Consider the following 57,671-nt stretch of genomic DNA (forward strand, 5'->3'; position numbering starts at 1 on the left):
GCTTGACGACGTGGCCCTTGCCCAGGCCGCCCTCGTGGCCGCAATCCGGGCCCTGCCGGTCGACGTGCCGCCCGAGGCCGTCGCCCCCGATCCCGCCGCGGTCGAGCAGGCCGTGGTGCGGATCGACGCGCTCCTGGCCGACGGCAACGTGGCCGTACAGCGCATGGTGCGCGATTCCGCCGCGCTGCTGGCGGCCCGCCTGGGGGCCGACATGGGCCGCTTCGAGCAGGCGGTTGAAGGTTATGACTTCGCCGCAGCCCAGGCGATCCTGGATGCTCACAAGCCCTGATTGACCGGGCCGGGCTTTCGGTGGATGCTGGCCGGCTGTTTTTCGTCAGCCCCCGCGTTTTCCGATGACTCCGTCCCAAGCCAATCCGCCGACGCCAGCGTCGTACTGGCCCCTCATCCTGGCCGCCTCTGCGGTGCTGATGGTGACCGTGGGCGTGCGCCTGTCCCTCGGGCTCTACGTGTCGCCGATCAACACCGCCACCGGCATCGGCATCACCGGCATCAGTTTTGCGATGGCGGTGTCGCAGTTCGTGTGGGGGGCGTCCCAACCGGTGTTCGGCGCCATCGCCGACCGCTACGGCCCGGCCGGATCGCTGTTTGGTGGTGCGGCGCTGATGGCCCTGGGGCTCGCGCTCACGCCCTTCGTCGAGAGCGAGTTCGCGCTCACCGTCACCGTCGGCCTGCTGGTGGCCGCCGGCGCCGGGGCGGGCAGCTTCTCGATCCTGCTGGGGGCGGTGTCCCAGCGCCTGCCTGCTGACAAACGTGCCTTCGCGTCGGGCTTCATCAACGCCGGCGGATCGTTCGGGCAGTTCGTCTTCGCGCCCCTGTCGCAGTTTCTGATCGGCGCCTACGGCTGGGTGACGGCCCTGTTCAGCCTCGCCGCGGTCACCCTGCTGACGATCCTGCTGTCGTGGCCGCTGCGCCACAAGGCCGAGCACCCGGCGGGCGGCGCGGCGGTGAGCATGAGCCTCACCGAACAGCTGCGCGTGGCCTTCCGCGACCGCAGCTACTGGTGCCTGCACGCCGGCTTCTTCACCTGTGGCTTCCACATCGCCTTCCTGGTCACCCACCTGCCCGGCGCGGTGGACCTGTGCGGCCTGCCGGCCAACGTGTCGGCGCTGTCGCTGGCGCTGATCGGGCTGGCCAACATCGTCGGCAGCCTGTCGGCCGGCGCGCTGGGGCAGCGCTACCGGATGAAGTGGCTGCTGGTGTGGATGTACGCCTCACGGGCGGTGATGGTGGGTATCTATCTCGTTTCGCCCAAGACGGATCTGACCTTCTACGTCTTCGCCATTGGCCTGGGCCTCACCTGGCTTGCCACCGTGCCGCCCACCGCCGGGCTGGTGGGCAAGCTGTTCGGCCTGCGCTACCTGGGCACGCTGTTCGGACTCACGCTGCTGTCCCACCAGATCGGCGCCTTCTTCGGCGCCTGGCTGGGCGGTATCGCGCTGGTGGAATCCGGCAACTACGACTGGATGTGGTACGCCGACATGGTGCTGGCGGGGCTCGCCGCGCTGGTCAATCTGCCGATCCGCGAGGAGAAGCTCCAGCCCGCCGCCTGCGGCGCCCGCTGATCACCCGTCCTGCCGCTTGAACGGCAGGTGCTCGGTGAGCTCGTCCAGATAGCCATCCACCCCGTCGCGCTCCTGGGCCAGGAAGCGCCGCACCGCGTCCCGGAAGCGCGGGTCGGCGATCCAGTGGGCCGAGGTGGTGCGCACCGGCTCCAGCCCGCGGGAGAGCTTGTGCTCACCCTGGGCGCCGCCCTCGAAGCGGGCGAGGCGGTGCTGGATCGCGTAGTCGATGGCCTGGTAATAGCAGGCCTCGAAGTGCAGGCAGGGGATGAACTCCGTCGCGCCCCAATAGCGGCCGTAGAGCGCCTCGGCGTCCTGCAGGAAGAGGCTGGCCGCCACCGGCGTGCCGTCGCGCTCGGCGATCATCAGCACGCAGGCGTCGGGCCGGGCGCGGTGGAAATCCTCGAAGAAGCGCAGCGTGAGATAGGGCGACGAGCGATGCTCGGCGTAGGTGCGGCAGTAGCAGGCGTGGAAGAACGCCCAGTCGTCCGCGCCGATGGCCGCGCCGCGCAGCACCCGGAAAGTCACCCCCGCCTCCGCCACCTTGCGCCGCTCCTGGCGGATCTTCTTGCGCTTGGGCTGGGCGAGGCGGGCGAGGAAGTCGTCGAAATCCCGGTAGCCGGCGTTCTGCCAGTGAAACTGCACCCCGTGACGGATCTCCAGCCCGGCCTCGGCGAGCCAGCCGGCTTCCTCGGCAGTGAGAAACAGCACGTGCAGCGACGACGCGCCGGAATCGCGTACGTGGTCGATCACCCCCGCGATCAGCGCCCGCCGGCTCGCCTCATCCACCCCCAGCACCCGCAGGCCCGGCACCGGCGTGAAGGGCAGGGCCGACAGCCACTTGGGGTAGTAATCCAGCCCGTGGCGCCGGTAGGCGTCGGCCCAGGCCCAGTCGAACACGTATTCGCCGTAGGAATGGTGCTTGAGGTAGAGCGGCATCGCCGCCAGGAGCCGGTCGCCGTCCCACAGCGCCGCGTGCTGGGGCATCCAGCCGGTGCCCGGCGCCACGCAGCCGGACGACTCCAGCGCCGCCAGAAAGGCATGGGACAGGCAGGGCTGATCGCCAGCGAGGGCGTCCCACTGGTCGGCCGGGATCTCGGCGATGGCGGGGTGGAAATGTTGGGGCATCAAAATAATCGCCGGGTTGATCTCGTTGATATTCTTGCTGAGGTGCCTTTAAGAACAAAACTCGGGTTCATAACTATTTGCGGGGGTGACTTGAACGTTTATATCGTAGAGGGCATGGGAGGGTACTTCTTCTTGGGTTATCCAGATGATCCTACCTTCCATGAACGGACGCGATTGGAGATCAATCGCCGCCAATTCGCTGATTCATGGTGCTCTGTCTCCTTTGGTTGGGATCGGGACGTGAAGCCAAAGCCAGAAAAAGGGCGACCCGATGTTTGCCTAGGGTGTGGGGGCGTGCTGATAAGTGCCGCTGCGGTGCCCGTTTTGCTGCCTGACCCTTCGGCCGACTGGGAATTGCTCCCAATCCTGATCGAAGATGAACCTTGGTACGTCGTCAATGTTCTGCGCACCACGCATGCGTATGACCCCGAGCGGAGCGACTTCCGACGGTTCTCCTCGGAGAGCGCCTTGATATTCAGTTGCCGGAAAATTGTTCTGACCGACCCAGCTTTACTCGACGTGGAGGTCTTTACACTTGAGGACTCGACGCGAGGGGAGGTGTTTGTCACCGAAACTTTCAAGCGGCGTATCGAAAGTGCGGGCATTGGTTACGCGGTGCGTTTTCGGGAGGTCGGCTGTATTGATGAGTCGGGAGAGTCTGTCACCGAGGGCCCACGGCCACAGCCAGCTCCGTCGGCGACCGACCCGATCCATGCCTGCCACGCGGGCTTGCCGGCGCCCACGTCTCTTGCGCCAAACCATAAAGTCGAACCGATCATGTCCACCGACGAAGCCCTCGACCTTCTGCTGGCGCAGCAACGGCCGGCGTTGCAACTGGTGCCTGCGGCTTCTGCAGGCTGGTCGCAAGTGGGCGGACAGCCCAATCTGCCGGACGACATGGCGTGGCCAATGGGCTGCGAGGGGCCAATGGCGTTTCTGGCCCAGCTCGATCTCGCCGAGATTCCGGGCGCGCCCGTCGTGTTGCCAGGCCTGCCGACAAAGGGCTGCCTGTATTTCTTCTACGACCCCGACCTGCCGCCCGATGCGCTCGACCGGGGTGAGGGCCCCGGCTGGCAGGTGATCCACCTGGCGCAGCGGCCCACTGCTCCTCCACGTGATATGCCCGATGCGCTGCCGGATGATTTTCGGTTTGCTGCGGCTGCGGTGGGTTTTCGGGCGATTCGCACCGTTCCGAGCTTTGAGCGGATCGGCGTGGATTGGAGCAGGCTGGCGGATGACAATTTCGATCGCTTCGACGAGCTCAGGGACGGCGCCTATGGCGAGCACGCTTTCCACCAGATGGGTGGCTACCCGGCCAACATCCAGGACGACACGATGGAGGAGGAGTGTCAGCGGGTGGCCGAGTCGCTGCGCCAGCGGTCGGGCCTCGACCCCGCCGGCTGGCGTCTACTGCTACAGGTGGGGTCGGATGAGGCACTCGGGATGATGTGGGGCGACGGCGGAAACATCTATTTCTGGATTCACGAGGACGATCTGGCGCAGGGCGATTTCTCGCGGGTGTGGGCGGTCCTCCAGTGCTTTTGAGCGGTTATTTGTGGGCCTGCGCTGCGGTATAGTGTCGCCCCATGAAAACCCCACTTTGCGTCGCGATTGCCCAGATCAATACGGTCGTGGGCGACATCTCCGGCAATGCGCGCCGGATCCTGGAAGCGGTGACCCGGGCCAAGGCCGCAGGCGCCGATGTGGTCCTCACCCCTGAACTCGCCCTGTGCGGCTACCCGGCCGAGGATCTGCTCCTGCGGCCGGCGTTCATCGACACCTGCGCCGACGAGCTGGCGGCCCTGGCCACCCAGGTGCAGGGCATCACCGTGCTGGTCGGCTATCCGGCCCTGTATGGCGGCGAGCGCTACAACGCCGCCGCGGTGATCCGCGACGGGCGCATCACCCACACCTATTTCAAGCACCGCCTGCCCAACTACGAGGTGTTCGACGAAGAGCGCTACTTCGAGCCCGGCACTGAAGCCTGCGTGTTCGAGCTGAAGGGCGTGAAGATCGGCGTGAACATCTGCGCCGACGTGTGGGAAGCCGGCGCCGCCGACGGTGCCCGCGAAGCCGGCGCCGAGTTGCTGCTGGTGCTCAACGCCTCGCCCTTCCACATGAACAAGCAGCAGCTGCGCTACGACGTGCTGCGCGAGCGCATCGCCGACACCGGCCTGCCGGTGGCCTACTGCAACCTGGTGGGCGGCCAGGACGAACTGGTGTTTGACGGCGGCTCCTTCGCCCTCGACGAGGACGGCACGCTGGCCTGGCAGGGCGCGATGTTTGCCGAAGAGCTCTCTCTGCTGCACTTCGCCGACGGCCGCTGGCAGGAGCGCAGCGTGCCCGCCGAGCGCCCCGTCGAGGCCGACGTGTATCAGGCGCTGGTGCTGGGCGTGCGCGATTACCTGGGCAAGAACGGCTTCCCCGGCGCGCTGATCGGCCTCTCCGGCGGCGTGGATTCGGCGCTCACCCTGGCCATCGCCGTCGACGCCCTGGGCGCCGACAAGGTGCGCGCGGTGATGATGCCCTCGCCCTACACCGCCCAGATGAGCCTGGATGATTCCCGCGAGATGGTCCGCCGCATCGGCGTGCGCTACGACGAGATCGCCATCGAGCCGGCCATGAAGACCTTCGCCGCGATGCTGGCGCCCCAGTTTGCCGGCCTGCCCGAAGACACGACCGAGGAGAACCTCCAGTCGCGCATCCGCGGCATGATCCTGATGGCGCTCTCCAACAAGACCGGCGCCATCGTGCTCACCACCGGCAACAAGAGCGAGATGGCCACCGGCTACGCCACGCTGTACGGCGACATGGCCGGCGGTTTCGCGGTCATCAAGGACATCTACAAGACCTTCGTCTATCGCCTGTGCGCCTGGCGCAACGCTCAGCCCGGCGGCCCGGTGATCCCCGACAACATCCTCACCCGTCCGCCTTCGGCCGAGCTCAAGCCCGACCAGTGCGACCAGGATTCCCTGCCGCCCTACGAGGTGCTCGACGCCATCATCGCCGCCTACATGGAAGACGACCTGTCGCCCCGCGAGATCGTCGCCCAGGGCTACCCGGAGGTGGACGTGTACCGCGCCGTGGCGATGCTCCGTCGCAACGAGTACAAGCGCCGCCAGTCGCCGCCGGGGGTGCGCGTCACCCAGCGCGGCTTCGGCAAGGACTGGCGCTACCCGATCACGTCGCGTTACCGCGACGCCTGAACCTTCCTTTCAGCATCCCGTTGGCGAGGCCCGGAACGCCCCGGGCCAGCCTTTCGGGCTAGAATGCAGAATCGTTTCCTGGAGACCGCCAATGAAAAAAATCGAAGCCGTGATCAAGCCCTTCAAGCTGGATGAAGTCCGCGAGGCCCTGTCCGAAGTCGGCATCACCGGCCTGACCGTCACCGAAGTGAAGGGTTTTGGCCGGCAGAAGGGTCACACCGAACTCTACCGCGGCGCCGAATACGTCGTGGATTTCCTGCCCAAGATCAAGATCGAGGTGGTGGTTGCCGGCGATGTGGTCGAGCAGGCCGTGGACGCGATTATCAAGGCCGCCCGCACCGGCAAGATCGGCGACGGCAAGATCTTCGTGATGCCGGTCGAGCAGGTCGTCCGCATCCGCACCGGTGAGACCAACGAATCGGCGATCTGATCTGCACACAGATCAGCCCAAGGCAGAAGGCCCGGTCATGCACCGGGCCTTCTGCTTTCCGGCGGGCCGGTGGCGATGGGGCTTTTGATAGAATCGCGGCTTTCGTCTTCACCCGGATCTCCGCCATGGCTTCTACCGTCCGCACCCGCTTCGCCCCCAGCCCCACCGGCTACCTGCACATCGGGGGGGCGCGCACGGCGCTGTTCTCGTGGGCCTACGCCCGTCGCCACGGCGGCACCTTCATCCTGCGCATCGAGGACACCGACGTGGCCCGCTCCACGCCCGAAGCCGTCCAGGCCATCCTCGACGGCATGAGCTGGCTCGACCTCAACTGGGACGAAGGCCCGTTCTACCAGATGCAGCGGATGGACCGTTACAAGGAAGTCATCCAGCAGATGCTGGCCGCCGGCACCGCCTACCCCTGCTACATGCCGCCCGAAGAGCTCGACGCCCTGCGCGAAGCCCAGCGCGCCCGCGGCGAAAAGCCCCGCTACGACGGCCGCTGGCGTCCCGAGGCCGGCAAGGTGCTGCCGGAGCCGCCCGCCGGCGTGTCGCCCGTGATCCGCTTCAAGAACCCGACGGATGGCGTCGTGGCCTGGGACGATCTGGTGAAAGGCCGCATCGAGATCGGCAACGCCGAGATGGACGACCTCATCATCGCCCGCGCCGACGGCACGCCCACCTACAACTTCTGCGTGGTGGTGGACGACTGGGACATGGGCATCACCCAGGTCATCCGCGGCGACGATCACGTGAATAACACCCCGCGCCAGATCAACATCCTCAAGGCCTTGGGCGCCACGGTGCCCCAGTACGCCCACCTGTCGATGATTCTCGGCGACGACGGCCAGAAGCTCTCCAAGCGCCACGGCGCGGTGAGCGTCACCCAGTACGACGACGACGGCTACCTGCCCGAGGCCGTCATCAACTACCTCGCCCGCCTGGGCTGGAGCCACGGCGACGACGAGATCTTCTCCCGCGCGCAGCTGGTGGAATGGTTCGATCTGGATCACATCACCCCGTCCGCCGCCCAGTTCAACACCGAAAAGCTCAAGTGGCTCAACGCCCACTACATCAAGCAGACCGACAACGCCCGGCTGGCCGCGGATGTGTCGCGCCGGCTCGCCCAGCGCGGTGTCGATCCCGAGAGCGGCCCGGCCCTGGAGGCGCTGATCGCCCTGTACAAGGATCGCGTGTCCACCCTGGTGGAGCTTGCCGATGCCGTCGAGCCCTTCTACATCGACCTGCACCCGGTGCCCGAGCTCATCGCCCAGCACCTCACCGACGCCGCCCGCACCGCGCTCGCCACCCTGCGCGGCAAGCTGGCCGATGTGGTCTGGGAGAAGGCGCTGCTGAGCGCTGCGATCAAGGAAACCTGCACCGCCCACGGCATGAAGATGCCTCAGGTGGCGATCCCCTTGCGTGTGGCGCTGCTGGGCCAGCCCCAGACGCCGTCCATCGATGCGGTGCTCGAAACCATGGGCCGCGAGCGGGTGCTGGCGCGGCTGGATCGGGTGCTGTAAGCCCGGCGTCGGCAGGCGTTCGACAAGTAAAAAGCGCGGCCCTCGGGTCGCGCTTTTTGCTTGGGGCGGCCGCTTTGCGAGCCGGCCGGAGAAGGATCAGAAATCCGCGCTGCGGCGGGGTTGTTCGGCGCCGGCGACGATCTGACCGTTGCGCACCCGCACCGGATCGCCCACGCGCCATGCCGGTGCGCTCTGCTGCTCGATCACCCGGCGGGTGCCGTCTTCGAGCTTCACGGTGATCTGGTAGTGGCTGATGGTGCGGTAGCGGCGCTCGGCCTCGTTGCCGGCCAGGCCGCCCAGCACCGCGCCGCCGATGCGGGCGATCTGCTTGCCGGAGCCTTCGCCCACCTGATGGCCCAGCACGCCGCCGAGGATGGCCCCGCCGATGGCGCCGATGCCGCTGCCTTCACCCTTCTGCTGGATCGCCTCGATGTGCTCGATCACGCCGCAGTCGCGGCAGACGGGCGGAGGAGCAGGGGGCGCATCGGCGACCCGACGGCCGGCGTGTTCGCCCGGGGGCGGTGCGTCGCGAGGTGCAGGCACTGCGTCGGCCGGCGGCGGATCGCCGATGACCGCAGCCTGGGCTGGTTTGGGATGGGGCTTGGGTTTCGGGGGCGCCGTCTTGGCCGGGGCGGGTGCGACGTGCTCTGCCTTGGCCGCGGGCGGCTCGGGTTTGGTCTCGACCACGGGCGCCGGAGCGGGCTCGGCGGCCGCGATGGGCGGGGGCGCCTCGATCGGCTTGATGGGCGTTGCGGGGGCGGTCGCCACGCTTTCGGGCTCGGCGGGCTTGCTGAAATCAGGCAGGACGCCCGCCAGCTTGGCGACGCCGGCCAAGCTGACGGCGGTGACGGATGCGGCAGCCACCCACAGCATCGGGTGCAGGCCGGGTTTGTTCGGGGTCGTGCTCATGGTGGGTTCTCCGTTCGAGTTCACAGCTTAACGCTGCCGCCCGGGTATGGCGCACCGCGGCAATGGCCGCTTACAAAATCATCCGGAATGACGTGGGGGCCTATTCCTCGCTGCCGGCGCCAGGGCGCGGCGGCTTGAGCAGGTATCGGGCCGGGTCGAGTGCATCCACGAGATCCCGCTCCAGGGGCAGTGGATCGCCATTGATCTGGCTGGCCAGCAGCTCGCCCACCAGGCTCGCCCACACCAGCCCGCGGGCGCCAAAGCCGGTGGCGGCAAACAGCCCGGGCTGGCGGGGGATGTCGGCGAGCGGCGTATTGCGGTCGACGCTGGCCACCGCCGGCATCGCGCCGACCATCGGCAGGCGGTCCGGCGAGGCGGGGCGGAAGCCCACCCGGCCGTCGAGGCTGGTCGGATCGAAGGGGGCGGAGAAGCCGGGCAGGATGCCGTCGAGCTTGTCGAGGTTCTCCCGGTGCTCGGCTTCGCGCAGCTCGGTGCTGTCGTCGTCGGCGATGAAAGTGGCGCCGGCGCAGCGGATGCCGTCTACCTCCGGGCTCACGTAGCCGCCGCGGCACACCACGACCTCCGGCGCGCCGCCGGGCGTGGCGGGCAGATGCGACACCTGACCGCGGGCGGGCCGCACCGGCAGGCTGGCCGCTTCGGGGATGGCGCGGATGCCGACGCCGTTGGCGAGCACCATCACCGGCGCCCGGGCGATCTCGGCGCCGGATTCGTCCAGGGCGAGCCACGTGTCGTCGCGCCGTTCGAGCTTCGTCAGCCGGCGGCCGAACCGCGTGGTGATGCGCTCGCCGCCCGCCGCCAGATTGGCCGCGCACAGGGTCGGCGGCTGGATCCAGCCGCCCTGCGGGAACCACCAGCCGCCTTGCTCCACCGGCCAGCCGGCCAGTTTGGCGGCTTCGTCCCGATCGGCGAAGCGCAGGTAATCCGTCGGATAGCCGTGGGCCTCGACGACGGCCTGCATCTTGCCGGCCTGCTTGTCGTCGCGGGCCAGATGGAGCACGCCGGTGGGCGCCCAGCGCACCGGGTGGCCGGCCTCTGCGAGGCGGGCGAGGTGATGCCGGCCGTAGAGGAATCCGGCCCGGGTGATGCGGGCGAGGCGGTTGTCGTCGAGGCTGGGCAGGGGGCGGAACACGCCCGCCCGGTTGCCCGAGGCGCCCTGTCCGGGGCCGTCGGCTTCGTCGATCACGGTGACCTGCCAGCCGCGGGCGGCTAGGCGTTCGGCCACCGACGTACCGGCGACGCCGGCACCGATCACCAGCGCCCGGCGGGGCTGAACCAAGTCGGCGGCGGGTGCATCCGCGCGGTGGCCAGTGAGCATCTCGCGCTTGCCGCCAAAGCCCGGGCGACACTCCAGCGCGAAGCCGGCCGTCTCAAGACCACGGCGGACATTGCCGCTAACCGACCAGGTTGCCAGCGTGGCTCCCGATGCGGCCAGTCGGGCGAGCTGGGCAAGCACGGCCGGCGACCACAGGTCTGGATTGCGCGCGGGTGAGAAGCCGTCGAGAAAGAAGGCGTCGGCTGCCGCGTGCAACTGGGGCAGCGCGTCGACGGCATCGCCAAAAATGAGCGTCAGCACGACCCGTCCGCGGTCCAGATGAAGCCGGTGCGTCCCCGGCGTGAGCGCCGGCCAGTGGCGGTGCAGTTCGCCTGCCAGCGGGGCGAGTTCGGGCCACGCTGCCTGCAGGCGCGCCAGGTCCTCGGCGCAGAAGGGGTGCTTCTCCACCGCAACGAAATGGAGCTGCGCGCAACGCGCCGGATCGCTGCGCCAGGCGTCCCAGGTGGCGAGGAAGTTCAGGCCGAGGCCAAAGCCCGTCTCAATGATGGTGAAGCGCTCGCGCCCGATCCAGCGCGAAGGAAGCCTGTTGCCATCCAGGAAGACCTGTCGCGCCTGTCCGAGTCCGCCCGCGGTGGTGTGATAGACGTCGTCATAGGTGGGCGAGTAAGGTGTGTTGTCGTCGGTCAGGACGATCCGGGCGGGGACGATGGGGTGAAACATGAGCAGTCTTGGGGGAGGAGGGTCGGTCTGCGACCACGCTTTTGGTGCGCCGCAGCAGGCTGGTTCGTGATAAATTTGACAGGTTTTTGCAAGGCTGCATGCGGCCGGCCAGCGGTGCCGGAGGAATCTGGAACTCGGGGGCTCTGGCGTTGGTTGTTTGTGCTTGCTTCGGTGGGTTGAGCGTTCGGACGTTGCGCGAAAGGATGCCGGCATGACCCGGCCCGACGTGGCCATCCTGATGGGCACCTACGAGGGGCCGGAATTCTTCGGGCGCCAACTCGAATCCATTATTGCCCAGACCGTCACCGGCTGGAAACTCTGGATTTCCGACGACTCTTCCTCGACTGTCATGCGCGATGCGCTCCGCGATTACGCGGGGGCGCTTTCCGGGCGCGTGCAGTGTGATGCGGGGCCGAAGGGTGGGTTCGTGGCGAACTTCCTGCACCTGGCGTGCCGTGCCGATATCGACGCGCGTTACTTCGCCTTTGCCGATCAGGACGATATCTGGGATGCAGACAAGCTCGAGCGGGCGCTGGCCTGGCTTGAAACCGTGCCGGAGTCGGTGCCCGCGCTGTACTGCGGGCGGGTCCGGCTGGTGGATCGGGATGGCCGCGAGCTGGGTCTGTCGCCGCTGTTTGCAAGGCCGCCGGCCTTCCGCAATGCCCTCGTGCAGAGCATTGCCGGGGGCAACACGATGGTCTTCAATGCGGCGGCGCGGCGCCTTCTGATGAAGGCCGGCGCTGACGTCGATGTGGCAGTGCACGATTGGTGGATCTACCTCGTCGTCTCGGGGTGTGGCGGTGTGGTCAGGTATGATGCCTGCCCATCACTGTCTTACCGTCAGCATGAAGGCAATGTCATCGGTGGCAATTTCACCTGGGGTGCCATGGCGAGCCGGGTGCTCCGGGCACTGGGCGGTGGGCAGCAGAAATGGCACGACGGCAACCTGCGGGCGCTGGCGCGGCTGTCCGATAGCCTCACGCCCGACAGTCGGGCTTGCCTGTCAGCATTCGAGGAGGGTCGCGGGCGCTGGCTGGTGCCGCGAGTGATGGGCTTCCTGCGCGCGGGCGTGTATCGCCAGACGTGGCGCGGAAGCCTCAGCCTGTTTGCGCTGGCACTGCTGGGGCGGCTCTGAGCGCCGTACGAATTGAAGAGACGCGCGGCCTGATGCGGGCTGCTGCGATACAAGAAAGAAAACGGATTCTTGCTGTGGGTTTGATTTTGGTAAATAGCGCGTTGTCGGGAAGCGCTGCGGAGGCGTGCTGCTGATGCGGGCTTTCTCGATCAGTCCGGGCGAGTTGATCGCCTCCGTGGTCCGTAACCGGGCCCTCATTGCCGCGCTGGTGAAGCGGGAAGTCATCGGCCGCTATCGGGGCTCGATGCTCGGCATCCTGTGGTCCTTCTTCAATCCGGTGTTCATGCTGGCGGTGTACACCTTCGTCTTCAGCGTGGTGTTCAAGGCGCGCTGGGGGGCGGGCAGCGACTCGAAGACCGAGTTCGCGCTGGTGCTGTTCACCGGGATGCTGGTGTTCGGCCTGTTCTCCGAGTGCGTGACGCGCGCGCCGGGTCTGATCCTCGCCAATGCCAATTACGTCAAGAAGGTGATCTTTCCGCTGGAGATCCTGCCCTGGGTGGCGCTGGGTTCGTCGATCTTCCACATGCTCATCAGTCTCGGCGTGTGGCTGCTGTTCTACGTGCCGCTGTTCGGGGTGCCCGGCATCACGGCTCTGCTTTTCCCGGTGGTGATGCTGCCGTTGGTGCTGCTCACGCTGGGCCTGTCGTGGTTCCTCGCCTCGCTGGGGGTTTACCTGCGTGACGTGTCGCAGCTGATCGGCATCCTCACCACCGCGCTGATGTTCCTGTCGCCGATCTTCTTTCCGGTCACCGCCCTGCCCGAGGAGTTTCGTCCGCTGCTCAACCTCAATCCGCTCACGCCGGCCATCGAGAGTGCCCGGGATGTGCTGATCTGGGGGCGCGAGCCCGATTGGGCGCTGCTCGGCGCGAGCCTGGCGGCGAGCACGCTGGTGGCGTGGCTGGGCTTTGCGTGGTTCCAGAAGACGCGGAAGGGGTTTGCCGATGTCATCTAGATCCGTCGTCCTGACCCTCGACGACGTGGGCAAGTGCTACCAGACCTACGCCAACCCGCGGGATCGCCTCAAGCAGTTCATCCTGCCCCAGGCCCATCGCCTGCTGGGCCTGCACCCGAAGCACTACGCCCACGACTTCTGGGCCCTGCGTCACATCTCGCTGGAGCTCGAGAAGGGCGAGTCGGTGGGCATCGTCGGCAAGAACGGAAGCGGCAAGAGCACCTTGCTCCAGATCGTCACCGGCGTGCTGTCGCCCACGGAAGGGCGGGTCGAGACTCGCGGGCGGATCGCCGCGCTGCTGGAGCTTGGCTCCGGTTTCAACCACGAATTCACCGGCCGCGAGAACGTCTTCCTCAACGGCGCCCTGCTGGGCTTCAGCCAGGCCGAGATCGAGGCCCGCTTCGATGACATCGCCGGCTTTGCCGACATCGGCGAGTTCATCGACCAGCCGGTCAAGACCTACTCCAGCGGGATGTTCGTGCGTCTCGCCTTTGCGGTGCAGGTGCAGCTCGAGCCGGACATCCTGATCGTCGATGAAGCCCTGGCGGTGGGCGACGCGCTGTTCCAGAAGCGTTGCTACCAGCGGCTCGAGCGCTTCCTGTCGAGTGGTGGCACGCTGCTGTTCGTCTCCCACGACCAGGAAGTGGTGCGCACCCTCACGTCCCGTTCGGTGCTGCTCGATGGCGGCCACTGCCGGGCCATCGGGCCGTCGTCCGAGATCGTCCTCGAATACCGCCGGCGCCTCCACGAAGAGGAAGTCCGCTACGCCAGCACCCACAAGCCGCCGCCCGAAGCGCCGGCCGAATCCGCCGATGCCGCGGCGCCGGTGCCCGAGTTGGTGGAGGACAAATCGTCCTTTGGCGATTTCGACGCCTACATCAAGCGTGTCGATGTCTTCGTGAACGGCAGCCCGTCGCTGGGCACGGTGCACCCCGACGACGAGATCCGGGTCAGCGTCACCTATCACTTCGTGAAGCCCCAGACACGCCTGTCCTTCGGCATCCGCCTGCGCAACCGCGAGGGCGTCAAGGTTTACTCCGGCGGTACCTTTGCGGCCGATCTGAATGCCGCCCAGGGCAATCCGGGCTACGAGGGTGTGTGGCACAAGCAGTTCGAGGCGGGCGAGGAGTTCGTCGTGGACATGAGCTTCCGCTGTCTGCTGGGCGAAGGCTTTTATGAGGTGCAGGCCTACGTCTGCGAGGAAGAGATGTTCATGCCCGGCTACCAGCGCATGCTGCACTGGAAGGACGAAGCGGCCTTCTTCAACGTGGCGATGGACCGACTGAAGCGCTGGTATGGCGGTGTCTGCGACATCCAGCTCAACTACGCGTTTTCCAAGTAGATGATGACTGCCGATTACCTCGAATCGCTGGGCGAAGCGGTCTTCAACGCGCTGGGTGTGTGCCGCGTCGGGCTGGCGGGCGATGCTGCCGCGCTTGCCGGACGCCTCGCCGCCCGCGGCATGGCCTGCCCGGCTGCGGGCCCGCGGGATGCGTGGGTGATCGTCACCACGCTCGATGAGCTGGTCCGTGGCGAAGTGATTCCCGTCGATGCCGGCGCCCATCCGGCCTTCGTGGTGTGCCGCGATGCGGCCGAGGCAACCGCGCCGCTGCGGGCGCGGGTCGAGGCGGCGATGATCGGCCACGGCTACATCAAGCACCCGGCCACCACCGAACTCTTCGGCTATGCCCGGCTCGACGCCAGCAACACCGAATGCTGGGCGCTGTTCGACTACCGTCCGCCGGTGTTTGCCGACGGCGACACGCCCGACCGGCTCAAGCGCGAGCGTGACCTGCACAGCGACATGCTCCGCGAAGCCGGCGTGCGCTCCGACGCCCACGTGGTGCGCTACCAGTTGGCGGCCACACTGGTCCGTCCGGGCGACACCGTGCTCGACGCCGCCTGCGGCCTGGGCTACGGCAGCCACGTGCTGGCCAGTCTGTCGCCGGCGGCGCGGATCACCGGCATCGATCTCTCCGACTGGGCGGTGGATTTCGCCCGGCGCAACTACGCCAGCGATCGCGTCGACTTCCGTTGCGGATCGCTGCCCGAAGCGCTGGACGAGGTGGCGGATGCCTCCGTCGATTTCGTGGTGTCCCTCGAAACGCTGGAGCACGTCACCGACCCGCAAGCCCTGCTGGCGGCCTTTGAGCGCGTGCTCAAGCCCGGCGGGCGGATCTTCGTGAGCGTGCCCAACGACTGGGCCGACGAGACCGGCGAAGACCCGAACCCCCACCACCTGCACGTCTACGACTGGGCCCGCGTGCGTGACGAGCTTGCCGCGCACTTCGTGGTGGAATCCGCCTGGAGCCTCACCGCCAGCGGCTGCAAGACCGGCGCCGACCGCGTCTGGCGCCCGCAGCCGCGCAAGCTTGACGCCGTCGGGCTCGATGCCGCCGCTGCCACCGAAGGCGAATGGTGGCTGGTGTGCGCCAGCAAGTCGCCCCTGGTCGACGCGCCGCGGCCCTACGACGAAACCATCCACACCGGTTTCGAGGGCGCCACCCATCTGGTCGATTTTGCCGAGCACTACGACCGCTCGTGGCTGGTCCACGCGATGGTCGAGCTGCCCTGGCGTATCCGCGACAAATCCGCGCTGCTGGCGCTCGCGCAGGCCGTGGTGGCCGGCGCCCGCGCTGGCTCCGCCGATCTGGGCGCCGGGCTCACCGTCACCGGCTGGCGGATGCTCGAAGATGCCGGCCCGGCCGGCGCGGCCGCCGACGACTGGCTCGCCCGGGTTGGTGCCTATCTCGACGCCGGCCACGCCGACGCCAACCCCCATGTACGCCGCTGGTGCGTGTCGCTGGACTACCTGCGCGCGCGCTTCCTCGAAGCCCGAGGCGATGCGGCCGGCGCCGATGCTGCCTATCAGGCGGTGGTGGACGCCGACGTGCTGCACATCACGCCCACTCTTGGCACCAAGCAGGCCGATGCTGCACTGCGCGCCGGCGTGCTGGCCTTCCGTGAAGGGCGCGCCGACCACGCCGTGGTCCGCTGGCAGGCCGGGCTCGATGCCGCCTTCCGCTGCCTGCGGGCCGATGCGCTGGAGTTTGTCGGCAATCGCAGCAAGCCCTTCATCTTCGCGATGAACGATCTGGTGGAGATCGCCGACGGCGCCACTCGCCTGGGCAACGCCATCCGCGCGGTGACCAGCCACAGGCCGGACGAGCGGATGACCGTCGCCCGTCTGCTTGGCGGTGTCACCCAGCGCTCCCTGCGCAGCGCCCTGGGCGAATTGCAGGCCCGCGTCGGCCAGCTCTCGGCCGATCTCGACCGCCACGGCGAGGCCCTGGCCACGGCCCAGTCGCTGGCAGAGGCGCGGGGTGCCCAGGTCGAACACCTGCAGGCCGCCCTCGACGACGCCCAGGCCCTGGCCCGTCAGCGCGGTGGCGACCAGCACGAACTGATCGCCCGGCTCGACCAGACCCAGGCGGCGCTCGAAGAAATCCAGGCCTTGGCCCGTGCCCGGGCCGACGAGGTTGCAACCCTCACCGCCAGGCTGGACATGACCCAGGCTGCGCTGGAAGACGTCCAGGCCCTGGCCACCGCCCGCAGCGGCGAGACCGCAGCGGTGTCCGCGCGCCTCGACCAGACCCAGGCAGCCCTGGAAGAGACCCAGCGCCTCGCCATCGAACGCGATGCCGAGATCCGCAGGCTGCAGGGCGCGATCGAGCACCTGCAAGGCCTCGTAGCCGAACGGGACGCAACGATCCGTTCCCTCGAAGCCGCAGTCGCCGAGCGGGATGCGAGCATCGGCCGCCTTGATGTTGCAGTCGCCGAGCGGGACATGCGTCTTGCTGATCAGGCGGCGCACATCGACGCGCTCACGGCGGCGGTTGCCGCCGCTGATGAGGAAACCCGCGTCTGGCAGGGCCGCCACACCGAAGTGGTCAACTCCCGCGCCTGGCGCGCCGCGTCGGCGCTCGGCCTGACGCCCAAACCTTCCGGTGGGCGCTGAGCGCGGCCCGACCGATCACCCCATTCAATTCTTCAAGAGTCGCAAAATGTCCCAAGTCTGGATGAACCTTCCGCTGACACCGACCAACGACCTCGTCAAGGACGAGGCGTCGGGCACCTGGACTTCGGTTGGTGACGATCCACAGCTTTACGTGGATCTCGAAGCCAATGGCCAGGGCGGCCTGCAGGGCTGGGTGCACGTCGAGCTTGAACTGGAGTTCATCGAGAACGCCCGCCGGCCCCAGCTGTTCTGGGACGACGGTTCGGGCTTCAGCGAGAGCAAGACCTGCCTGATGCCGCTGCCCGTGGGCGGGCGCAGCAGCCTGTTCCTGTTCTTCCACTACCCGCTGCGCGCGCTGCGGGTCGATCCGACCAACTGCGAGGCGAAGTTCCGCCTCGGCGCCCTGAAGGTTCGGCGCACCTCGCGGGTGGCGGCCGCTGCCTCGGCGGCGCGGCCCTACGTGCGCCGGGCGATCAAGAACCCGGGCCTGTACTGGCGTTTCGGCCGCGACGTGGCCGAGCTGTGGCGTCTGAAGGGCTCGCACTCGGTGCGCCTGGCGGTGCAGGAGCTCATCTCCACCCAGAGCGGCGCCCAGATGCGCCAGTACGTGGGCACCCAGCTGGCCTTTGCCCGCCAGGGCATCGGCCGCAGCAAGTCGGAAAGCCGCAGCGGCGGCGGCGCGGTCACCTTCGGCCACGGCCGCATGAAGAGCGCCGGCAAGGGCGAGCGCATGCACATCGGCATCGGCCTCGTCGAGCACTTCGGCGACATCGTGGCCTGCGAGCCGGTGGTGCGTCACCTGCGCAAGCAGTACCCGGATGCCGAGATTTCGTGGGTCGTGCGCGACATCTTCCGCGAGCTGATCGACAACCATCCCGAGATCGACAACACCATCGCCGTCGATTGCCTGACCGACTGGCTCAAGTGGCGCTCCCACGGCGCCTTCGACAAGATCGTCGATCTGCACGTGAACGGTCGCATCTGCCAGAGCTGCCGGATTCCCCTCAACAAGACCGAGGGCGATCTAACCATCACCGGCGACACCCACTTCGTGCATGGCAACCTGCTGCAGGCCATGACCAAGGGGGCCGGCATCGAGGTGCCCGACGACGCGCCGCGCATCTACATCCCGGAAGTGGCCCGCACCACCGTCGATGGCCTGGGCCTGCCCGAGCGTTACGTGGTGTTCCACACCAAGTCGAACGCCGACGAGAAGGACTGGAACTTCGCCAACTGGAAGCGCCTCGCCCTCGAAGTCATCGAGAAGGGCTACGACGTGGTCGAGATCGGCCTTTCGCCGAACATCCATGACGTGCCCAAGGGCTACCACAACTTCTGCGGCCGCACGACGCTCCTCGAGGCCGCCGAGATCATCCGCCGCGCCGCGCTGTTCGTCGGCGTCGAGAGCGGCCCCGGCCACTTTGCCAACGCGGTGGGCACCCGCTCGGTGATCCTCATCGGCCAGCTCCAGCGCTTCAAGACCTACAACCCCTACAGCGGTGATTTCGGCAAAGAGAAGAACATCATCTTCGCCCGCAACAGCGATGGCCCCGCCGCTGCGCTGGGCTACGAGCCGGTGCGCGACGCGGTGGTGAAGGGCCTGGGCGAGGGCGCTGCGGCGCCTGCTGCGGCGATTTCCGTCGTTGAGACGGCCAAGCCCACGGCCAGTCAGGATGTCGATCCGCGCCTGATCGCCTTCTACCTGCCCCAGTACCACCCGATCCCCGAGAACGACCACGCCTGGGGCAAGGGCTTCACCGAGTGGCGCAACGTGGGCAAGTCCGGCGCCTTCTATGAGGGCCAGTACCAGCCGCGTCTGCCGGGTGAACTGGGCTACTACGACCTGCGCCTGCCGGAAGTCATGGAACACCAGGCCGAGCTGGCCAAGGCCCACGGCATCCACGGCTTCTGCTACTACTACTACTGGTTCAACGGCCGGCGCCTGCTCAACAAGCCCCTCGACCAGATGCTGCGCAGCCGCAAGCCGGACATGCCCTTCTGCTTCTGCTGGGCCAACGAAAACTGGACTCGCCGCTGGGACGGCATGTCGAAGGAGATCATCGTCCCGCAGAACCACTGCCCGGAAGACGACCTCGCCTTCATCCGCAACCTCTTCCCGGCCTTCGAGGATCCGCGCTACATCCGCGTCGATGGCAAGCCGCTCCTGATCGTCTATCGCACCGATCTGTTCCCGGATCCGGCGATGACCGCCGAGCTGTGGCGCAACGAAGCCCGCAAGGCCGGCTTCGGCGATCTGTACCTGCTGCGCTGTGAGAGCAACGACCCCTTCACCACGCCGGATTCCATCGGCTTCGACGCCTCCTACGAGGTGCCGACCTTCATCCTGCCGGATGAGCTGAAGCTCGACGACCTGGGCCCGCTCAAGGTGTCGCCGGATTTCGTGGGCCGCATCTTCGACTATCGCAAGATCGTCGATTACTACTGCAACCGCCCGCCGGTTCCGTACAAGCGCTACCGCGACCCGATGCTGGCCTGGGACAACACTCCGCGCCATGGCAACCGCGCCACGATCTACCACAACGTGACGCCGGAACTCTACGAGCGCTGGATGCGAGACTGCTATGAGGACGCCCGCCGCAAGTTTGTCGGCGAGGAGCGGCTGGTTTTCGTGAACGCCTGGAACGAGTGGGCCGAAGGCTCGTATCTGGAGCCCGACCTGAAGTTCGGTCGGGCCTATCTGGAGGCGACTGCCCGAGCGGTGGGCCATCCTCTGGGCCGCTGAGCGGCGAGGACGCCATTTTCCCCGTTCGAGGTTTCCCGCCACGGCCCCCAGCCGGACGTGGCGGGGCCGCCTGAAGGCACTGCAGAGACAGGATCGGCCATGTTCTATTCCATCAACTTCCTCCGGTTCATCGCCAGCGTGGGCGTGGTGATCCACCACGCCCTCGGCTTTACGGGCACCCAGATCAGCGTGGGTGCGGCCGGCGTGGATGTGTTCTTCATCATCAGCGGGATCGTCATCGGTTTCTCCACCGGAGAAAAGACGACCCCCTATGCGTTCTTCGCCAAGCGTTTCATCCGGGTTCTGCCCTTGTACTGGCTGGCGACCTTTGCCTACCTGGGCTTCAAGTTCCTCGAGTGGAACGACCTGCCCCAGTGGGAGACGTTCTGGCGTTCGATGCTGTTGTGGCCGGATTTCGGGACCGGCTGGCATCCGATTTATTACCCGGGCTGGACGCTGGGTTACGAGCTGTTCTTCTATCTGATCTTCGGCTCGATCTTCATCTTTTTCCGCAAGAACGCGGCGGCCCTCTGTGCGCTGGTGATGTGCTGCGTGTCGCTGGTGCTGATCCCGGTGCCCGGCAAGACGGGTGTCTACTTCGATAGCCGTCTGTGTTTTGAATTCGTGTTCGGCCTGATCTTCGCGCACCTCTTCCTGAAGCGCCGGATGGTCATCGATTCGAAGCTCGGCACGGCCAGCGCCCTCGCGGCGATCGTCATCTTCAGCCTCAACTACACCTCGAACGGGATCGATCGCGTGCTTGCCTGGGGCGTGCCGAGCCTGCTGCTCGTGATCGGTCTGTTCGCCCATGAGCGCTCGCCTTTCTTCCGCCGCCGCTTTGCCGTGGTGCTCGGGGATGCCAGCTATTCGGTCTATCTCGTGCACATCACCGTCATCGAGTTCATCCTCGAGACGCTCAAGCGTAACGACGTCTCCGCAGAGGCGATCAAGGCACAGTGGCCGCTCACGCTGTTGGTGCTGGTGGGGGCGTCGGTGGCTGTCGGCGTGATGGTTCACCGGTTCGTGGAACAGCCTCTCCTCGAATACCTGCGCCGCGTGCTGCTCGGCGGTGAGCGGTTGAAGACGCCGGTTGCCGATGTCGAGGCCGTCCTGCCGGTGGCGGAGGCGCCTGAGGACGTGCTTCCCGAGGCCGCGCCGTCGCCGGTCGTGCCGGCTGTCGCCGCGCCCAAGCCAGAGCCCGTTGCCGCACCGCCGCGCGTCCGCAAGCCGGTGGTTGTCGATGAGCGCCGTCTGCCGCTCAGGCTCGACTGGAAGCCGCTCACGCTGCCCGTACTGCTGGTCGGGGTCTTCCTGGCGTGGGTCGTCTCCCGCGCCTTCGACTGGCCTCAGGCGGACGATTTCCTCCTCGTTGACTGGTTTCGTCGGCTCTTCATCACCGGCGAACTGGGCATTGGTGACGTGCTGACGCTCAAGAACGGACCGCACCCGGTCGGCTTCCAGGCCCTCGTCACGGTGCTGCTCTTCAAGGTCTTCGGGGTCAGCTTCAACCTGCTGGTGGGTCTCAACCTGCTCATCGCGGCCACTTGCGGGCTGCTCCTCTCGGCCCTCGTGCTGTCCGACAGCAACAGCCGTCTCGTGAGGTGGGTTGCGCCCGTCCTGCTGATGGTCGTCTTCCTGCATCCGATCCAGATGAACCACCTGGTGTGGCCGTTCGAGCTGGGGTGGTTCATGGTCAGCCTGGCCCTGGTGGCGAACGTTGCGCTGGTGGAATTCCGTGGCGTCCGGGCGGTTCCGTGGGTCGCCGTGGTGTGCCTGCTGGGCACGATGTCCACCGGACAAGGCGGTTTCCTGTGGGTGCTGGCGGGCCTGCACTTCCTGCTCTTCGGCGGCCCCGGGCGTTATGGCCGGGCCGGCGGCTTCCTGATGGCGTTCGTGGTGGTCTCGGCCTACCTGACCTCCAGCACCGGTGAAGTAAGTGGGCTGATGAACGATGGGGTCGGCGGCTTGATCCTTTACTTCGCGCAGCTGTTCGGTGGCGTCTTCGGTGTGCGCGGCACGCGCAGCACCTGGGTGCTCGGCGCGCTGGTGCTGGCTGTCGCCCTTGGCCTGGCAGTGGCTGCCATCGTCCGTCGGCAGGCCGCCCGGCCGATCGAGCGGGCGGGCGTGGTGCTGGTGGCAGGCGCCTTGCTGATGGCGGTCGGTTTCACGCTGGCGCGCTACAAGTTCGGCATCGTGTGGGCGCTCGACCGTTTCCACGCAGCGCCGCTGCTGGTTCCGGTGCTGGCGGGCATCGTGCTGCTCGCTTCCCGTTATTTCGAGACGGGCGCCTCCGTCGCGGCGCGCGGCCTTGCCCTGGTCGCCCAGACCGGTGTCGTGGCAAGCGTGGTGATGGCGGTTCCTTATGCCACGGGGCGTTTCGACGAGCAGATTACCGCCCGGGGCTTCGGCATGGCCGTGGCGTGCGATCAGCAGGACGACCCTTACCTGGAGACCTCGGCCAGCGGCCTTGCCGACTGGAGCTTCTTCCTGCTGACCAAGAACCGTGACGTCCTGGCCCCGCTGTGCTCCGACCGGCTGCCGGTCGATGCCCGTGCGTTGCTGAAGCTGCCGGACGACTTCGCTGGCTGGATCGGCCGCGAGCCGGCCACCGCCGATGGCCTGACCGCCCTGTGGCGGATCTACCAGACCCACGGCGACCTGCAGCGGGCTTTCCCGCCGAGCCAGCCCGAAGTGGGCAAGAACCTGCTCATGTTTGCACGCAACAACGCGCTGACTGGCAGCCAGTACGAGAAGGACATCCTTGGGCCCCATGCAGACCTTTACGTCCGGCTGCACGACGCCAAGTGATGGTGCTGATGAATGAACCGGCAGGCTTCCACCGGGCAAATCGTGGTGAGGTGAATTGATGACTGAAAACAACCTGGCTGTGACCGCTTATCCCGGTCGTGCACAATGGGTCGGCGCCGGCGCCGTTGTCGGGCTGGCCTTCCTGCTGTGCCTGTACTTCGTGCTGGCCTTTGGGGTGAATGTTCCGTTCTGGGATGAATGGGAGCTGCTGGCCCGCTTCCGCGAGATCTACGCCGGACGGATGAACTGGTGGGATCTCGCGCTCAGCAAGCACAACGAGCACCTCATCGGCTTCGCCTTCCTGGTGGGCAGCCTGCAACTGCTGCTGAGCGGTTTCGATTCAAAGCTGCAGCTGGTGTCGGGCGTGCTGATCCAGGCCCTGGCCTTCGGCATCATGGCCGCGGCGCTGTGGCGCAGCGTGCCGGAAGACCGCCGGCCGTTGTGGCTGGCCCTGTCGTCGCTGATCTGGTTCTCCCTGTCCCAGCACAAGAACCTGCTGTGGGGGTTTCAGACCGCGTGGTTCCTGGTCACGCTGCTGCTGGCGATCACCCTGGCGTGCCTGCATCGGGCCAAGAACCTTGAAGGCCGTGCTGGCGCCGGCCAGTGGGTGGCCCTGGCGGCGGCCAGCGCGCTGCTGGCGAGCTTCACGTCCACCCAGGGGGTGATCGTGTGGCTGGCGGCAGCGGTGTATCTGCTGGTACGCGAGAGCTATCAGCTCGGCGCCTTCTTCCGCAGCCGCATCAGCCGTCTGTGGATGGTGGCGGCGGTGTTGGCCGGTGGCGCCTTCGTGTCCGTCTGGCTGCTCAAGGGCGGCGGCGGAGCGGGCGGCGGCGGCGAGTTCTCGATGCGTGCTTTCGGCTACATCTTCGTGGGCATCCACGGCGCCTTCCTGGGCGATGTGGGCGTGCTGGGCGTGGCTGGCTTCGGGGCGGTGATGCTGGTCTTCGTGGGGCTCGCCCTCATCAAGGCGCTGGCTGCCCAGGACAAGGCGGGCTACGCGCTGCCGGTGGCGCTGATCGTCTTCGGGCTGGTGTTCGTGCTGCTGGTGGCCATCGGCCGCGCCAAGTTCGGCACCGGCGCGGCCCGCGACCCGCACTACACCGCCTATTCGCTGATGACCTTCTTCGGCGCGCTGACGATCTTCCTGCGCCGGGACGCCGCCGTGGCGGGCCGGGGCCTGATCGGGCTCGGCGCCGCGCTGTTCCCGGCGATGGTGGTGGTGGCCACCTTCGCATCCACCTACGACGCCGTGCTCAAGGGCATCGACTGGCGGCGCAGCCAGGGCCTGTCGGCCGCCACGCTGCTGAAGTTCCGCGAGGCGCCGGACTTCGTCCTCGCCAGCCTGCTGTTCGGTGACGCGGGGCTGGTCCGCAGGAATGCCGAGTTTCTCGAATCGAACCGCCTCGGCGTGTTTGGCGATCCTCACGCGGTGCCCGAGGCGGTCAAGCCTTACGTCGACATGCCGCCGACCCTGGTCGCGTGGCAGGAGCGCTATCCGGATCGCAAGGCCGCGATCGTCCGGGCCTGGTGGGTGTATCAGATCGGCAACGACCTGCGCCGGGCTTTTGACCCGATGGCAGGCGATTTCGCCGAGCGCCTGATGGGGTGGTCCTACGGCGCATCGCGGGACGGCGACCACTACCTGAGTACCCACCTCAAGGATTTTGCGGCGGACTTCGAGGCCATGCACAAGGCCGAGGATGCGCGGAAGTCTGTAAAATAATGACGCTATGGTCGGTTCCGCTGATGCGGTGCTCCGGCATGTATGCAATTCGAAAGGATAGGGGTGCAGACCTGTTCAAAATTTGAGCCGCGCAACTGCCGCATGCTGGTGGTTGGCGACGTGATGCTGGACCGCTACTGGTTTGGCGAAGTGAACCGGATTTCCCCCGAGGCGCCGGTGCCCATCGTGAAGGTGGGGCGCACCGAGGAGCGTCTTGGCGGGGCGGCCAACGTGGCGCGCAATGCTGCCGCCCTGGGTGCAAGGACGACACTGCTGTCGGTGATCGGCTGCGACGAGGCCGGCGCTACCCTGCGCCGCCTGCTCACCGAGGGGGGCATCGAGGCGTCGCTCAAGGAAGATCCGGAGCTAAACACCATCGTCAAGCTGCGGGTCATCGGCCGGCAGCAGCAGCTGCTGCGCATCGATTTTGAAACCACGCCGTCCCACGAGATCCTGAAGGCCAAACTCGCCGAGTTCGAGCAGCGGGTGGCGGAGAGCGACGTGGTAATTCTCTCCGACTACGGCAAGGGCGGTCTGACCCACATTGCCGAGATGATCCGCGTCGCCCGGAGCGCGGGAAAGCCGGTTCTGATCGACCCGAAAGGCGGCGACTACAGCAAGTACGCCGGCGCGACCGTCATCACCCCCAACCGCGCCGAACTGCGCGAGGTGGTGGGCGACTGGTCGTCCGAGGCGGAGCTCGTCGCCAAGTCGCACAAGCTCCGTGCCGAGCTGGGTATTGATGCGCTGCTGCTCACCCGCAGCGAGGAGGGCATGACGCTCTTCACCGCCGATCAGGTGGTCAGCCACAAGGCCGAGGCGCGGGAGGTGTTCGACGTCTCCGGCGCCGGCGATACGGTGATCGCCACCCTCGGCGCCATGCTGGGTTCGGGCGCCGACTGGGCAGAAGCAATCCGGGTGGCAAACGTCGCGGCGGGCATCGTCGTCGGCAAACTGGGAACGGCCGTCGTCTCGCGGGAAGAACTCGCGGCGGCCCTGTAAGGGAACAACATGCATATCGTGGTTACCGGCGCAGCCGGCTTCATCGGCGCCAACATCGTCAAGGCCCTCAACGAACGCGGGCTGACGAAGATCATCGCCGTGGACAACCTCTCCAAGGCCGACAAGTTCAAGAACCTCATCGACTGCGACATCGTCGACTACCTGGACAAGCAGGATTTCCTCGCCCGCCTCAAGGCCGGCGAGTTCGACGGCAAGGTCTCGGCGATCTTCCATGAGGGCGCCTGCTCCGACACCATGGAGACCGACGGGCGCTACATGATGGAGAACAACTACCGGTACTCCCTCGCGCTGCTCGACTGGTGCCAGGCCCAGGGCGCCCAGTTCCTGTACGCCTCCAGTGCCGCCACCTACGGCGCCAGCACGGTGTTCAAGGAAGAGCGCCAGTACGAAGGTCCGCTGAACGTCTATGGCTACTCGAAGTTCCTGTTCGACCAGATCGTGCGTCAGCGGCTGGCCGCCGGAGCCACGTCACAGATCGTCGGCTTCCGCTACTTCAACGTGTATGGCCCGCGGGAATCCCACAAGGGCCGCATGGCGTCGGTGGCCTTCCATAACTTCAACCAGTTCCGGGCCGAAGGCAAGGTGAAGCTCTTCGAGGGCTCCCACGGCTATCCGGACGGCGGCCAGATGCGCGACTTCGTTTTCGTCGGCGATGTGGCCAAGGTCAATTTGTTCTTCTTCGACAACCCGGGCAAGTCGGGCATCTTCAACCTCGGTTCGGGCCGCGCCCAGAGCTTCAATGACGTGGCCGTGGCGGCCGCCAACGGCTGCCGTCGGGCGGCCGGCGCGGCGCCCCTGTCCCTGGCCGAGCTACGCGCCCAGGGCGTGCTCGAATACGTCGCCTTCCCCGAAGCCCTCAAGGGCAAGTACCAGGCCTTCACCCAGGCCGACCTCACCCGTCTGCGGGCCGCCGGCTACGAGGCGCCGATGACCACCGTCGAAGACGGTGTGGCGCAGTACGTGGATTGGCTTAACAGCCGCAATGCCTGAGGCCGGAAGCGACATGGGAGCCATGGAATCAGTGGTGATGGCCAGCCTGCGCGAGGCGCGGCAGGCCCTGGACGCAATGCTCGACAACCCGGCCGTGGTGGCCGCGGTGGCCCGGGCCGGCTCGGCGCTGGCCAAGGCGCTGGACGCCGGCGGGCGGGTTTATTCGTGCGGCAATGGCGGCTCGATGTGCGACGCGATGCACTTCGCCGAGGAGCTCTCCGGCCGTTACCGGCAGGATCGTCCGGCCCTCGGTGCCGCGGCGATCAGCGACGTGGGTCACCTCACCTGCGTGGGCAACGACTACGGCTACGACCGGGTCTTCGCCCGCTACGTCGAGGGCCACGGCCGCGCCGGCGACTTCCTGCTCGCCATCAGCACCAGCGGTTCGAGCCCGTCGGTGCTCAACGCGGTGGCGGCGGCCCGGGCTCGCGGCATGCAGGTGATCGGCCTGCACGGCCGGCCGGGTTCGCCCCTCGCCCAGATCTGCGACTTCGACATCTGCACGCCCGCCGGCGCGTTTGCCGACCGGGTTCAGGAATGTCACATCAAGGTGATACACATCCTGATCGAGATCGTCGAGCGCCAGCTTTTTCCCCGGAACTACGCGTGACGGCGCCCGGCGCCGCACCGGTATGGAGAGCCGTACATTTGAATTGCCTGCTGGATTTCGAGGGGATGCGATGAGCGACGACGCGAACATCCCCCTCTGCGTCGACCTGGACGGCACGCTGCTGGATTCCGACCTGCTGGTCGAATCCGGGCTGGCCTTCGTCCGCGCCAATCCGCTGCGGGCGCTGGCGCCGGTGGGCTGGCTGGCGTCGGGCGGCAAGACCGGGCTGAAGGCGCGCATCGCCAGCGAGGTGGACCTGGACGTCACCTGCCTGCCCTACAACAAGGCGGTGCTGGCGGTGATCGAGGCGGAGAAGGCCAAGGGGCGGCAGGTTGTCCTCGCCACCGCCAGCCACATCAGCTACGCCCGGCGCATCGCCGAGCACCTGCAGATCTTCGACCGGGTGCTGGGCACCGAAGATGTAAACCTCTCGTCCCGCCGCAAGGCCGAGCGCCTGATCGCCGACTATGGCGACAAGGGCTTCGACTACATGGGCAACTCGTCGGTCGATCTGCCGGTCTGGAAGCATTCGCGCAAGGCCTGGGTGGTCAATGCCTCGAAGGCGGTGGTGCGGCTGGCCGAAGGGCAGGGCAACGTCGAGAAGGTGATCGACACCCGCGGCAACGTGCTGCTCACCTGGGCCAAGGCGCTGCGCTTCCACCAGTGGATGAAGAACCTGCTGGTCTTCGCGCCGCTGCTGGCGGCCCATCAGGTCGGCCACCTGGATCTGGTGCTGCGGGGCATCTTCACCTTCTTTGTCTTCGGGCTGTGCGCGTCCAGCGTGTATGTGCTGAACGATCTGCTCGACCTGCCCGACGACCGCCATCACCCCACCAAGCGCAACCGGCCGTTTGCCGCCGGCAAGCTGTCGGTGTTTGCCGGGCTGGCGGTGGCGCCGCTGTTGCTGATTGCCGCCTTTGGTGGCGCGCTGTGGCTGCTGCCCTGGAAGTTCACCGCCACTCTTGCCTGCTACTACGTGCTCACCCTGGCGTATTCGCTGGTGCTCAAGCGCGTGATGATGGTGGACGTGATCGCCCTCGGCATGCTCTACACCATCCGCATCGTCGGCGGCGCCTTCGCTTTCGGGCTCGATCTGACCTTCTGGATTCTGGCCTTCTCGATGTTCATCTTCCTGAGCCTGGCGCTGGTCAAGCGCTACGCTGAGCTGGTGGACGCCCGCAAGAAAGGCAAGGAGGCCAAGGCCCGCGGGCGCGGCTACTACCCGTCCGATCTCGAGATGCTGTCGTCCCTCGGCGCAGCGTCCGGCTACCTGTCGGTGATGGTGCTGGCCCTGTACATCCAGGATGAGCACACCATTTCCTTGTACCGACATCCCGAGTTCATCTGGCTGAGCTGCCCGCTGCTGCTGTTCTGGGTGTCGCGCACCTGGATGCTTACTCACCGGGGCGAGATGCACGACGACCCGGTGGTCTTCGCGATCAAGGACAAGGTGAGCCTGGTGGTCGGCGTGCTGTTCGGCGTGATCTTCTGGATGGCCCGATGAGCATCGGCAAGCTGAGCTCCTGGGGCCGCTACCCGCGCTTTCCGCAGACCGGCCATGGCATCGGCTGGCGGTCTGAGCTGCCGGGCGAGCTCGCCCGCGTCGCTGCCGAGCACGGCACGCTGCTGCCCTTCGGCAACGGCCGCAGCTACGGCGACAGCTGCCTTGCGACGACCGACCAGGTGCTTCACCTGCGCCCCCTCGACCGCTTCATCAGCGCCGACTGGCAGACCGGCGTGATCCGCGCCGAAGCTGGCGTGACGCTCGACGAGGTGCTGCGGCTGGCGATTCCCCGCGGCTGGTTCCTGTCGGTCACGCCGGGCACCAAGTTCGCCACCCTCGGCGGTGCCGTCGCCAACGACGTGCACGGCAAGAACCATCACGTGCGCGGCAGCTTTGGCTGCCACGTGCGGCGCTTCGGGCTGGTGCGCTCCGATCGTGGCCGGATCGAGGTCGCCCCCGGCGACGCTGACGGCCTCTTCGCCGCCACCATCGGCGGGCTCGGGCTCACCGGCATCATCGACTGGGTCGAGCTGCAGCTCATGCCCATCAAAAGCAGCCTCGTCGATGTGGTGAACATCCGCTTCGATTCGCTGGACGAGTTCTTCGCCCTCTCGCGGGAGCTCGACGGCCAGCATGAATACGCCGTCGCCTGGATCGACTGCGCCGCGCGCGGTGCGTCGGCCGGGCGGGGCATCTACATGGTGGGCGACCACGCGCCGGAAGGCGGGCTCGCCTACGACGACAAGCCCAAGCTCAGCGTGCCGCTGGTGCCGCCCATCTCGGCGATCAATTCGGTGTCGCTGCGGGTTTTCAACCACTTCTACTACAACGCCGCCAAGCCCGGCCGGCATCCGGGGCGGGTGGGCTACGAGCCGTACTTCTACCCCCTCGACCGCATCCTCCACTGGAACCGCATCTACGGCCCCAAGGGCTTCCAGCAGTACCAGTGCGTGATCCCGGAATCCGCCGGCGGCGCGGCCATCGGTGACATGCTGGATGCCATCGCCGCGGCCCACAGTGGGTCGTTCCTGGCGGTGCTCAAGCGCTTCGGCGACGTGGCCTCGCCGGGCCTGCTTTCCTTCCCCGAGGCCGGCGCCACGCTGGCCCTGGATTTCCCCGAGCACGGCGACGCCACCGCAAAGCTCTTCGCCAACCTCGACGCCATCGTGCGCGCCGCCGGCGGACGCATCTACCCGGCCAAGGACGCCCACATGGGCGGCGAGTTCTTCCGCGCCTGCTACCCCCAATGGACACAGCTCGAAGCCCTGCGCGATCCGGCCCTGTGCTCCCGTTTCTGGAAACGAGTCACCCAAGCATGAAAAACATCCTGATCGTCGGCGCCACGTCCGCCATTGCCGCAGCCTGCGCCCGGCGCTGGTGCGAGGGCGGGGCGCGCTTCTACCTCGTAGGCCGCAGCGCCGACAAGCTCCGCCAGGTGGCGGATGATCTCTCCGCCCGGGGCGCCGAGGTGCACACCTGCGAGCTCGACCTCAACTTCCTCGAGAGCCACGCCGGCCTGGTGCGCGAAGCTTTCGCCTGGCTCGGCCGGGTCGATGTGGTGCTCGTCGCCCACGGCACGCTGCCGGACCAGAAAGCCTGCGAGCAGGATGCCGAACTGGCGATCCGCGAATTCACCAGCAACGGCCTGTCGGTCATCAGCCTGCTCACGCACATCGCCAACCCGATGGAAGCCCAGGGCTCCGGCAGCATCGGCGTGATCTCGTCGGTGGCGGGCGACCGCGGCCGGCCGTCCAACTATCTTTATGGCTCGGCCAAGAGCGCCGTCACGGCCTTCTGTGGCGGCCTGCGGGCGAGGCTGTTCAAGGCGGGGGTCAATCTCACCACCATCAAGCCGGGCTTCGTGGATACGCCGATGACCAAGGGCCTGCCGCTGCCGGCGCCGCTGGTGGCGACGCCCGAGCAGGTGGCCGCCGACATCGCCAAGGCCATGGAAGCCGGCAAGGGCGTGCTCTACACCCGCTGGTTCTGGCGCTACATCATGCTCATCATCATCCACATCCCGGATCGCATCTTCCGCAAGATGAGCATGTGACGCGCGCCGGCCCGTCATCCCGAATTCCGAACTGCAGAAATCCAAGCCGATACCCATGAACAAGAACATGAAGATCGTCCTGCCCGGCGGCGCCGGCCTGGTGGGCCAGAACCTCGTCGCGCAGCTCAAGCGCCAGGGCTATACCAACCTGGTGGTGCTCGACAAGCACGTCACCAACCTGGGCATCCTGCGCAAGATGCACCCGGACATCGTCGCCGAGCTGGTCGATCTGGCCGACCGCGGCGACTGGGAAAAGCACCTCGCCGGCGCCGAAGTGGTGGTGATGCTCCAGGCCCAGATCGGCGGCACCGACTACACCGAGTTCGAGCGCAACAACATCACCTCGACCAAGAACGTCATCGAGGCCATGCGCGCCCATCAGGTGCCGTACTACGTGCAGATCAGCTCGTCGGTGGTCGAATCGGTGGCCGACGACTGGTACACCAACACCAAGAAGGCCCAGGAAGAGATCGCGCTCGCCAGCGGCTTCCCGCTGGTGGTGCTGCGCCCCACGCTGATGTTCGGCTGGTTCGACCGCAAGCACCTGGGCTGGCTGTCGCGTTTCATGCAGAAGGTGCCGGTGTTCCCGATTCCCGGCCACGGCCGCTATCTGCGTCAGCCGCTGTACGTGGGCGACTTCTGCCGCGTCATCATCAGCAGCATCGAGCACCGCACCCAGGGTGTGTACAACATCTCCGGGCTCGAGGAGGTCGATTACATCGACATCATCCGCGAGATCAAGAAGGCCACCAAGGCCGGCTGCTGGATCGTCAAGATCCCCTACAGCCTGTTCCATGGGCTGCTGGCCACCTGGGCGCTGTTCGACAAGAAGCCGCCCTTCACCACCCAGCAGCTCGCCGCGCTGGTGGCCCGCGATGTGTTCGAGGTGATCGACTGGCCGGGCATCTTTCAGGTCAAGGCCACGCCGTTTGCCAAGGCCATCGACGAAACCTACAACGACCCCGAATACGGCTCGGTCGTGCTGGAGTTCTGATCCATGGCCAAACAACGCATTGCCGTGCTCGGCGCCGGCCCGATGGGGCTGGCGGTGGCCTACCAGCTGGCCCGCGACGGCCATCAGCCCATCGTTTTTGAAGCCGACGACCGGGTGGGCGGCATGACCGCCACCTTCGATTTCGGCGGCCTCGACATCGAGCGCTACTACCACTTCCACTGCATCTCCGACACCGCGTTCTTCCAGGTGCTCGACGAGCTGAAGCTCGCCGACAAGATGCGCTGGGTGTCCACCAAGATGGGCTACTACTACCAGGACAAGGTGGTGCCCTGGGGCAACCCGGTTGCGCTGCTCAAGTTCCCGGGCCTCAGCCTCGTCGCCAAGTTCCGCTACGCGCTGCATGCCTTCCTGTCGGTCAAGCGCGACGACTGGAAGCCGCTGGATCATCTCGAGGCCTCCGCCTGGATCCGCCGCTGGGTGGGCGCCGAGGCCTACGAGGTGCTGTGGCGCCGGCTGTTCGACTACAAGTTCTACGACCACGTGGGCAACCTGTCCGCCGCGTGGATCTGGAGCCGCATCCGCCGCATCGGCCGCTCCCGCTACAACATCTTCAAGGAAAAGCTCGGTTATCTCGAGGGCGGCTCCAACACCTTCCTGTCGGCGATGAAGGCCGACATCGAGGCCCGCGGTGGCGAGTTCCGCTTCAAGCAGGCCGTCACCCGCGTGCGCATGGAGGGCGGAGCAGTGAAGGGCGTCGAGACGGCCCAGGGCTTCGAGGCCTTCGACCGGGTGGTGAGCACCATCCCGCTGCCCTACGTGCCCGGCGTGATGCCCGATCTGCCGGCCGACGTGCTGGCCAAGTACAAGCAGCAGAAGAACATCGCCGTGGTGTGCGTGATCTGCAAGCTCAAGAAGCCGCTCACCGACAACTTCTGGCTCAACGTGAATGATCCGGCGATGGACATCCCCGGGCTGGTGGAATACACCAACCTGCGCCCGCTGGATCACCACATCGTGTATGTGCCTTACTACGTGCCGGGCGAGCATCCCAAGTTCCAGGAGCCCGACGAGGCATTCCTCGCCAAGGTGAAGCGCTACCTGCAGGAGATCAACCCGGGGCTCAAGGACGACGATTTCATCGACATCCGCGCCAGCCGCTACCGCTACGCCCAGCCCATCTGCCAGCCGTCCTTCCTCGACAGCCTGCCGCCGGTGGCGCTGCCGGTGAAGGGCCTGTGGGTGGCGGATACGTCCTACTACTACCCCGAAGACCGGGGCATCTCCGAGAGCATCGGCTTCGGTCGCAATCTGGCGAAGCAGGCGGCGGCGTGATCCGTCACTTCGCGTCGCGCCAGTTTCTGGTCTTCCTGCTGACCGGCGGCTTTGCCGCCGCGGTCAACTTCGGTAGCCGCATCGTCTACAACCAGTGGACGGACTTTTCGGTGGCGGTGGTGCTGGCCTACCTCACGGGCATGGTCACCGCCTTCGTGCTGGCAAAGCTCTTCGTGTTCAAGGAGAGCACCCAGTCCGTCCATCACTCGGCCCTGTGGTTCTGCCTGGTCAATGGGGTGGCGGTGGTGCAGACCTGGCTCATCAGCATGGGCCTCGCCTACTACCTGTTGCCCTGGCTGGGCGTCACCCGCTTCGTGCCCGAGATCGCCCACGCTGCCGGGGTGATCTTCCCGGTGTTCACCAGCTACATCGGCCACAAGCGCTTCTCCTTCCGGTAAGCGCCCATGAAGATCAGGCGCGCCATCGGCGGCTGGAGCATCGTCGCCGGGCTGTATTTCGTGGCGCTGCTGTGGGCCGATTCCAAGACCGGCGTGCTGCGCCTGCTGCCCGAACTGGCGCCGATGCTGCCGGTGCTCGTCACCGCCACCCTGGCCTCCATCGGCCTGCGTTTTGCCCGCTGGCAATGGCTGCTTCACCGGGCCGGCTACCGGGTGCCGGCGGGGCAGAGCCTGCTGGCCTATGTGGCCGGCTTCGCCTTCACCGCCACGCCGGGCAAGGTGGGCGAGCTGCTGCGGGTGCGCTACCTCGTCACGGCGGGCGTGCCGGCGTCGCGGGTGGTGAGCGCCTTTGTTTATGAACGCCTGTTCGATCTGGCCGCGGTGCTCCTCATCGCGCTGCCGGCGGCGGCGGAGTTTCACGTCTTCGGCGTCGCGGCCACCTTCGTCGGGCTGGTGTTTGGCGCCGTCGGCCTGATGGCCGCCAATCCGCGCCTGGGGCAACGGGGCGTCGTGGCCTTCCGCCGCGCCGGCATGCTGCGCATCGCCCGGGTCGTCCGCGCCATCGTCGCCGGGCTCGCCAACATCCGCCTGTGGGCCACGCTGCCGGACATGCTGCTGTCGCTCGTCGCGGGCATGGGGGCGTGGCTGGTCACGTCGTGGTCCTTCGTCTATCTGCTGGGCGCCCTGGGCATTCATCTTGAGGGCTTCAAGGCGATTGCGCTCTTCCCGGTGGCTATGCTCGCTGGCGCCGCGTCGATGCTGCCCGGCGGTCTGGGCTCGACCGAAGCCACGCTGGTCGCATTGCTCACCCTCGGCGGCGCCGCGCTGGTCCCCGCCACCCTCGCCGCCGTCGGCATCCGCCTCGCCACCCTGTGGCTGGCGACGGTGATGGGGATGGGGGCTTTTGGGTGGCTGGAGGCGCGGCGGAGCGGCGGGTAGGCAGCCTCGCCAGGTGGTGGGGCAGGATGTGCTGCGGGTGATCCGGACGTCGCCTCCGCCGTCACGTCGATCAAGGTCAAGGGTCGGCAACGAACCTGTAGCCGATGCCGGGCTCCGTGACGATGTGGTCGGGGTTGGCCGGGTCGGCCTCGAGTTTCTTGCGCAAGTGCCCCATGTAGACGCGGACGTAGTGGCTATCTTCGGCGTGGGAGGGCCCCCAGACCGCCTTGAGCAGTTGCCGATGGGTCAGCACGCAGTCGGGGTTCGCGACCAGATAGGCCAGCAGGCGAAACTCGATCGGTGTCAGGTGGAGCTGTTCGCCTCCCTTCTCGACCAGCCGTTTGCCCAGGTCGACCGTGATGGCGCCGAAGGCCAGCTGGCTGCGGCCGTCCGACCCCGCCCGCTGACGGCGTCGCAGATGCGCCCGGACGCGTGCCAGCAGTTCGGCCGAGCCGAACGGCTTGGTCAGGTAATCGTCGGCCCCCGCGTCGAGTGCGGCGACTTTCTCAGCCTCGGCTGTGCGTGCCGACAGCACGATGATCGGAATCTCCGACCAGGTGCGAAGCTCCCGGATCAGGTCGATGCCATCGCCATCCGGCAGTCCGAGATCAAGCACCAGCAGATCGGGCTTGCGCGTTCCGGTTTCGATGAGGCCGCGCTTGACCGAGTCCGCCTCGAAGACATCGCATCCTTCCGCCTCCAGCGCCAGGCGAACAAAGCGGCGCAGATTGGCTTCGTCCTCGACGACGATGATTTTGGGATTGGGGTTAGGCATGGAGCGTACTCTCGGTCCGTCAGCTCGTCGGGTCAAGGTCGTCGTCCCCGACGAGCGACGGCGGTGTGCCCAGCGGCAGCGTGAACACAAAACAGGCGCCGCCCCCGGGGCGGGGCCGGGCGTAAATTTCTCCGTCGTGGGCTTCGACGATGGCACGGCAGATGGCCAGGCCGAGCCCCACTCCGGGCGTATTGCCTTCCGGCTGGCCGCGCTCGAACTTCTTGAAGATCACCTCTTCACGGCCCACGGGCAATCCGGGGCCATCGTCTTCAACGTGCACTTCCAGCTGGGCCCCGGTCGTGAAGGCACGAACCCAGACGTGGGTGCCCGGCGGCGTGTATTTCACGGCATTTTCCAGCAGGTTGCTGAACACCCGTTGCATCAGCACTGAGTCCACCTCGACCAGGGGTAGTTCGTCATCCAGTTCGACTCGTACAGGGTGGCTCGCAAGCGCCGGTCGCAGGTTCTTGATTGCACTTCCGACAACCTCTTCGAGGGGTTGCCACTGGCGATTGAGCTGAACCCGGCCGGCCTGCAAGCGGGCCATGTCGAGCAGGTTGTCGACCTGCGCATTGATCCGCAACGCCTGCTCCCGCAGTTTCCGGGAGATGTCGGCTTGCGCACCCGTGGGCGGGGGCTGGGTCAGGAACATCGAGTCGGCCAGTCCGATGAGTGCGCTGAGGGGCGTGCGCAGATCGTGAGAGATGGCCGAGAGCAAGGAGTTGCGCAGCCGCTCGGATTCAATCTGGACCGTGCTCTCCTGGGCCACGCCCACGTAATGCACTCGCTCCAGCGCAATGGCGATCAGTGAGGCGAACGTATCCAGCAGGCGCCGCTGTTCGGGAATGAGGAGATGGGCCGGTTTGCGCATCTCCAGCCCCAGCACGCCGCGCACGCGCATCGGTGCCTTGAGGGGCAGATACAGGATGGGGCTTGCGGGCAGCGTGTCGGTTCCCTGTCCGGCGGGCTCGGCGTGATCGAACGCCCATTGCGCAATGCCGGGGTCAATTTCCGGGAGGCCCTTGGAGACAAAGATGGGGGCCTGCAGACGATCGTTCTCGTCGGCTAGGAGGAAGGCCGCGCGAGCCCCCAGTTCCGCGGTCAGAAAACGTTCGCCGATCTCGGCGATCTGTTCCGGCAGCAGAGCGCCGGAGAGATCGCGCGACATCTCGTAAAGTGCCCGAACCCTGCTCTCCCGCCGGCCCGCGACATGCGCCTGGTACTTGTATCCCGCGGTCAGCTGACCGACCACCAGCCCCACGGCCAGCATCACCGCGAAAGTCATCAGGTACTGCACGTCGCTGACGGCGAAGGACATCCGCGGCGGAACAAAGAAGAAGTCGAAGATGGCCACGCTGAGGAAGGAGGCCATGACCGCCGGGCCACGCCCGAAGCGCACGGCCACGACGACAACCCCGAGCAGGAACACCATGACGATGTTGGCCAGATCGAACAAGGGGTAGAGAGGGGTTGCGATCAGCCCGGCAAGACCACACACCAGGGCCGTCAGTGCGTAGCCCCGCCAGTTGGCAACGTGCTGGCCGGCAAGTTGCTCCAGAGATCTCGGCGCCACCCCCGCACGCCCCTCGGCCCGAGCAACCTGAATCACGTCCAGGTCCGGGGCAAGCTGCCCGATGCGGTCCGCGACGGAGCGCCGCCAGATGCGCCACGTGGGCGGGGCGTCCCGCCCGACCATGATCCGCGAGAGGTTGTGCGCACGGGCGTAACGTACGACCTCGTCTTCGACCCGGGCGCCGGTAACGGTTGCGGTGCTGGCACCGAGATCCTGGGCCAGCTTGAGGGTCTTGAGAATGCGCTCACGGCTGGCCGCCGGCAGGCGCTGGCGTTCCGGTGTCTCGACGTAGATCGCCTGCCAGGGTGCCTCCAGGCGGCTCGCGATGCGGGCCGCGGTGCGCACGATCTTCTCGCTTCCCTCGCCGGGCCCGACGCAGGCAAGGAGTGAATCCTGAGTCTGCCAGACCGGCGACACCAGTTGGTCGCGCCGGTATTGCTGGACATCGTCGTCCACCCGATCGGCGGTGCGACGCAGGGCCAGTTCGCGCAGTGCCAGAAGATTGCCCCTGCGGAAGAAATTGCGGATTGCCCGCTCGGCCTGGTTGGGCAGATAGACCTTGCCCTCGCGCAGGCGCGCCAGAAGCTCGTCCGGCGGGAGGTCCACCAGAACGACCTCGTCGGCATTGTCGAAGACCCGGTCTGGCACCGTCTCCCAGACCCGGATGCCGGTAATGCCGCTGACCACGTCGTTGAGGCTCTCCAGGTGCTGCACGTTGACGGTGGAATACACGTCGATCCCCGCCGCGAGGAGCTCCTCCACGTCCTGCCAGCGCTTGGGGTGGCGGGAGCCGGCCACGTTGGAGTGGGCCAGCTCGTCCATCAGGATCAATGCTGGCTTGCGGGCCAGCGCCTGGTCCAGGTCGAACTCGGCCAGCGTGCGCCCGCGGTACGGCACGGCAATCGGCGCAATGCGTTCGATGCCGTCGGCCATGGCCTCGGTCTCCATGCGTCCGTGGGTTTCCACCACGCCGATGACGACATCGGTGCCCTGGATGAGTTGCTGGCGCGCCGCCGCCAGCATGGCGCACGTCTTGCCGACCCCGGCCGAGGCGCCGAAGAAGATCTTCAGCCGGCCCCGCTTGGCACGGGCCTCATCCTGCTGCACCCGGGTGAGCAATTCGTCGGGATCGGGACGGTGACCGTTTGTCGCTTCGCCAGTTGCCATGTCTATTGCTCCGGCTTCCTGAACACGCGGGCGAAGGAGACCCATTTGGCGGAAGCGTCGAGACGCTCGTCCGACATGGCCTCCAGGAAGTCCGAAAGCCGCTTGGAGCGTGCGACTGCAAACAGCACCAGGCCGATCGTGATCGTGGTGACCAGGCCAAACTGGAGCGCCTTGCGTGACTCCGGAATTTCGGGGAAGCTGAACAGATTCATGCCGAAGTAGCCTGTCACCACGGTGGCAATCAGGCCGAAGATCGTCACCACCGTCAGGCGCAGCACCGTGCCGGACTGGCGGCGCTGGCTGTCGCTATCCAGGTACGCGCTCATTTCACGGACCTGCTCCTTCACATCGGAGAACAGGTCGTCATTGCGCAGGAGGCGCGTGGTGCGCTGGAACAGGCTCTGCACCAGGCCCTGCTCGGAAACCTCGTGGAACCAGTAGCGGTGGGTAAATCGGAGGAAAGTCTCGAAGGACTGCCGGATCGTGCGCTTGAAGCGGCGCACGGATTCGCTGTCGCGGATGTCGAGATCATTGACCGCGCTGGCCAGGCCGTCCGAGAAGGACAGCAGGGCCGCCCGGTGGAAATGGGCAATCATGAAGACGAGGAAATACTGATGCCGGAAGCGGGCCAGGAAGCCGTGGTCGGGATCGCGGAAGTACGTTGATCCCGCTTCACCGACCAGCACCAGCGCATTGCCCGTGCACAGGAAGCGCGTGTTGGGCCCGGCTTCGGAGTCGGTCCAGAAGCGGTCTTCGCAGTGCAGGCGCTCAAAGCGGACGACCGCCGGATCGCGCAGCGGCAACGGGTCGCGGGACGGCAGGTTGGCCACGAAGCCGATCCGGATGAAGTCTTCCCGGCTCAGGGCGCGGGGGTCGTCGAGCGCCAGGTACGCCATCATCGGCATGCGGTAGTACTCGATCAGCCTGAATCGCAACGGGCTCGAGTCTTCTTCCTGATCCTGCACCAGCGGCCGCAGCAGCCAGGCCCACAGGGCGCCCACGCAGGGCGCGCGGTTACGGCACACGAAGTGCAGGTAACGCGCCCGGTTCTCCGAGTCGGACGTGGCAAGGATCCGGCCGTCGCGATCCAGCAACTCGGAGCGGTGGACGTTGTGCATGCCTTGTCCAGTCTCGTCCCAGCCCGTGGGGTAGGCGCGCCCGAAGCGGTAAAGCAACTCCAGCGCGGTGGCCAGGGGCAGGTCGTCGGCCGCAACTTCAACGTTGAGCAGCGCCACGTCCATGTCGAGGAAGAGGTAGAGATCCACGTGGGCGACGCGCAGCCGGATCGGTTCGTCCCCGGACCTCAGGGTTACGTTGAGCGCGGCGATGTCGGTGCGCCGATAGACCGCCATCGGCGCCGCGCGGCCGGCCGGACCGTCCGGCATGCCGGAGCGGCTTTCCCCGTACAGAAAACGCTGCACATAGGGCAGGAACGCCACGAACTCCTTGTAATGGCGCTCCTGGAAATCCCGTGGGTCGGCGGTGAACTCGTCGTCCACCGGCGCCCAGCATCCGCCTTCGGTCATCAGGTGATGGATGCGGGCGATGTTCTCCCCCGCGAAGCCAGGGCGGATCTGCACCGGCCACACAAGGATGTCCCGGAAGTGGCGAACGAGGTGGGCTGGCTGAGAAAGCATCGCGCTCCTTTTCTTTACCGATGTTCAACTGCTGGCGCCAGCGATGCCGCAATTGTCTTCCAATGACGGCAGCACAGGGCAGCCAGCCACCTTCGCCGCGTCAGCCCGTAATGTGCCTCCAGGTAATGGCCGTGATGCGTTGGCTGGCGCAGCGTACGCACGCCGCGGGGGCATTCGGTCACGGGACCGCGGGCGCCATACTGGCATATGGCAACCCGGCGCGCCCGCCACCGTGCCAGTCCAACGCCCGCCGACAATGCCAGCCGACCAAGACCGTGCCCCCGGAAGTCCGGTCGCACATGAAAGACCACCTCGCCGTATCCTGCCCGGGTGATGGCCTCGGCTTCGGCGACGACGGCGGCGATGCTGCCATCCCGCGAGCACAACCCGATCACGTGCACGAAGCCCCGGGCAAAATCTCCACTTTCGGGAAAGACCAGGCAGTTCCGCCACGTCGCCCAGATCGAGGTGTCGCGCATCGTCTGCGCCAGCCCGTTCCAGGCTTCGCGCAGCACTGCGCCATCCGTCTCGACCTGCAAGGTTCGCCAGCCATAGCCCGCTGGCGCGCGGGGTAGGAAGCAACCGAGCGTCCCCAGGTCGGTGTCGTCGTGGGACATGGATCATCCGTCTCCGTCAGCGTGCCTGCGGTCTTGCCGCCTGCCTTCCGCCGCTTCGGCCATCTCGGCAAGCACGCGCTGCCGAACAAGCGCGCCGAGTGCAAGCTTGCACTTTGGCGAGCACGTCAGCGCCCGACCGGCCGCGAGCCGGTGAAGTCCGGCCGGGACGTCATGCGGCGTCTTGCACACCGGACATACATGCACCGGCATCGGTCACACGGCCCGGGCGGCATAGCGCGCCAGGGCGACAGGATGATCCGCCACGCCCGGGGCCACGATGTAGGTGTTGCAGTTTGCGGTGGGGCCGACGGCAAAGGCCATGCCCATGGCGGCATCACCAGAAACCGCGAGGCGCAGGGGGCGGCCCTGGCCGGCCAGATAGACCCGCAAGGCCGCGCGCCCGAGTGGCGAAGTCGGAAACTCGACAGGTTCGGGCACGCTGGATGCGTCCAGCTCGGCCACTTCGCAGGCGTTCTCGCTTGCAACGATTCCAACGCATAGTTCATCCGGGATCACGGTCATCTCCTCATTCATCCGTTGACAGGTATCGCGCACTCGTGGCGACCAGGCTGGCCAATCCATCCGGTAAGACCAAGGTGCCACGGCTTTCGCGGGTCAGGATCTCAAGTAGCAGGACATCGGGACGCCGCGCGTCGACCACATGCACGGCGCCGACACCCGCGCGCAAGGCGCGCACCAGATGCGCGTTGCGCCCCTCCGCGCCGAGTGTTTCAGCCTCGGTGGCTGATAGGCGATGGACGATCTGCCCGTTGGCGTCGGTCAGGCCGGCCGCATCCCGCATGACGATCAGCTTGGACGCCCGCAGGTGTGCCGCGAGGGCCGCGGCCACCTGCGCGCCATCGGCAGGATGCACCTGGCCGTCCGGGGCCGAAGCCAGCGGGCGAATGACCGGCAGGAAGCCTTTAGCGAAGTGCATCTGCAGCAGGGTCGTGTCGATCACGCCGATCTCGAGACCGCCGTTGCATTGCGCCTCCATGGGTGCCGTCCGTAGTTGCAGGAAGCGCCCATCCACACCGGTCAGGCCGGCCGCCCGGCCGCCGTGACGGTTGATCAGGCTGACCAGCTCCGCGTTGAGAACGTTGCCGCGATGGATGACGACCAGTCGGAGCCCGACGAGACTGAGCAGGGCGAGGTCACGCCCCAGGCTGTTCCAGGCCACGGGATGTCCGACGTTGCTCCGCTCGTAGTCGATGACGAAGGTCTTTCCGTGGAAGGCGTGGATGTAGGGAAGGGCTTCGGCAAGAACCTGGGCCTGTTCCTTTCCGAGTGCGTTGGGCGCAAGTGCCGTACTCATCATGCGATCCCTTTACGCCGCGGCGGCCAGCCGGGTGCGGAAAAGCGCCTGAATCGCGTAAGGGTCATTGCAGGCGTGCAAGGCTTCGCGAAAGTGTGGGTCGGTGAACAAGCCGCAAACCCCGGCGAGAATCCCCAGGTGGGAGTTCGTCGCACGTTCGGGAACCAGCAGCACGATGAAGTCCGAGACGGGCTTGTCGTCGGGCGCCTGGAAAGGCAGCGGACGGCGCGGTCTCACATAGGCGGCGTGGGTCAGTTGCAGGCCCTTGACGCGCCCGTGGGGAATCGCGACCCCCTGGCCCAGGGCCGTGGAGCCAAAGGCTTCCCGTTGTGCCAGCGCGTCGGCGACCACCGCGCGGGGTAGTCCATGCCATCGTTGCATGACCTGACCAACCTGATCGAAGAGCGCGGTTGCGCCGCTGACATCCAGGTCGAGCAGGATGTCTTCGGGAAGCAGGATGTCGGCAATCGAAATCATGTTCGTATCCTCCCGAGGGTGCGTCAGAAGCTTCGGCTGATCGACACGATGGTCACGCCCCGGCCGGCATCGCGGCTCTGCGAACCACTTCCGGTTCCGTCGCGCTGCATGCTGCTGCTGAAGCAGTAGAACTCTCCGTTGCCGCAGCGCCCCTGTGCGTTGGTGCCCACGTAGGCAAGGCCAACGATCCAGCCGGACATGTCCCGGGTGACGCCGATGCGCCAGTCGGTGTAGCGGCCGTCATAGGTCGAGCCGTCGGCATTGAGGTAGGAGAAGTCGCGCAGCAGCAGCCGGCCGACGTGGGCGCCGAGCACGTAGCCGTTGCCGAAGTCGTGGGTGGCCGACAGATCCACATAGCCCGTTCCCCGGGTGCCGGGCATCGAGAAGTACTCCGTGACGGCGTGCGAGTACTTCAGGGTGAGGAAACGCCAGCTTCCTGCGATGTAGAGCTCGCCGTTGGTGACGCCTCCGCTTGCGCTTGCGCCCGGGTGGCGGCGATTCACGCCCGCGAAGGCATTGTCCAGGTGTGTGCCGGGGTAGTAGTAATACAGCAGCCCCATGTCGAGGCCGACATCACCGAGCGAAGTCTTGTAACCACCGTAGAAATCCATTTCCAGGCTTCCCTCGGGGTAGCCGGCGCCACTGCTGACATTGGAGTTCCAGTTGCCGGCATACAGCCCGGAGGCATGGGCGTAATCGAAGCCGCCCTGGATGGCCGGCTTGCCGAAGGTCTGGTCAAGCCCCCGGAAGCGGTAGCTGCTGAAGAGACCGACATTGGCCGTCAGCGAGGGCTGGGCGGCGGAGACTTCCGCATCCTGCTGCGAATGGGCCGGGGCGTGGAAGGCGGTGGCCGTCAGGGCCAGCACGGTGAGGCGTTGGATCGTATTCGACATTGGTTTTCGTGGCTCCAGATTCAGTTTTTCAGCGCATCCAGCGCCAGGTTGAGCTTGAGGACATTGACCCGGGGTTCGCCGAGCAAGCCCCATTGGCGGCCGTCCGTGTGGGCGTCGACCAGCGCGCCAACCGTGGCCGCCGGCAGACCGCGTGCTCGCGCCACCCGTCCGACCTGCCATGCAGCGGCGGCCGGGCTGATGTGCGGGTCGAGCCCGCTCGCCGATGCCGTCACCAGATCTGCGGGCACGGGTGTCGTATTGCCCGGATCGGCGGCGCGCAGGGCTTCGATACGCGCCTTCACCGCGTCGATGAGCGCCGGGTTGAGCGGCCCCTGGTTGGAACCGGACGACGCTGTCGCGTTATAGGGCTGCGGGGCGGTGGCGGACGGGCGGCCCCAGAAGTGCTTCGGGTCGCTGAAGTGCTGTCCGATCAGGCTGGATCCCACGGGCTGTCCGTCCTTCAGGATCAGGCTGCCGGCGGCCTGTTCGGGAAAGGCCACGCTGGCGATCCCGGTGACGGCCAGCGGGTAGGCAAGGCCGGTGACGGCGCTCAACACCACGAAGACGCTGAGGGCGGGGCGCAAGAGGTTTTTCATGGTTGTGTCTCCAGTTTCAGGCGAGGCCTGTGGCGGCAAGGCAAAGGTCGATCAGCTTGATCCCCACGAAGGGCACCAGGATGCCGCCCAGACCGTAGATGGCCATGTTGCGGCGTAGCAGCGTGGCCGCGCCGAGGGGGCGATAGGGCACGCCCTTGAGCGCCAGCGGGATCAGGAACACGATGATCAGCGCGTTGAAGATCACGGCCGAGAGGATGGCCGACGCCGGATTGCTGAGCCCCATCACGTTGAGGGCGGCAAGCTGCGGGTAGGTGCCGACGAAGGCCGCGGGAATGATGGCGAAGTACTTGGCGATGTCGTTGGCGATGCTGAAGGTGGTGAGCGAGCCGCGTGTCATCAGCATCTGCTTGCCGGTCTCCACCACTTCGATGAGCTTGGTGGGGTTGGAGTCCAGATCCACCATGTTGCCGGCCTCCTTGGCGGCCTGGGTGCCGGTGTTCATCGCGACCGCCACGTCGGCCTGGGCCAGCGCCGGTGCATCGTTGGTGCCATCGCCGGTCATCGCCACCAGGCGTCCCTCGGCCTGGTACTGGCGGATCAGGGCGAGCTTGGCTTCGGGGGTGGCTTCCGACAGGAAGTCGTCCACGCCGGCCTCGGCTGCGATGGCGGCGGCGGTGACGCGGTTGTCGCCCGTGACCATCACGGTCTTGATGCCCATCCGACGCAGTTCGACAAAACGTTCCTTGATGCCGCCCTTGACGATGTCCTTGAGCTCGATCGCCCCGAGCACGCGCTTTCCTTCCGAGACGACCAGCGGCGTGCTGCCGCGGCGGGCGACCTCATCGACCCGGGCGCTGACCGAGGCCGGGAAGCTGCCGCCAAGGGTTTCGACGTGGTGTCGAATCGCTTCTGCGGCGCCTTTGCGGATCTGCTTGTCGCCCAGGTCGACACCGCTCATGCGCGTCTGGGCCGAGAAATGCACGAAATGGGCGGCCAGCGCATGGATGTCGCGTTCGCGCAGGTCGTACTTCTGCTTGGCGAGAACCACGATGCTGCGCCCCTCCGGGGTCTCGTCGGCAAGGGAGGCGAGCTGGGCGCTGTTGGCCAGATCGGATTCGCTGACCCCGTCCGCCGGCAGGAACGCGGATGCCTGGCGGTTGCCCAGCGTGATGGTTCCGGTCTTGTCCATCAGCAGCACATCCACGTCACCCGCAGCCTCCACGGCGCGGCCCGAAGTGGCGATCACGTTGGCCTGCATCATCCGGCTCATGCCGGCCACGCCGATGGCCGACAGCAGGCCCGCGATGGTGGTGGGAATCAGGCACACCAGCAGGGCCACCAGCACGGTCATGCCCACCGGCCTGCCGGCGCCGGACACGTCGACGCTGAACTGCGAGAACGGCAGCAGCGTGACGGTGACGCCGAGGAACACGATGGTCAGCGCGACCAGCAGAATGGTCAGCGCGATCTCGTTGGGGGTCTTCTGACGCTTGGCGTTTTCAACCATCGCGATCATCCGGTCGACGAAGGTTTCGCCCGGGTTGGCGGTGACGCGGATCACGATCCAGTCCGACAGCACGCGGGTACCGCCGGTGACGGCCGAGAAGTCGCCGCCCGACTCGCGGATCACCGGAGCGGACTCGCCCGTGATGGCAGACTCATCCACCGACGCCACACCTTCGATCACTTCGCCGTCCGCAGGGATCACCGACTGGCCGATATCGCCCGCCTCGACCACCACGACATCCCCTTTGCGCAGGTCATTGCCCTGAACCAGCTGCCACTTGCCGCCGTAACGGGGCTCCAGCAGCTTCTTGGCCCAGGTTTCCCGCTTGAGCCCGCGCAAGGATGCCGCCTGGGCCTTGCTGCGGCCTTCCGCCAGGGCTTCCGCGAAATTGGCGAAGAGCACCGTGAACCAGAGCCACACGGAAATGGCGATGATGAAACCGGCCGGGGCTTCACCTTCGCCGCCCAGCGCCTGGATTGCCAGCAGGGTGGTGAGGATGCTGCCGACGTACACCACGAACATCACCGGGTTGCGCCATTGCACGGCCGGGCTGAGTTTGCGCACGGCCTCACGCATGGCCGGGACGGCCAGCGCGGGATCGAACAGGGTAAAGGTCTTCTTGGTCATGTCTTTCTCCTCAAGCCGCCATCCACAACAGCAGATGCTCGATGACCGGCCCCAGGGCCAGCGCAGGCACATAGTTGAGCAGCCCCACCAGCAACACGGTGCCGATCAGCAGGGTGACGAACAGCGGGCCGTGGGTCGGCATGCTTCCGGCGCTCGCCGGTATCCGCTTCTTGGCCGCGAGGGAGCCAGCCATCGCCAGCACCGGCACGATCACGCCGAAGCGGCCGAACCACATCGCCACGGCCAGCAGCACGTTGTAAAAGGGCGTGTTGGCGGACAGGCCGGCAAAGGCGCTGCCGTTGTTGTTGGCGGCGGAAGTCAGGGCGTAGAGGATTTCCGAGAACCCGTGGGCGCCGGGGTTCGCGATGCCGGCCCGGCCGGCTTCAGTCATCACGGCGACGGCGGTGCCGAGGAGGACCAGCAGCGGGGTGACGAGGATGGCGATGGAGCTCATCTTCATCTCGTAGGCCTCGATCTTCTTGCCCAGATATTCCGGGGTTCGGCCGATCATCAGGCCCGCAATGAAGACGGCCAGGATTGCAAACACCAGCATGCCGTAAAGGCCCGTGCCGACCCCGCCGAAGACCACCTCGCCGAGCTGCATGTTGGCCAGCGGAACCAGGCCGCCGAGGGGCGTGAAGGAGTCGTGCATGGCGTTGACCGCGCCACAGGATGCGGCGGTGGTGACGGTCGCGAAGAGTGCCGAATCCGCGATGCCGAAACGGGTCTCCTTGCCTTCCATGTTGCCGCCCGGCTGCGAGGCGCTGACACCTTGATCCACGCCCAGCGCAGCAAGCCCGGGATTGCCCTGCTGCTCGAAGGTCATCGCGGACCACGCCATTGCCACGAACATCAGCGTCATCGCGGCAAGCACGGCCCATCCCTGGCGCTCGTCGCCCACCAGCCGCCCGAAGGTCACGCACAAGGCGGCCGGTATCAGGAATATGGCCAACATCTCGATGAAATTGGCGAGCGGCGTCGGGTTTTCATACGGGTGGGCCGAGTTGGCGTTGAAGAAGCCACCGCCGTTGGTGCCGAGCAGCTTGATGGCTTCCTGGGAGGCCACCGGACCCATGGCCAGGGTCTGGGTATTCGTTTCGGCAGGTTCGGTGATTGGCGCGTCGTTGGCGTCTTTCAGCGGCAGCCCGGCCGCATCCAGCTTCGGCGCGTCGTAGTGGGTGACTTCCAGCGTCGCCACGTCGCGATAGGCGTCGAAGTTCTGGATCACGCCCTGGCCAACCAGGACGACCGCCATCACCACGGAAAGCGGCAGGAGCAGGTACAAGGTGGCGCGGGTCAGATCCACCCAGGCGTTGCCGATGGTGGCGGTGCTGTGCCGGGCGATGCCGCGGATCAAGGCGATCACCACGACGATGCCGGTCGCCGCGGAGAGGAAGTTCTGCACCGTCAGGCCGAGCATCTGGACCAGATAGCCCATGGTCGATTCGCCGCCGTAGCCTTGCCAGTTCGTGTTGGTCACAAAGCTGATGGCGGTGTTGAAGGCAGAGTCCGGCGTGACAGCCGCCATCTGCTGCGGATTGAGCGGCAACACGGCCTGCAGGCGCTGGAGCGCATACACGGCCAGGACGCCGAGTCCATTGAACAGGATGAGCGCCAACGCGTAGCGCAGCCCGTTCATTTCCTCGTCGGCCTTTACGCCGCACAGGCGATACAGGAAGTTCTCGACAGGGCGGCCTGAACGGAACCGCCCCTCCATCACGTGGGCAATGTACTGACCGAGAGGCCTGGCTGACAGCAGCAGTACGGCCAGGAAGGCGCCCAGAAGGAGCCAGGCATGGGAGGTCATGAAAAGTCCTCCGGTTTGAGCAGCGCCGCGACGAGATAGATCAGCAGCGCGACAGCGGCGATGGCGCCGAAAACATAGGGCCAGCTCATTTGCGGCCCCCCAGGCGGTCGCAACCGACCGCGAAGCCAATCATCAACGCCAGGAAGGCGCCGGTGAGGACGATGTAAACGAGATCCATGATTTCCCCTTTCGGATCGGACTTTTCGGTACCTTCATGCTAGGGAAGGCGGTATCAAAAGATTCGAAAAAGGGGATGCGGCCGGATAAAGGACTTATAAAAATGGGCGGCAGAGGCCGAAGATCGCGACGTGCTCGGCATGCCGGAGAGGCCATCGGCAACTCGGATCGAGCAGATCGTGCGATGTCGAGGCGAGTCGGGTGCGTTGGTTAGCGGCCCGGGGAGGGCTTGCTGCCGTCAAAAGGCGAGGGTAGGTGGGGCCGAAGCCGCAGGTCGCGGGGGGATTCATCCGTGGATGGACTCGTACGGCGGGTGTCCGGACTGGCCCCTGAAAAGGAGCGTTCCGGCCGCCGCACCAAAAAGAAAGGGCTGCCCTGGGGCAGCCCTTGATGCTGTGCAGTGCCGGGGATCAGACCACGGCTTCCTGCTTTTCCTTCTTCACCTGCATGAACTGTTCGCGGCTCACGCCGAGCCACATGACCAGCGGGCTGGCGACGAGGACGGAGGAGTAGATGCCGAAGCAGATGCCGATGGTGAGGGCCAGCGAGAAGTAGTAGAGGGTCTCGCCGCCGAACAGCAGCATCGAGAGGACCATCATCTGGGTGCTGCCGTGGGTGATGATGGTGCGGCTGATGGTGCTGGTGATGGCGTGGTCGAGGACCTGCGGGGTGGTCAGGCCGCGCTTCTTCTTGAAGGTTTCGCGCACCCGGTCGAACACGACGACCGATTCGTTCACCGAGTAGCCGAGCACCGCGAGGGTGGCGGCGAGCACCGGCAGCGAGAACTCCCACTGGAACAGTGCGAAGAAGCCCAGGATGATGATGACGTCGTGAAGGTTGGCGATGATGGCCGAGACGGCGAAGCGCCATTCGAAGCGCATTGCCAGATAGAGCACGATGCCGCCGATCACCAGCAGCAGGGCCATGGCGCCGTCGGAGGCGAGCTCCTTGCCCACCTGCGGGCCGACGAATTCGACGCGGCGCAGCTCGGCCTTGGGGCCGTCGATGGCGGCGAGGCTGGCCATCACCTTCTCGCTGACCTTGGCGGTCTCGTCGCCGGAGCGGTTGGGCAGGCGGATCAGCACGTCGCGGGAACTGCCGAAGTTCTGCACCTGGGCGTCCTGGTAGCCTTCCTTGCCGAGGGCGTCGCGGAGCTTTTCGAGGGCCGGGGGCTCGGCGTAGCTGACTTCCATCAGGGTGCCGCCGGTGAACTCGACGCTGAAATGCAGGCCCTTGGTGGCCAGGAAGAACACCGCGAGCAGGAAGGTGATCAACGAGATGACGTTGAACACCAGCGCGTGCTTCATGAAGGGGATGTCTTTACGGATCTTGAAGAATTCCATGGCGGTGATGCGCTCCGTGCTGGAGTTGATGTTGCTGAGGTTGCCGTTGTCGGGCTGAAGTCCGACCTACAGGGTGCTGCGGGGGCGGGGATTTGTAGGTCGGGCTTCAGCCCGACGCCCCCGCCCGGGGGCATCAGATGCCCGGTTTCCACACCTGGCCGATGGCGAGCTTTTCGAGCTTGCGCTTCTTGCCGTAGATCAGGTTGACCAGCCCGCGCGAGACGAGGATGGCGCTGAACATGGAGGTGAGGATGCCGAGGCAATGCACCACCGCAAAGCCGCGCACCGGGCCGGAGCCGAAGACCAGCAGGGCAATGCCGGCGATCAGGGTGGTGACGTTGGAGTCGAGAATGGTGTCGAAGGCCCGGTCGTAGCCGGCGTGGATGGCGGCCTGGGGCGTGGAGCCGTTGCGCAGCTCTTCGCGGATGCGTTCGTTGATCAGCACGTTGGCGTCGATCGCCATGCCCAGGGTGAGCGCGATGGCCGCGATGCCGGGCAGGGTGAGCGTGGCCTGGAGCAGCGACAGCAGGGCGACCAGCAGCAGCAGGTTGGAGGCCAGCGCGAGCACCGACACAAGGCCGAACAGCATGTAGTAGGCGCACATGAAGATGGCGATCGCCACGAAGCCCCACAGGGTGGAGTGGAAGCCCTTGGAGATGTTCTCGGCGCCAAGGCTCGGGCCGATGGTGCGCTCCTCGATGATCTCCATCGGGGCGGCCAGCGAGCCGGCGCGCAGCAGCAGGGCGGTGTCGGTGGCTTCCTCGGAGGTCATGCGGCCGGAGATCTGCACGCGGCCGCCGCCGATCTCGGAGCGGATCACAGGGGCGGTGACGACTTCGCCCTTGCCCTTTTCGATGAGCAGGATGGCCATGCGCTTGTTGATGTTCTCGCGGGTGATGTCCTTGAAGATGCGGGCGCCGGCGGAATCCAGGGTGAGATGCACGGCGGCTTCGTGGGTCTGGCCGTCGAAGCCGGGCTGGGCGTCGGTGAGGCGCTCGCCGGTGAGGACGACCTGCTTCTTGACCAGCAGCGGGTTGCCGCCACGCTCGGTGTAGAGCTCGGTGCCCGGCGGCACGTTGCCTTGCAGCGCGGCTTCGAGGCCGCCCGGGGTGTCATCCACCAGGCGGATTTCGAGGGTGGCGGTGCGGCCCAGGATGTCCTTGGCCTTGGCCACGTCCTGTACGCCGGGCAGCTGCACCACGATGCGGTCGAGGCCCTGCTGCTGGATCACCGGTTCGGCCACGCCGAGCTCGTTGATCCGGTTGTGCAGGGTGGAGATGTTCTGGCGGATGGCGAATTCCTGGATGGTCTTCTGGGCCAGGGGAGTGAGGCTGGCGGTGAGCTTGTAGTCGGCGCCGTCCTGGCCTTCGACCAGCTGCAGATCGTTGTTGGCGGCGGAGATCACGCTCCGGGCGCGGGCCTGGGTTTCGGTGTCGCGGAACTTGATGACGACGGCGGCGCCTTCACGGCCGATGCCGGCGTGGCGGACATTCTTGTCACGCAGCAGGGTGCGCAGGTCGCCGGCGGTGGCGTCGAGGCGCTTGGTGACGGCGCCCTTCATGTCCACCTGGAGCAGGAAGTGCACGCCGCCGCGCAGGTCGAGGCCCAGGTACATGGGCAGCGCGTGGATCGAGGTGAGCCACTGGGGGCTGGCCGACAGCAGGTTGAGCGCGACCACGTAAGAAGGGTCGGCGGCATCCGGGTTGAAGGCCTTCTCGATGGCGTCCTTGGCCTTGAGCTGGGTGTCGGTGTCGCGGAAGCGCGCGCGCACGCTGGTGAGATCGGCGAACAGGCCGTCATGGGCGATGCCCGCGGCCTTGAGGCTCTCTTCGACGCGGGCCATGGTGGCGCTGGCGTCGAGCTTGAGGGTGGCCTTGCCGCTGGAGACCTGGACGGCGGGCACCTCTCCGTAGAAATTCGGCAGGGTGTAGATCAGTCCCCACAGCAGGACGATGCCGATGAGGAGATTTTTCCAGAGAGGGTAGCGGTTCATGGTCTGGCGAAAAGGAGAGGAAACAGGTGTTGCAGAGACGGTGCTGCGATGCGAAACGGCCGGAGCAGGGCCCCGGCCGGATGGCGATCAGATCGACTTGAGGGTGCCCTTGGGGAGCACGGCGCCGATGGATTGCTTCTGGACGACGATCTGGGTGTTGGGGGCCACTTCGACGTGCACGTAGCCGTCGCTGATCTGGGTGACCTTGCCGACGATGCCACCCTGGGTGAGCACTTCGTCGTTCTTCTGCAGACCTTCGAGGAGGGCCTTGTGTTCCTTGGCGCGCTTCATCTGCGGGCGGATCATCAGGAACCACAGCACGATGAACATGAGGATCATCGGCAGGAGGCCGGTGAACGTGGACATCGGGTCTTGCGCGGCGGCCGGGGCGGCCTGGGCAAAGGCGTTGGAAATCAGCACATTGAACTCCGGTGAGGGATGCAAAGTTGCAGATTATATCAGGGGGGGGAGGGCCGGCGACCGGTTTGCGCCGACAGCCTCGGTCTGCCCTGTAGGTCGGACTTCAGTCCGACAACCGTCGGCTGCTCGATCCGTGATGTCGGACTGAAGTCCGATCTGCAGGGTGATTGACGAACCAGATAAGGGGACGGGGGTTTCCTTCGCGCCTCCCCGGCGATGGACGAAAAAAAGCGGCGTCTGCCTTGCGACAGACGCCGTCAAATCTCCACAAGGGAGAGGAGGGAGAAAAACACGGTTTGCTGGCCCCTTTCCGGGGCCTTGCAGGCAGCGTCAGGCGGCCTTGCGCAGTTGGGTGCAGAAGCGCTGCCAGTTGGCAGACATCGCGGCGATCATCTCTTCGGCGGCCAGGAGGGGCAGCAGGCCCATGCGGTGCTGGCTGCGCACGAAGGCTTCGACGTGCGGCGTACAGAGGGTGTTCTGTTCCTGCTTGAGCAGGTCGAGGAAGCGGGCTTCTGCCGCGCCCCAGAATTCGGAAGTGCCAACCCAGCCGGTGTCGGCGGTGGCTTCACGGACGGCCTTGCGCCACAGGGCTTCGGCGCGCTCGATGGACACGCCGGCCTTGCGGGCGTGCCAGGGAAGATTTTTCGGTGCTTTCATGGCTGTTACTCCTGTTTTGCTGCGCCGGTTTGGTGTCGTGGCGCAGTCTTTTGGCTCTCTGTTGCGTTGCAGTATTTTACGATCAGTATAAAGCCATTGCGAAACAAAGGTTTTTGACTTCTGTTTCGAATTGTTTGCTGCACTGCACAACTTCATTCTAGGCAAGCCACCCACTCACTGCAAGTGCCGCTCGTCGGCGATGAATGAATTGCGTCACGGTGATTTGCGTTTTTGCAACATCACCGTTGCCCGTTTTGCGGCGGCGTCCTGCAGGGGCCGGGGCGGTAGAATGGCGCGCTTCGCAGTCGAACTCACGAACCCTTTCCCTCGCCATGTCCCAGCTTCTCGACAACCTGAACCCCGAACAACTGGCCGCCGTCACCTTGCCGCCCCAGCATGCGCTGATCCTGGCCGGCGCCGGCTCGGGCAAGACCCGGGTGCTGACGACGCGCATCGCCTGGCTGATCCAGAACGGCTTCTGCAGCGCCCAGGGCATCCTGGCCGTGACCTTCACCAACAAGGCCGCCAAGGAGATGCTCACCCGCCTGTCGGCGATGTTTCCGATCAACACCCGCGGCATGTGGATCGGCACCTTCCATGGTCTGTGCAACCGCTTCCTGCGCGCCCATCACCGGGAGGCCGGCCTGCCGCAGCTGTTCCAGATCCTCGATTCGGGCGACCAGCTGGCTTCGATCAAGCGCCTGCTGAAGACCCTTAACGTTGACGACGAGAAGTTTCCGCCGCGGGAGCTCCAGCACTTCATCAACGGCCAGAAAGAAGCCGGCATCAGGCCGGCTGCAGTAGAAGCGTGGGACGACTACACCCGACGTCGGGTCGAGCTTTACATGGAGTATGAGGCCCAATGCCAGCGCGAGGCAGTTGTGGATTTCCCTGAATTGCTGCTGCGCAGCTACGAGCTGCTGGAGCGCAACGAGCCGATCCGAAGGCATTACCAGGCCCGCTTCCGCCACATCCTGGTGGATGAGTTCCAGGATACGAACGTGCTGCAGTACCGCTGGCTCAAGCTGCTGGCGGGGAACGGTGACGAAGGCTGCGCCTGCTTGTTCTGCGTGGGCGACGACGACCAGTCGATCTACCGCTTCCGGGGCGCCGAGATCGGCAACATGCGGGATTTCGAGCGGGATTTCAAAGTGCCGGCGGTGATCCGCCTGGAACAGAACTACCGCTCCCACGGCAACATCCTGGATGCGGCCAACGCGCTGATCTCCAACAACAGCAAGCGCCTCGGCAAGAGCCTGTGGACCGACCGGGGCGCCGGCGAGCCGATCCGCGTGTATGAGGCCTTCACCGACAGCGACGAGGCGCGCTTCATCGTCGAGGAGGTGCAGTCGTTGGTGCGCGAAGGCATCAGCCGTTCCGACATCGCGCTGCTGTACCGCTCCAACGCCCAGTCGCGGGTGCTGGAGCACCAGCTGTTCTCCAGCGGCGTGGCCTACCGGGTGTATGGCGGCCTGCGCTTCTTCGAGCGTCAGGAGGTGAAGCACGCGCTGGCCTACCTGCGCCTGATCGCCAATCCGGACGACGACACGGCCTTCACGCGGGTGGTGAACTTCCCGACCCGCGGTATCGGCGCCCGCTCACTCGAAGCCCTGCAGGACGCGGCGCGCACCTGGAATACGCCGCTCTACCAGACGGTGCCGCATCTTTCGGGCAAGCCGGGCACGTCGCTGGCGCAATTTGTCGGGCTGATCGAGCGCCTGCGCCAGGAAACCGCCGCGCTGCCGCTCCACGAGATGGTGGATCACGTCATCGAGATGTCGGGCCTGCGCACTCATTACAAGAACGAGAAGGAAGGCCAGGAGCGCCTCGAGAACCTGGACGAACTCATCAACGCCGCGGCCAACTTCAATGCCGAGGTGGGCTCGGGCGAACGCCCGGCTGACATGGGCACCGATACCGGCACGGTGCTGGCCGAGTTCCTCGCCCACGCCTCGCTGGAAGCCGGCGACCACCAGGCCGACGCGGGCACCGAGGCGGTGCAGCTGATGACGGTGCACGCCGCCAAGGGGCTGGAGTTCGACGTGGTGTTCCTGTCGGGGCTGGAGGAGGGCTTGTTTCCCCACGAGAACAGCATCCTCGAATCCGACGGGCTGGAGGAGGAGCGCCGGCTGATGTACGTGGCGGTGACGCGCGCCCGCCAGCGCCTGTACCTGAGCTTCACCCAGAGCCGGATGCTCCACGGCCAGGTGCGCTACAACCTGCGCTCGCGCTTCCTCGAGGAAATCCCGGAAGCGCTGACCAAGTGGCTCACCCCGCCCAACCCGCGGCGCAGCTTCGTGTCGGAGCCGTCGCCGCGCTATTACAACCCGGGTTCGAGCAAGCCCGCCGCCCCGTCGATGCCGCCGCCCCCGCCGCAGAAATCCCGCGATCTGGGCGGGCTGTCGATTGGCCAGGCGGTGAGCCACATCCGCTTTGGCGAAGGGGTGATCGTGGCCGCCGAAGGCAGCGGCAGCGATGCGCGGGTGCAGGTGAAGTTTGCCGAATCCGGCGCCAAGTGGCTGATGCTGGCAGTGGCCAAGCTCACGCCGATCGGCTGAGTCGCCCGTCGAGCAGAGGCAGCCGGGCGCTGCCGCGAACGATTCTACGGGGCTGGCGATCCCTCAGCGGCCGTAGCCGGCCAGGGGTGTGACGCCGTTGATCTTCACGCCGGCGCCCAGGCCCTTCTGGCGGAACCAGCCCTGGTTCATCTCCAGCGCAAAGCGTGCCGGCTTCGCGGCGCAGTGGTTGTCCTCGGTCTGGGGCTTCATGTCTTCGACGTTCACGATGCGCCCTTCGTCGTCGAGAAAGGCCACGGACAGCGGCAGCAGGGTGTTCTTCATCCACATGCAGTGGCGCTGGGGTTCGGTGAACACGAACAGCATCCCGCGGTTGGCCGGCATGGCCTTGCGCTGCATCAGGCCGCGCTGGCGGTGCTCGTCGTTGGCGGCCACTTCGGCCTCGATGCGGAACATGCCGATGGTGAGTTCGGTCACCGGCATCTGGGTTTCGGCCGCAGCCGGAAGGGCGACCAGGGCGGCCAGCAGGGCCGCGCAGCGAAGCGGAAGCGCAGTCATCGGAAGTTCATTCAGACAGGTTTGCGGGGACGGGCAACCTTAGCACGTCCGGTTGCGGGCTGTCGTCGCCCGGAGGAGCCGGAGGGCGGCGCGGGCGGGCGGCGGGGCGTCTGCAGGGCTGGCGGCGGCGTGGTCGCCTGCCAGCTGCCGGGCTCGATGCCGTCGAGGGTCCAGTCGCCGATGCGCACGCGGATCAGGCGCAGGGTGGGGAAACCGACCTTGGCGGTCATCCGCCGGACCTGCCGGTTCTTGCCCTCGCGCAGGACGATCTCGATCCAGCTCACCGGAATCGCCTTGCGTTCGCGGATCGGCGGGTTGCGCGGCCACAGCCAGGCAGGCTCGTCGGCGAGGCGCGCCTCGCAGGGTCTGGTGACGAAATCGCCCAGATCGACACCGGCGCGCAGCCGCGCCAGGGCGGCCTCGTCGGGGATGCCTTCGACCTGCACGAGGTAGGTCTTGGGCAGCTTGTGGCGGGGATCGGCGATGCGCTGCTGGAGGGCGCCGTCGTCGGTCAGTACCAGCAAGCCCTCGCTGTCGGCGTCCAGCCGGCCGGCGGCATACACGCCGGGCAGGTCGATGTGATCCGCCAGGGTGGCCTTGCCCGGTTCGCCGGTGAACTGGCACAGCACCCCGTAGGGCTTGTTGAAGAGGATGAGCATGGGGAAAGACGCTGCCCGGAGCGGACGCTCCGGGCGGGGGAGGGCGTGATGCGTCAGGCGTAGCGGCGCAGGCGCAGCGAGAAATCCTCGAGCTGGCGGATGCCGCTTTGCTCGGCGCGGGCGATCCAGTCCTGCAGTTGCTGCAGGAGCTGCTCGCTGCTGGCGGAGGAGCGCGCCCACAGGGCGGTGAGCTCGTCACGCATCATCACCACGGTTTCGAGGCGTTTGCTGTCCTTCAGCACGGTGGCGAGGCGCTGGCGCTCCTCGGCGCACAGCTGGCCTTCTTCGGCCGCGAGCCAGCGGCGCAGTTCGCGCACGGTGAACTTGCCTTCGGACTGGGCCTTGAGCGCGGTGAATTCTTCCTGGGCGATGGCCTTCAGGCTCTGCACGTAGCGGGTCATCACGTCGTAGCGGTGGGTGATGATGGCCTGGAGGGTGTCGAAGTCGGCGCGGGCCTTGGCGGCGCCGAAGCGCGGCGTCGGGATGGTCTTCTTGACGTGGGCGAGGCCGAGCATCTCGAGGATGCGGATGTACATCCAGCCGATGTCGAACTCGTACCAGCGGGCCGACAGCTTGGCCGAGGTGGCAAAGCTGTGGTGGTTGTTGTGGAGCTCTTCGCCGCCGATCAGGATGCCCCACGGAAGCAGGTTGGTGGAGGCGTCGGAGCAGTTGTAGTTGCGGTAGCCCCAGAAGTGGCCCAGGCCGTTGATGACCCCGGCCGCCCAGAAGGGAATCCACACCATCTGCACGCCCCAGATCAGCACGCCCGGCCAGATGCCGAAGAGCAGCAGGTCGGCCGCCAGCATCACCAGGATGCCGGACTTGGGAAAGCGCGAGAACAGCTTGCGTTCGAAGGCGTCATCCGGCGTGCCGTGACCGTAGCGCTGGATGGTCTCCTTGTTGCGGGCTTCCTTCACGTAGAGGAAGACACCGGTCCACAGCACCTTGTTGATGCCGTGGATCTGCGGGCTGTGGGGGTCTTCGGCGGTCTCGCACTTGGCGTGGTGCTTGCGGTGGATGGCCGCCCACTCCTTGGTGACCATGCCGGTGGTGAGCCACAGCCAGAAACGGAAGAACAGGGCCGGCAGCGGGTGCAGGTCGAGCGCCCGGTGCGCCTGGTGACGGTGCAGGAAAATGGTGACCGAGGCGATGGTGACATGGGTCATCGCCAGCGTGACGACAACGTAGCCCCACCAGGGCAGATCGAGCAGTCCGGAGAACATCGGCAGTGCGTTCCTTGAAATATTGGGTTCAACCGCCCGATTCTAGTCGAGCGCCGTGGGCAAACCAAGACAGATCAGCGGTTTACCCCATATCGTCAGGAAGGCGGGTTGTCTTTAGTCGACACCGCCACGTCGCCGAGGATCCGTACCTCGCGCTGGGGGAAGGGAATCTCGATGCCTTCGGCCTTGAAGCGCCGCCAGATTTCCAGGTTGATCGCCGAGCGGATGCCCAGGGTGCCCTCGGCCGGATCGCGGATCCAGAAGCCCAGCTGGAGGTTGATGCCGCTGTCGGCAAAGGCCTCGACGAAGGCGCCGGGGGCCGGGTCCTTCATCACCCGCGGCTGGTGGTGGGCCGCCTCGACGAGGATGGCCATGGCCTTCTCGAGATCGGTGGCGTAGCTCACCTGGATCGGCAGCGAAATGCGCACCTTGGGATCGGTGAAGGTTTCGTTCTGCACCACCGAGCCGACCAGGGTCTCGTTGGGGACGATGGATTCGATGCCGGTCATGCCCTTGAGCACGGTGTAGCGGGTGGTGATCTGGCTCACCACGCCCCGCTCGGTGCCCACCGAGATCAGGTTGCCCATGCGGATCGAGCGATCCAGCAGCAGGATGAAGCCGGCCACGTAGTTGGCGGCGATCTTCTGCAGGCCGAGACCCAGGCCCACGCCCAGCGCGCCGCCAAACACCGACAGGGCGGTGAGATCGATGCCCACCAGCGGCAGGCTGATGGTAACCGCGAGCACCAGCAGCAGCGCCTTGGAGAGCCGCGCGAACACCAGCTGGAGGTTGGAATCCAGCCCCTCGGTGCGCATCAGCCGGCTTTCGAGCACGCCGGCGGCCCACATCGCCACCAGCATCGTGACCATCACCGTCAGCGCGCCCTGCAGCAGCATCCACAGGTTGATCTTGGCCTTGCCGACAGTAAAGCCGATCTGCTCCAGCCCGTCGATCACCGTGGGCAGCACGCCGATGATCTGCAGGGCCACGACGATCCACGCGGCGGTGGCGAAGAAGCGCTCGAAGCTGGCCAGCCAGCCGGCCCTGGGAAAGCTGCGCTTGAGGGCATGCACCGTGAGCCGGATGGCCGCCATCGCGCCCAGCAGCGGCACCGCCAGCTTGAAGAGATTCACGTGGTGCCAGTGGCCGAGGATGATGCGCGCCACCACCACCAGCCCCAGGGCGGTGAGGGGGAAGATCACCCGGCGCAGGCCCTCCTCGCCGGCGCCGGCCAGGCTGGGGTTGGCTTCGCGGCGGCGG

The 57,671-nt window shown here is 66.5% G+C and carries 47 protein-coding genes (1 of these 47 running past the window's edge); 24 read left to right on the top strand and 23 right to left on the bottom strand.

Annotation, left to right across the window (positions count from 1 at the left end):
• Positions 1–289 (top strand): hypothetical protein (locus QQK25_RS07180; protein WP_284187323.1); only part of this gene is annotated, 289 nt, incomplete at its 5' end.
• A 64-nt stretch (positions 290–353) separates the two neighbouring features.
• Complete coding sequence (locus tag QQK25_RS07185) at positions 354–1,583, top strand: MFS transporter (protein ID WP_284187324.1); 1,230 nt, start codon at positions 354–356, stop codon at positions 1,581–1,583.
• On the opposite strand, the gene QQK25_RS07190 is transcribed toward QQK25_RS07185, so the two are convergent.
• Positions 1,584–2,708 carry a GNAT family N-acetyltransferase gene (locus tag QQK25_RS07190; RefSeq protein ID WP_284187325.1) on the bottom strand — a complete coding sequence of 375 codons (1,125 nt, stop codon included), beginning with the start codon at positions 2,706–2,708 and terminating at the stop codon, positions 1,584–1,586.
• Between QQK25_RS07190 and QQK25_RS07195 the strand changes: the two genes are divergently transcribed.
• The 4 genes from QQK25_RS07195 (at position 2,697) to gltX (ending at position 7,867) form a co-directional block, all read left to right on the top strand.
• Positions 2,697–4,253, top strand: a complete 1,557-nt coding sequence (locus tag QQK25_RS07195) for a YwqG family protein (RefSeq protein ID WP_284187326.1) — start codon at positions 2,697–2,699, stop codon at positions 4,251–4,253. The two genes, QQK25_RS07190 and QQK25_RS07195, sit on opposite strands and share 12 nt — an antisense overlap.
• Positions 4,254–4,294: 41 nt before the next feature.
• Entirely contained in the window at positions 4,295–5,914 is a 1,620-nt protein-coding gene (locus QQK25_RS07200) for an NAD+ synthase (RefSeq protein WP_284187327.1), read from the top strand.
• 91 nt (positions 5,915–6,005) lie between these two features.
• Complete coding sequence (locus QQK25_RS07205; RefSeq protein ID WP_284187328.1) at positions 6,006–6,344, top strand: P-II family nitrogen regulator; 339 nt, start codon at positions 6,006–6,008, stop codon at positions 6,342–6,344.
• A gap of 125 nt (positions 6,345–6,469) precedes the next feature.
• Positions 6,470–7,867, top strand: coding sequence for a glutamate--tRNA ligase (gene gltX, locus QQK25_RS07210; RefSeq protein WP_284187329.1), 1,398 nt, complete (start codon positions 6,470–6,472; stop codon positions 7,865–7,867).
• A 96-nt stretch (positions 7,868–7,963) separates the two neighbouring features.
• On the opposite strand, the gene QQK25_RS07215 is transcribed toward gltX, so the two are convergent.
• A complete protein-coding gene (locus tag QQK25_RS07215; protein WP_284187330.1) occupies positions 7,964–8,776 on the bottom strand; it encodes a glycine zipper 2TM domain-containing protein in 813 nt (270 codons plus the stop codon).
• Between the two features lie 100 nt (positions 8,777–8,876).
• Complete coding sequence (gene mnmC / locus QQK25_RS07220; RefSeq protein ID WP_284187331.1) at positions 8,877–10,790, bottom strand: bifunctional tRNA (5-methylaminomethyl-2-thiouridine)(34)-methyltransferase MnmC2/FAD-dependent 5-carboxymethylaminomethyl-2-thiouridine(34) oxidoreductase MnmC1; 1,914 nt, start codon at positions 10,788–10,790, stop codon at positions 8,877–8,879.
• Between the two features lie 211 nt (positions 10,791–11,001).
• Here mnmC and QQK25_RS07225 point away from each other — a divergent pair, with 211 nt between their 5' ends.
• From QQK25_RS07225 to QQK25_RS07305, 17 genes are all read left to right on the top strand, one after another.
• Positions 11,002–11,925 carry a glycosyltransferase family 2 protein gene (locus QQK25_RS07225; protein ID WP_284187332.1) on the top strand — a complete coding sequence of 308 codons (924 nt, stop codon included), beginning with the start codon at positions 11,002–11,004 and terminating at the stop codon, positions 11,923–11,925.
• A 133-nt stretch (positions 11,926–12,058) separates the two neighbouring features.
• On the top strand, positions 12,059–12,877 hold the full coding sequence (locus QQK25_RS07230; protein ID WP_284187333.1) for an ABC transporter permease: 819 nt from the start codon (positions 12,059–12,061) through the stop codon (positions 12,875–12,877).
• Positions 12,867–14,219, top strand: coding sequence for an ABC transporter ATP-binding protein (locus QQK25_RS07235; protein ID WP_284187334.1), 1,353 nt, complete (start codon positions 12,867–12,869; stop codon positions 14,217–14,219). Before QQK25_RS07230 ends, QQK25_RS07235 begins: the two co-directional genes overlap by 11 nt.
• Before the next feature lie 3 nt (positions 14,220–14,222).
• Positions 14,223–16,835, top strand: coding sequence for a methyltransferase domain-containing protein (locus QQK25_RS07240; protein WP_284187335.1), 2,613 nt, complete (start codon positions 14,223–14,225; stop codon positions 16,833–16,835).
• 46 nt (positions 16,836–16,881) lie between these two features.
• Positions 16,882–19,578 (top strand): glycoside hydrolase family 99-like domain-containing protein, encoded by a 2,697-nt coding sequence (locus QQK25_RS07245; protein WP_284187336.1) that lies wholly within the window; start codon positions 16,882–16,884, stop codon positions 19,576–19,578.
• Positions 19,579–19,677: 99 nt separating this feature from the next.
• Complete coding sequence (locus QQK25_RS07250; protein WP_284187337.1) at positions 19,678–22,386, top strand: acyltransferase family protein; 2,709 nt, start codon at positions 19,678–19,680, stop codon at positions 22,384–22,386.
• A 58-nt stretch (positions 22,387–22,444) separates the two neighbouring features.
• Complete coding sequence (locus QQK25_RS07255; protein WP_284187338.1) at positions 22,445–24,109, top strand: hypothetical protein; 1,665 nt, start codon at positions 22,445–22,447, stop codon at positions 24,107–24,109.
• Positions 24,110–24,211: 102 nt separating this feature from the next.
• The gene (rfaE1, locus tag QQK25_RS07260; RefSeq protein WP_284187339.1) at positions 24,212–25,111 is read left to right on the top strand and encodes a D-glycero-beta-D-manno-heptose-7-phosphate kinase; all 900 of its coding nucleotides are present in this window, start codon (positions 24,212–24,214) and stop codon (positions 25,109–25,111) included.
• A gap of 9 nt (positions 25,112–25,120) precedes the next feature.
• Positions 25,121–26,122: an ADP-glyceromanno-heptose 6-epimerase gene (rfaD, locus tag QQK25_RS07265; protein WP_284187340.1), complete on the top strand. Its 1,002-nt coding sequence runs from the start codon at positions 25,121–25,123 to the stop codon at positions 26,120–26,122.
• 22 nt (positions 26,123–26,144) lie between these two features.
• On the top strand, positions 26,145–26,732 hold the full coding sequence (locus QQK25_RS07270) for an SIS domain-containing protein (RefSeq protein ID WP_153161387.1): 588 nt from the start codon (positions 26,145–26,147) through the stop codon (positions 26,730–26,732).
• Positions 26,733–26,802: 70 nt separating this feature from the next.
• Positions 26,803–28,236 (top strand): UbiA family prenyltransferase, encoded by a 1,434-nt coding sequence (locus QQK25_RS07275; protein WP_284187341.1) that lies wholly within the window; start codon positions 26,803–26,805, stop codon positions 28,234–28,236.
• Positions 28,233–29,555, top strand: coding sequence for an FAD-binding oxidoreductase (locus tag QQK25_RS07280; RefSeq protein ID WP_284187342.1), 1,323 nt, complete (start codon positions 28,233–28,235; stop codon positions 29,553–29,555). Before QQK25_RS07275 ends, QQK25_RS07280 begins: the two co-directional genes overlap by 4 nt.
• Positions 29,552–30,289 carry an SDR family oxidoreductase gene (locus QQK25_RS07285; protein ID WP_284187343.1) on the top strand — a complete coding sequence of 246 codons (738 nt, stop codon included), beginning with the start codon at positions 29,552–29,554 and terminating at the stop codon, positions 30,287–30,289. Before QQK25_RS07280 ends, QQK25_RS07285 begins: the two co-directional genes overlap by 4 nt.
• A gap of 55 nt (positions 30,290–30,344) precedes the next feature.
• Complete coding sequence (locus QQK25_RS07290) at positions 30,345–31,283, top strand: NAD-dependent epimerase/dehydratase family protein (RefSeq protein WP_284187344.1); 939 nt, start codon at positions 30,345–30,347, stop codon at positions 31,281–31,283.
• A 3-nt stretch (positions 31,284–31,286) separates the two neighbouring features.
• The gene (locus tag QQK25_RS07295) at positions 31,287–32,576 is read left to right on the top strand and encodes an NAD(P)/FAD-dependent oxidoreductase (protein ID WP_284187345.1); all 1,290 of its coding nucleotides are present in this window, start codon (positions 31,287–31,289) and stop codon (positions 32,574–32,576) included.
• Positions 32,573–32,974: a GtrA family protein gene (locus QQK25_RS07300; protein WP_153161263.1), complete on the top strand. Its 402-nt coding sequence runs from the start codon at positions 32,573–32,575 to the stop codon at positions 32,972–32,974. The genes QQK25_RS07295 and QQK25_RS07300 overlap by 4 nt, the downstream gene beginning before the upstream one ends.
• A gap of 6 nt (positions 32,975–32,980) precedes the next feature.
• The gene (locus tag QQK25_RS07305) at positions 32,981–33,913 is read left to right on the top strand and encodes a lysylphosphatidylglycerol synthase transmembrane domain-containing protein (protein ID WP_284187346.1); all 933 of its coding nucleotides are present in this window, start codon (positions 32,981–32,983) and stop codon (positions 33,911–33,913) included.
• Between the two features lie 76 nt (positions 33,914–33,989).
• On the opposite strand, the gene kdpE is transcribed toward QQK25_RS07305, so the two are convergent.
• From kdpE to QQK25_RS07385, 16 genes are all read right to left on the bottom strand, one after another.
• Positions 33,990–34,688, bottom strand: a complete 699-nt coding sequence (kdpE, locus tag QQK25_RS07310; RefSeq protein ID WP_284187347.1) for a two-component system response regulator KdpE — start codon at positions 34,686–34,688, stop codon at positions 33,990–33,992.
• A gap of 19 nt (positions 34,689–34,707) precedes the next feature.
• On the bottom strand, positions 34,708–37,428 hold the full coding sequence (gene kdpD / locus QQK25_RS07315; protein ID WP_284187348.1) for a two-component system sensor histidine kinase KdpD: 2,721 nt from the start codon (positions 37,426–37,428) through the stop codon (positions 34,708–34,710).
• A 2-nt stretch (positions 37,429–37,430) separates the two neighbouring features.
• Positions 37,431–39,065, bottom strand: a complete 1,635-nt coding sequence (locus QQK25_RS07320) for a CorA family divalent cation transporter (RefSeq protein ID WP_284187349.1) — start codon at positions 39,063–39,065, stop codon at positions 37,431–37,433.
• A gap of 14 nt (positions 39,066–39,079) precedes the next feature.
• A complete protein-coding gene (locus tag QQK25_RS07325; protein WP_284187350.1) occupies positions 39,080–39,682 on the bottom strand; it encodes a hypothetical protein in 603 nt (200 codons plus the stop codon).
• A 213-nt stretch (positions 39,683–39,895) separates the two neighbouring features.
• Positions 39,896–40,204, bottom strand: a complete 309-nt coding sequence (locus QQK25_RS07330; RefSeq protein WP_284187351.1) for a hypothetical protein — start codon at positions 40,202–40,204, stop codon at positions 39,896–39,898.
• Between the two features lie 4 nt (positions 40,205–40,208).
• The gene (locus tag QQK25_RS07335; protein ID WP_284187352.1) at positions 40,209–40,997 is read right to left on the bottom strand and encodes an acetylglutamate kinase; all 789 of its coding nucleotides are present in this window, start codon (positions 40,995–40,997) and stop codon (positions 40,209–40,211) included.
• A 12-nt stretch (positions 40,998–41,009) separates the two neighbouring features.
• Positions 41,010–41,474 carry a PTS sugar transporter subunit IIA gene (locus QQK25_RS07340; protein WP_284187353.1) on the bottom strand — a complete coding sequence of 155 codons (465 nt, stop codon included), beginning with the start codon at positions 41,472–41,474 and terminating at the stop codon, positions 41,010–41,012.
• 23 nt (positions 41,475–41,497) lie between these two features.
• The gene (locus QQK25_RS07345) at positions 41,498–42,367 is read right to left on the bottom strand and encodes a TorF family putative porin (RefSeq protein ID WP_284187354.1); all 870 of its coding nucleotides are present in this window, start codon (positions 42,365–42,367) and stop codon (positions 41,498–41,500) included.
• Positions 42,368–42,387: 20 nt separating this feature from the next.
• Positions 42,388–42,963 carry a potassium-transporting ATPase subunit KdpC gene (gene kdpC, locus QQK25_RS07350; RefSeq protein WP_284187355.1) on the bottom strand — a complete coding sequence of 192 codons (576 nt, stop codon included), beginning with the start codon at positions 42,961–42,963 and terminating at the stop codon, positions 42,388–42,390.
• Positions 42,964–42,979: 16 nt separating this feature from the next.
• The gene (gene kdpB, locus QQK25_RS07355) at positions 42,980–45,058 is read right to left on the bottom strand and encodes a potassium-transporting ATPase subunit KdpB (RefSeq protein ID WP_284187356.1); all 2,079 of its coding nucleotides are present in this window, start codon (positions 45,056–45,058) and stop codon (positions 42,980–42,982) included.
• A 10-nt stretch (positions 45,059–45,068) separates the two neighbouring features.
• Positions 45,069–46,865 carry a potassium-transporting ATPase subunit KdpA gene (gene kdpA, locus QQK25_RS07360; protein WP_284187357.1) on the bottom strand — a complete coding sequence of 599 codons (1,797 nt, stop codon included), beginning with the start codon at positions 46,863–46,865 and terminating at the stop codon, positions 45,069–45,071.
• The gene (gene kdpF / locus QQK25_RS07365; RefSeq protein ID WP_284187358.1) at positions 46,862–46,954 is read right to left on the bottom strand and encodes a K(+)-transporting ATPase subunit F; all 93 of its coding nucleotides are present in this window, start codon (positions 46,952–46,954) and stop codon (positions 46,862–46,864) included. The genes kdpA and kdpF overlap by 4 nt, the downstream gene beginning before the upstream one ends.
• Before the next feature lie 498 nt (positions 46,955–47,452).
• Positions 47,453–48,385: a protein translocase subunit SecF gene (gene secF, locus QQK25_RS07370; RefSeq protein WP_153161265.1), complete on the bottom strand. Its 933-nt coding sequence runs from the start codon at positions 48,383–48,385 to the stop codon at positions 47,453–47,455.
• Positions 48,386–48,518: 133 nt separating this feature from the next.
• The gene (gene secD, locus QQK25_RS07375) at positions 48,519–50,378 is read right to left on the bottom strand and encodes a protein translocase subunit SecD (RefSeq protein WP_284187359.1); all 1,860 of its coding nucleotides are present in this window, start codon (positions 50,376–50,378) and stop codon (positions 48,519–48,521) included.
• 87 nt (positions 50,379–50,465) lie between these two features.
• Positions 50,466–50,798, bottom strand: coding sequence for a preprotein translocase subunit YajC (yajC, locus tag QQK25_RS07380; RefSeq protein WP_153161267.1), 333 nt, complete (start codon positions 50,796–50,798; stop codon positions 50,466–50,468).
• Between the two features lie 330 nt (positions 50,799–51,128).
• Positions 51,129–51,455: a hypothetical protein gene (locus QQK25_RS07385; RefSeq protein WP_153161268.1), complete on the bottom strand. Its 327-nt coding sequence runs from the start codon at positions 51,453–51,455 to the stop codon at positions 51,129–51,131.
• A gap of 332 nt (positions 51,456–51,787) precedes the next feature.
• Between QQK25_RS07385 and QQK25_RS07390 the strand changes: the two genes are divergently transcribed.
• Positions 51,788–54,013, top strand: coding sequence for a UvrD-helicase domain-containing protein (locus tag QQK25_RS07390; protein WP_284187360.1), 2,226 nt, complete (start codon positions 51,788–51,790; stop codon positions 54,011–54,013).
• Positions 54,014–54,076: 63 nt separating this feature from the next.
• On the opposite strand, the gene QQK25_RS07395 is transcribed toward QQK25_RS07390, so the two are convergent.
• The 4 genes from QQK25_RS07395 to QQK25_RS07410 form a co-directional block, all read right to left on the bottom strand.
• Positions 54,077–54,529, bottom strand: coding sequence for a DUF192 domain-containing protein (locus QQK25_RS07395; RefSeq protein ID WP_284187361.1), 453 nt, complete (start codon positions 54,527–54,529; stop codon positions 54,077–54,079).
• Between the two features lie 11 nt (positions 54,530–54,540).
• Positions 54,541–55,188 carry an rRNA large subunit pseudouridine synthase E gene (locus QQK25_RS07400; RefSeq protein ID WP_284187362.1) on the bottom strand — a complete coding sequence of 216 codons (648 nt, stop codon included), beginning with the start codon at positions 55,186–55,188 and terminating at the stop codon, positions 54,541–54,543.
• A gap of 53 nt (positions 55,189–55,241) precedes the next feature.
• Positions 55,242–56,411: a DesA family fatty acid desaturase gene (locus tag QQK25_RS07405; protein ID WP_284187363.1), complete on the bottom strand. Its 1,170-nt coding sequence runs from the start codon at positions 56,409–56,411 to the stop codon at positions 55,242–55,244.
• A 95-nt stretch (positions 56,412–56,506) separates the two neighbouring features.
• Positions 56,507–57,671 carry the 3' portion of a mechanosensitive ion channel family protein gene (locus QQK25_RS07410; protein ID WP_284187364.1) on the bottom strand. 143 nt of this gene lie beyond the right edge of the window, so the window shows 1,165 of its 1,308 coding nt (coding positions 144–1,308); its start codon lies beyond the right edge, outside the window — the gene reads right to left on this strand; the stop codon is at positions 56,507–56,509.

It is taken from the genome of Zoogloea oryzae, assembly GCF_030161255.1.
In the GTDB taxonomy this organism is placed as follows: Bacteria; Pseudomonadota; Gammaproteobacteria; order Burkholderiales; family Rhodocyclaceae; genus Zoogloea; species Zoogloea oryzae.

What these genes read in the sequence shown, in the direction of transcription:
- QQK25_RS07235 (WP_284187334.1), top strand. Translation starts at nt 12,867, where the DNA reads ATGTCATCTAGATCCGTCGTCCTGACCCTCGACGACGTGGGCAAGTGC.
- QQK25_RS07330 (WP_284187351.1), bottom strand. Translation starts at nt 40,204, where the DNA reads ATGACCGTGATCCCGGATGAACTATGCGTTGGAATCGTTGCAAGCGAG.
- QQK25_RS07345 (WP_284187354.1), bottom strand. Translation starts at nt 42,367, where the DNA reads ATGTCGAATACGATCCAACGCCTCACCGTGCTGGCCCTGACGGCCACC.
- QQK25_RS07195 (WP_284187326.1), top strand. Translation starts at nt 2,697, where the DNA reads ATGTTGGGGCATCAAAATAATCGCCGGGTTGATCTCGTTGATATTCTT.
- mnmC (WP_284187331.1), bottom strand. Translation starts at nt 10,790, where the DNA reads ATGTTTCACCCCATCGTCCCCGCCCGGATCGTCCTGACCGACGACAAC.
- QQK25_RS07240 (WP_284187335.1), top strand. Translation starts at nt 14,223, where the DNA reads ATGACTGCCGATTACCTCGAATCGCTGGGCGAAGCGGTCTTCAACGCG.
- kdpC (WP_284187355.1), bottom strand. Translation starts at nt 42,963, where the DNA reads ATGAAAAACCTCTTGCGCCCCGCCCTCAGCGTCTTCGTGGTGTTGAGC.
- secF (WP_153161265.1), bottom strand. Translation starts at nt 48,385, where the DNA reads ATGGAATTCTTCAAGATCCGTAAAGACATCCCCTTCATGAAGCACGCG.
- secD (WP_284187359.1), bottom strand. Translation starts at nt 50,378, where the DNA reads ATGAACCGCTACCCTCTCTGGAAAAATCTCCTCATCGGCATCGTCCTG.
- QQK25_RS07185 (WP_284187324.1), top strand. Translation starts at nt 354, where the DNA reads ATGACTCCGTCCCAAGCCAATCCGCCGACGCCAGCGTCGTACTGGCCC.
- QQK25_RS07290 (WP_284187344.1), top strand. Translation starts at nt 30,345, where the DNA reads ATGAACAAGAACATGAAGATCGTCCTGCCCGGCGGCGCCGGCCTGGTG.
- QQK25_RS07285 (WP_284187343.1), top strand. Translation starts at nt 29,552, where the DNA reads ATGAAAAACATCCTGATCGTCGGCGCCACGTCCGCCATTGCCGCAGCC.
- gltX (WP_284187329.1), top strand. Translation starts at nt 6,470, where the DNA reads ATGGCTTCTACCGTCCGCACCCGCTTCGCCCCCAGCCCCACCGGCTAC.
- QQK25_RS07305 (WP_284187346.1), top strand. Translation starts at nt 32,981, where the DNA reads ATGAAGATCAGGCGCGCCATCGGCGGCTGGAGCATCGTCGCCGGGCTG.
- QQK25_RS07270 (WP_153161387.1), top strand. Translation starts at nt 26,145, where the DNA reads ATGGAATCAGTGGTGATGGCCAGCCTGCGCGAGGCGCGGCAGGCCCTG.
- kdpD (WP_284187348.1), bottom strand. Translation starts at nt 37,428, where the DNA reads ATGGCAACTGGCGAAGCGACAAACGGTCACCGTCCCGATCCCGACGAA.
- QQK25_RS07215 (WP_284187330.1), bottom strand. Translation starts at nt 8,776, where the DNA reads ATGAGCACGACCCCGAACAAACCCGGCCTGCACCCGATGCTGTGGGTG.
- QQK25_RS07250 (WP_284187337.1), top strand. Translation starts at nt 19,678, where the DNA reads ATGTTCTATTCCATCAACTTCCTCCGGTTCATCGCCAGCGTGGGCGTG.
- QQK25_RS07225 (WP_284187332.1), top strand. Translation starts at nt 11,002, where the DNA reads ATGACCCGGCCCGACGTGGCCATCCTGATGGGCACCTACGAGGGGCCG.
- QQK25_RS07335 (WP_284187352.1), bottom strand. Translation starts at nt 40,997, where the DNA reads ATGAGTACGGCACTTGCGCCCAACGCACTCGGAAAGGAACAGGCCCAG.
- QQK25_RS07395 (WP_284187361.1), bottom strand. Translation starts at nt 54,529, where the DNA reads ATGACTGCGCTTCCGCTTCGCTGCGCGGCCCTGCTGGCCGCCCTGGTC.
- QQK25_RS07400 (WP_284187362.1), bottom strand. Translation starts at nt 55,188, where the DNA reads ATGCTCATCCTCTTCAACAAGCCCTACGGGGTGCTGTGCCAGTTCACC.
- QQK25_RS07205 (WP_284187328.1), top strand. Translation starts at nt 6,006, where the DNA reads ATGAAAAAAATCGAAGCCGTGATCAAGCCCTTCAAGCTGGATGAAGTC.
- QQK25_RS07390 (WP_284187360.1), top strand. Translation starts at nt 51,788, where the DNA reads ATGTCCCAGCTTCTCGACAACCTGAACCCCGAACAACTGGCCGCCGTC.
- QQK25_RS07190 (WP_284187325.1), bottom strand. Translation starts at nt 2,708, where the DNA reads ATGCCCCAACATTTCCACCCCGCCATCGCCGAGATCCCGGCCGACCAG.
- QQK25_RS07340 (WP_284187353.1), bottom strand. Translation starts at nt 41,474, where the DNA reads ATGATTTCGATTGCCGACATCCTGCTTCCCGAAGACATCCTGCTCGAC.
- rfaD (WP_284187340.1), top strand. Translation starts at nt 25,121, where the DNA reads ATGCATATCGTGGTTACCGGCGCAGCCGGCTTCATCGGCGCCAACATC.
- QQK25_RS07200 (WP_284187327.1), top strand. Translation starts at nt 4,295, where the DNA reads ATGAAAACCCCACTTTGCGTCGCGATTGCCCAGATCAATACGGTCGTG.
- QQK25_RS07295 (WP_284187345.1), top strand. Translation starts at nt 31,287, where the DNA reads ATGGCCAAACAACGCATTGCCGTGCTCGGCGCCGGCCCGATGGGGCTG.
- kdpB (WP_284187356.1), bottom strand. Translation starts at nt 45,058, where the DNA reads ATGACCAAGAAGACCTTTACCCTGTTCGATCCCGCGCTGGCCGTCCCG.
- QQK25_RS07230 (WP_284187333.1), top strand. Translation starts at nt 12,059, where the DNA reads ATGCGGGCTTTCTCGATCAGTCCGGGCGAGTTGATCGCCTCCGTGGTC.
- QQK25_RS07275 (WP_284187341.1), top strand. Translation starts at nt 26,803, where the DNA reads ATGAGCGACGACGCGAACATCCCCCTCTGCGTCGACCTGGACGGCACG.
- QQK25_RS07405 (WP_284187363.1), bottom strand. Translation starts at nt 56,411, where the DNA reads ATGTTCTCCGGACTGCTCGATCTGCCCTGGTGGGGCTACGTTGTCGTC.
- kdpE (WP_284187347.1), bottom strand. Translation starts at nt 34,688, where the DNA reads ATGCCTAACCCCAATCCCAAAATCATCGTCGTCGAGGACGAAGCCAAT.
- kdpF (WP_284187358.1), bottom strand. Translation starts at nt 46,954, where the DNA reads ATGAGCTGGCCCTATGTTTTCGGCGCCATCGCCGCTGTCGCGCTGCTG.
- QQK25_RS07320 (WP_284187349.1), bottom strand. Translation starts at nt 39,065, where the DNA reads ATGCTTTCTCAGCCAGCCCACCTCGTTCGCCACTTCCGGGACATCCTT.
- rfaE1 (WP_284187339.1), top strand. Translation starts at nt 24,212, where the DNA reads ATGCTGGTGGTTGGCGACGTGATGCTGGACCGCTACTGGTTTGGCGAA.
- QQK25_RS07245 (WP_284187336.1), top strand. Translation starts at nt 16,882, where the DNA reads ATGTCCCAAGTCTGGATGAACCTTCCGCTGACACCGACCAACGACCTC.
- kdpA (WP_284187357.1), bottom strand. Translation starts at nt 46,865, where the DNA reads ATGACCTCCCATGCCTGGCTCCTTCTGGGCGCCTTCCTGGCCGTACTG.
- QQK25_RS07325 (WP_284187350.1), bottom strand. Translation starts at nt 39,682, where the DNA reads ATGTCCCACGACGACACCGACCTGGGGACGCTCGGTTGCTTCCTACCC.
- QQK25_RS07255 (WP_284187338.1), top strand. Translation starts at nt 22,445, where the DNA reads ATGACTGAAAACAACCTGGCTGTGACCGCTTATCCCGGTCGTGCACAA.
- QQK25_RS07385 (WP_153161268.1), bottom strand. Translation starts at nt 51,455, where the DNA reads ATGAAAGCACCGAAAAATCTTCCCTGGCACGCCCGCAAGGCCGGCGTG.
- QQK25_RS07280 (WP_284187342.1), top strand. Translation starts at nt 28,233, where the DNA reads ATGAGCATCGGCAAGCTGAGCTCCTGGGGCCGCTACCCGCGCTTTCCG.